The sequence below is a fragment of the Candidatus Dependentiae bacterium genome (assembly GCA_020431705.1).
Classification (GTDB): domain Bacteria; phylum Babelota; class Babeliae; order Babelales; family Vermiphilaceae; genus JAGQHQ01.
In genome coordinates, this window is sequence record JAGQHQ010000003.1 from 57,672 (window position 1) to 107,419 (window position 49,748).

The following is a 49,748-nucleotide window of genomic DNA, read 5'->3' on the forward strand; positions in this document are numbered from 1 at the left end:
GCTGTTTATCTCACCGTTAACTTTAGAGTGGGAACAAAGAAAATATCATCAAAATTTGTACAAAAGGTTTAATGAGCTCTGATTACTCTGTTGGCAATATAGTACGAACTTGTTCGCGGCTTGCTGTGGCACCAATCGTTAATGGTGCAGCAAATGATTTACCTTGATACATCAGCGCATTTTCATCACGCATCATGCTGATAATATCAGCATCTTCATCAAGAATAACATCTGTACCAATAGTTTTACCATTCGGCAAACGTACTCCTTGCCCTGGCGTAATAAAATAACCATCTTTAGTTCGCACAACCATATACTCTTTTTCTTGAATTGTCGGATTATCTTTTACATATGGTCCCGACCATTTTTCAGGATAGGCCAAATTAGCGGTGCCAACCTCTGAACCAACAAAACCATCTTTTTTTATGGTCAAAAAATTTATCCAGTTTTGCTGATAATCAAAATCAATAATTTTGCAATCTCTATCTATTTTTTCCAAGATAGTCTTTAGTTGTGCAATTTCATTGATCATAATATCAGCAGTATGTATTGGCGCTCGATATAACAAACTAATAATAGCAATACCAATAAGCGCTAAAAAAACAAACACGATTAAGGTAGGAACAAGATAGCCATACAATATATTATTCTTCATCATCTCCCCACAGTGTACTGGTTTCATACATTATCAACAGCACTATGATAGTAAATATGTAAAGAATAACGCTACAGATCAAAAAAAATTAACTCAAAAATAATAAACAATCAATAATCAATTTTCACAGCTTTGCGAACGCCAGCCATCGTATCTTGTGCAACCTCACGAGCTCGTGCAGTACCATCAAGAAGTATCTGCATCACCCTCTGTGAATCTCTTGCAAATTCAGCTCTTCGTATGCGAATAGGATCAAGAAAATTATTGAGTACATCAATCAAGCGTTTTTTAAGTTTAACATCGCCAAGGCCACCCTTTTTATAGTGCTGTTTAAGTTTACAAATTTCTTCTTGATCTGGATCAAAAATATCAAGATAATCAAAAACAATATTACCTTCAATTTTACCAGGATCTTCCACGCGAATATGATCTGGATCAGTATACATTTGCATAACCTTTTGCGCGACAGTATCAGCATTATCACTCAAAAAAATTGCATTGCCTAATGATTTACTCATTTTCGCTTTACCGTCAACTCCCGGTAAACGTGCAATTTTTGGCACTAACGCTTCTGCCTCTACTAATACATCAGTATTATATGTTCTGTTAAATGCACGTACAATTTCGTTTGTCTGCTCAATCATAGGAATTTGGTCTGCACCAACAGGCACCAATGATCCTTTGACCACGGTAATATCTGCAACTTGATGTACTGGATACATCAAAAAACCTGCTGTTACTGTATCACCAACTCCCTTCTGTAAAATTTCTGTTTTTACTGTTGGATTACGGCGCAAACGATTCACTGTAACAAAGTTTAAATATAAAATAGTTAACTCAGCAATTTCTGGAATCATTGACTGAATAAAAATAGTCGATTTTGTAGGATCAATACCGACTGCCAAATAATCAAGCATAACCTGTAACACATTGTCTCTAACTTTTTGCGGATTATCAAAATTATCAGTCAATGCTTGTACATCTGCAACTAAAATATATTGTTTATACTCATTTTGTAGCTTTACACGATTTTCTAATGTACCAACATAATGTCCTAGATGCAGTTTTCCTGTTGGCCTATCTCCAGTTAAAACAATCTTTTCTATCATACCTTATTCCCAAAAATATTTTTTTATCTGAAATATTATAATGTAGAGTGTATACGCATTGCTACTTTTGATCAATCAATGCTACACTCGATATATACCAATGAAGTAAACAAGTAAAGATTAAAAATAGAAAGAGCTACATTAAGCCCTCTGTACAAACACAGCCAGTTTTTCTAGCATCAGTACTATTACAAAAAAGGATACGTGATGAACTGGTATTTTTTTGGATGGCGAGATACTATCGAGATTATTTTTTTTAGTTCAGTTTTCTACGGTTTCAGCCTATGGTTAAAAGCAGATCGCCAAAAAAATCTTTTGGGTTATTTTTATCTGTATTGCATGTGTGCATTTGGTGCACACTACCTACAATTAACAACCATAAGCACTTTTTTACTAATGACTGCGCCAGCCACCATTGCTCTGTTTATTACTTTGCACCAACAAGTATTACAACGTAATTTTATTACTCTAAAAAACATACGACCTGTAATGCACAACACTGGCAATTGGATAGAAACACTTATTCGCGGTTGCTTAGTTGCTATGAATAAAAATAACGATATTCTATGTATTATTGAACACACAGATAGCTTAGAAGATATAATTGATATTGGCGTTTTTTTAACAACGTATATACATGAGGATATTTTAGAGCTTTTCATAGAAAGCCCTGGATTTGACAAAGATAAATTCATAGTAGTTACCACAAGTGGCCAACTACGAGGTATAAACAGCGAGTTTTGCAAGATCATTAATAAAAAATGGATTAATGAAGAAATAAAAAAATTACCCACTTGGCAACAACAAGGACTTGGTTTAACAAACACAACAGATGCAATTGTTCTCAAATCACACGCCACTCATCATACATTTACTATCATTGTATCTAGCACTATATACACCCATGTCGATGCCCGCAATACCGTCAAATTACTAACTCAATACATTAGAAATAAAAAAATATATCACTACCAAGGAACCTACCATGGCACACACTATACTCAGTACACTCAGAAAGAACATCAGTCTTAAATTACTTTCATTTATCATTGGCTATTTTTTCTGGGCAATATTTAGCCAATCTCGTATGATTACAATATCAATTGATATTCCATTATCATTTTACAACGTTACTCAAAATATAAAAATAAGCGCACCAGAAACAATTAAAGCCACACTACATGGTAAGCGCATATATTTTGATACACTTGATATTTACGCGCTCGCCTTTCATATTAATGCAGAGAAGCTTCAGGAAGGTAAACACCTATTGCGCATCTTTGATAGTCAACTTTTTTTACCTGATGGTATTACCCTGGTAAACTATATGCCATCACCGCTTATGATACAAATAGACAAAAAAGAATCAAAGGAAGCGCAATAAGCATGAGAAAAAATTTGTTTGGTACTGATGGAATAAGGGGACCCGTTGGCAATCAACCACTTACACAACAATCACTGATACGGCTTGGCAATGCTCTAGGGCAATGGGTTATACAGTTTCATGGCGAAAATAAAACAATCTTAATCGGACACGATACAAGAAAATCATGCTCTTTTATCAAAGCAGCTTTACATACCGGTCTATTACTCAATCCAATCACTATATATGATGCACAAGTGCTACCAACACCAACAGTATCACAACTTGTTCAAAAAACAGACTTGTTTGCATGTGGTATCATTATTTCTGCCTCACATAATCCACACCAAGACAATGGTATTAAGCTCATTACTAAACATGGTAAACTTGGTGAAGAAGACGAAACAATGTTAACAGAGCTCTTTTACGAAAATGAAAAAAATAAAATTCATTATAATCATCTTGGTACTCAAGAATCATGGCCAGATGGACAACGACTATATAGCGCACACGTAGCTTCTTTTTTTGAGCCTAACTTTTTACGTGGAATTACAGTTGCACTTGATTGTGCACATGGTGCCACATATAAAATAGCACCATCACTATTTAAACAATTTGGTGCCTACACGCACGTTATAAACAGACATCCAAATGGCACAAATATAAATCATGAATGTGGTTCTGTATACCCAGAACAACTACAAAAAGAAGTAATTAAGCATAATGCTGATGCCGGCTTTGCTTTTGATGGAGATGGAGATCGCGTTATAGCCGTCAACAAAAATGGCGAAGTAAAAAATGGTGACGATATTCTTGCATTGCTACTTGCCCATAGCAACTATAAAAAACAATCTGCACTCGTTGGCACATGTATTACTAATTATGGATTCGAACGTTTTTTACAGCAACATGATAAAAAGCTTATCAGGGCTGCCGTCGGCGACAAATATGTTGTTCAAAAACTGTATGAGCATGACCTACTACTTGGAGGCGAACAATCTGGACACATCATCATGCGTGATTACCTCGATAGCGGTGACGGTATATTCACTGCACTACGTGTATTACAAACTATGATACAAACAAGCAATTGGACAATGAATAGTTTTACTACGTATCCACAAGTTCAAATTAACATTCCTATTTACGAAAAAAAAGATTTATCGAAAGAACCAATTGCATCCATAATTGCCACCCATAAGACACGCTTACCTGACGGACGACTCGTAGTACGATACTCTGGCACTGAAAATGTACTCCGTATTATGGTAGAAGATACTGATGCCACACATGCTGAATTTTTGGCACACGATCTATCCCATGCTCTGCAAAATCAATTATAATATTAACCAATACAGGATCTCTGATGCTGATAACACATATTTGTAACTTAATAAAACAATTTTTGAGCGGTTTTTTTTCTTTTTTATGGTCACTTTTTCTCAATGGTTTGCTCACTATTTTGCCTCTTATTGCAACCATTGGATTTTTTCATCTTTCTCTTAAATTACTTAAAAACTGGCTTGAACCAATTCGCCAATGGAAGCCAAAAGCAATCGAGCAATTTCCACTCATAGAAAAAGTAATAACCTTTTTATTTGAGAATATACCCTACTTTGAAATTATTGTTGCATTTATAATTATACTCATTGTTGGTATTATTGTACGAGTTGTTCTTTTAAAAACAATTATCAGCGGTATTGAAGCACTTCTTTTAAAGCTTCCTCTCATTCGCCCGGTATATTCTGGAATAAAGCAACTAACAGCAGCACTTGACCCACAAAACGAGCTTGTATTCCAAAAGGTAGTCCTTTTTGAGTTTCCTCGCCATGGCGCATATAGTATCGGATTTTTAACAGGAGAAGTACCAATTGGACTTGCACCAAATAATACAGAAAAATTTTTTAGTGTATATGTACCGACAACACCAAACCCAACAAGCGGTTTTTATATTATTATGGCAGAAAAAGATTTAACAATAACTAATCTGACCCGCCAAGAAGCGACTACAATTATTATTTCTGGTGGCATTATTCAACCCGAACGATTTAATAGCAAAAACCTATCCCAAAATTCATAGGCAACTCAATATATGAAATATAGCGGCAGTTTAAACTGCCGCTATTTGGTTTTCAACCTTCTTGTTTAATCAAGTAATAATACCCAACTAATTCACCAATACTTTTTAATCAAGATTTTTTTATTAAGCGATAATATTGCCATATAGAATCTTCATATCCACCACCCAGATTATTGTATAGTCACCTCTGCAATAATCTTTATTATCGCATCAAATCTTTCAGATTCATTATTTTTATCATAATTTACAATGTCCAATCCTTTATCATCAACAATTTTAACTATTTTGAACACACCATATGATTTTATAAATTTCCCCTTTTTTCTAACCTCTTTATCCTTGTACGTAACTGTAAAAACCACATCACCATGTCCTTCTTTAGTATAAATCTTTTCTATAGAATTCAATTTCTCCCTGACATTTTTTATATTTTTGCCAAGATCTATAAATACTTTTTTTATTACATTCTTAACATTTTCCTTTTGTATTTTAAGTCTATCTGAAGCAAAAAATACTATGTTATTTAAATAGATATCAAAATTAACATATTTATTTTCTTTGTCATGAGAATATATAGCAGAAACTGTAATTTCGTTTTCTTTATTAATCCTTTTTTCAATTTTTTTCTTTTTGTTTAAAATTTCTCTAACAAGATCATCAACCAAACTACCTATATTTTTTTCTTCAAAGAAATTATATATATCTTTGTCTGAAAAAAACTCACCTATATTTTCTTCACCTCCCGGTGTAGATGTTGATGAAAATTGGCTCTGGCTCATAGCTTTAATAATTTTTAGTGCTGCATTAAGTTTATCTTCTTCAGATCTTATAACGAATGCAATGGATTCTTCTTCTTCCTCTTCTATTTGTTTAAAATGTATGTTAATCATATTTTTTTTGTTGGTTTTAGTAAAGTCAGCCTCTTGTGTAATATTTTTATCATTATACGTAATGGTAAAATTTATATTACCTGTTTGTTCTTTAGAATTTTCTATTCCATCCAACACATTCTTTATATTTTTTATATTTTCTCCATGCGATATAAGTGCATTTTTTATTACTGATTTAACCTTTTGTCTATTCTCTTTAAGATTACCCTTTTCAAGGATGACTTTGTTGTCGTCACTTCCATTAAAAAAATTTTTATTATTTAAATACATATCAAACTGAACAGATGTGACACCTTTGGATACCCCAACAAACGTTGAGAGAACTAAAAGTCTGATTTTTTGACCATCTTTTAAAAGTATTTTTTCGTATTGAATTTCAATTGAATCGGATTCTACTAATTCTTCAACTTCTCCAATTACAATCTCTTCGGCCAATTCTCTGGCTAATACATCTATTTCTTTGATATCTTTTTGTGTAAAAAAGTTATTAGATCTTAAAAATGAAGGCCTGTACTGATACAATAAATAACCAGTACCAACTATAGCTAGAGCTCCAATACCAGCTTTTTTTGGATTTTCTTTTATCCATTTAAAGAGATACTGACTTGTATCCAAAATGCGTTGAAAACTTGGCAAGTTGTAGCTACCAAACCACCCACCGGCAGAAGGCCCTTGCTGCGCTCGTAGCACCGGGCTTATACATAATGTAATTACCATAATTAATGACACACAGTATTTTTGAACCATATTCTCTCCTTGATTGATCGCACAGCATAATTTTATTGTTTTAATTATATCACTTCAACATTGAGAAAATCAATATATTAATACAAATAGAGAAACTGAGCACACCTGGTCTACTCACTATAAAAAAACTATCTGTGTTTTAATTTTTTTAGATAGAGACTAAATAATACTACTCAATAAAGAATTGAGAATAAAATAGATCAAATACTCCTGAATCACCGCCATTTTTGAGAGAGAAATCAATTTCATACATACGTTCATGTGCTTTTTTAATATTATTTAATGGGAGAGTGCGCCAATCTTTACGCAAAAAGCTAAATGGCAAACGAAATCCAGCCTCTCGTGCTGTAGAAATATTACCTTGCCGTGTAAGATAAACATAATGATATGCCCTCCATAGCTGCTCAGACCAAAATACACACCAAAATTGTGGCGAATATGCGTCAACAAGTTTTGACCATTGCACAAAAAAAGAAGTTGGTTGCCGAGCAAAAAAATATTGACTCAATAAAAAAAGGGACTGCTGTGGTACAATCAAGGCATCAAGCCATTCATTCATAAAATCTCGTTGAGCGCTACCAAGAACTTGCACATACTGAAGAACTAAACATGCAGTATCAAGAGAAATAGTTTTATATTTTTTGAATAACAATAATGCAAAAGTTTTATACACACTCGCATCATCGATCAAAAGATGTGCAAGTGCCAAAAATAGTTTTTGATCAATCGCGACGGGAACCTGAATAGTAATGCTTTTTTTTAAAAATTTTGCAAACACTGTATCTGAAGCAAATAACATGATCCTATTTGGGCCAGAGTACATACGACAATAAGAAATAATTTGATTTCTTGACTTTGCATCTAACACAGAAATATCTGAAAGCCAATAGGTACTTTGTGTACCCAAAAAACACGTCTCAAATTGAGAAATTACTTGAGAAACGCTCATTTGTCTAAGATCAATTCGTTGAACTTGTAGTAACTTTTCTTGTTTGAGCTTAGTTAATAACAACGAAAAAAAGAGTAATGGATACTTTTTACCTGTAAAAAAAATAAGAGGAACATCAGTAAAAATAGCAGTAAACGTTTTTTTTAGACCACTATCCAAAAATTGTTCAAAATTCATGCCAATTATTGTAACGTTTTCTGCCGATTTGCCAAACTAAAGAGCGAAACCTTATCACGAGATTTAACCTCTGGACTAATTCTTTCAAACTCTTTAAATAGTTGAGAAACACCCTTAATAGCTAAAGTACGCATTGCATCAAATTGCTGCCAAGAAACAAGCGCTTTCTCACTCGATCCTTGAATTTCAATTACAGAACCTGACCGTGTCAACACAAAATTATAATCAGCATCTATTTGGCTGTCTTCTGCAAAATTAATATCAAGTAATGCAACACCGTCTGCAATGCCAACAGAAACCGCCGCAATACCATCAACTAAATAATCTTCGACCGATCCTCCAGTAAGAATTCCCTTATACAACCACGTTTGTATAGCCTGACGTAATGCAAGATACGAGCCTGAAATAGCAGCTGTTCTTGTACTTCCATCAGCATGTAACACATCGCAATCAACAATAATTGTACGCTCACCAAACTTTTCTAATTTTATGATAGAACGTAAGGATCTACCAATTAAACGAGATATTTCGATTGACCGACTATTTTTCTTTACAGCCGATGAAGCTCGCTGCACCCGAATTCTCGTTGCCATTGGCAACATAGAATACTCCGCCGTGAGCCAACCTGTCTTGGTTCCCTTTAAAAATGGTGGAACATGTTGCTGCATACTCACAGAACACAAAACTTTGGTATTTCCCAACTCGATTAAAACATTGCCTGGTGCTTGGCCAAACGCATTATACGTAACCGTAACTTTTCTCATGCGATCTGCCGCACGATTACCGACTCGTTTCATGTTATATTTCCATTTTTAATATAAAAAACCCCACGAATTTTAATCATGGGGATACAATACAACATCTTTGCTATTAAATAAATTACTATTGCATCATTTTCAAGCGAATTCTTCCTGTCTCAGGATCATAATCAACCACCTGGACTTTTACAGGATCACCGTTTTTGAAATCCTTCATAAAAGTACGTTGTTTATCGCGTGGAATATTAGAAACATGAACCAATCCATCTTGACCTGGTACAAGCTCAACAAAAAGGCCAAAGTCAACAACACGTCTAACAATACCATCAAATATAGAATTAATCTCTATCTGACCAGCTAACACTTTAATCCAGCCAACAGCCATATCCATATCCGCTTCCGGTCCACCAAAGATTTTGACTAATCCATCAGCATCAATATCAATAGAGTTACATTTTGTTTTTTCGATAATTTCACGAATTGTTTTTCCGCCTGCACCAATGATAGCGCCTATTTTGTCGGTATCAATTTGCATAGTAATAAGCTTCGGTACAAGTTCAGATAATGCAACATTTGGCTCACTCATTACCTTGCTCATTTCCTTCAAAATATGTAAACGACCCTGTCTGGCTTGAGTTAGAGATTTTTCAAAAACATCTCGAGATAATCCACCTTTATATTTTATATCCATTTGAATTGCTGTTATACCGTCTTGTGTACCAACAACTTTAAAATCCATTAAACCAAAAGCATCTTCAAATCCGGTAATATCTGAAAGAACTGCTAATTGGCCATCACGCCCTCTGAGCAAGCCCATTGCTATACCACTTACCATTTTCCTAATTGGTACACCAGCATGCATCAACCCCATAGTCGAACCGCACACAGTAGCCATAGATGTAGAACCATCCGAAGACAACATATCTGCAACAACACGTATGGTATAAGGAAACTCTTGCTTATGAGGTAGCATATACTTCAAAGATGACGCTGCTAAATTACCGTGACCAACCTCACGTCTACCTGGCCCACGCAACGGACGAACTTCCCCAACTGAAAATGGTGGAAAATTATAATCCAGCATAAACGTTTTTGCTGGTGCTTCGTCTTCCATAATACTTTCTACACGTTGCTCATCTTGACCACCACCAAGTGTTACCGTAACAAGTGCTTGCGTACCACCACGTTTAAACATTGCAGAACCATGGGTAAACGGTAATAATCCAACTTCAACATCAATTTTTCGAACTTGATCAAAAGTTCTATTATCAACACGTCTTTGCGTTTTGAGCATGTGATCGGTGATTTTTTTATTAATAATCTGTCCAAAAATAGTACCGATAACACCATCTGGTAATAATGCATCGTCAACCTCCTGAATGTACAGCTCTTCAAACTCTTTTTGAAGAGCTTTGAGGTAATTGTTTCGTTCAACTTTATCAGCAATGTACATATTTTTTATACGATCATCATTTAAAAAGTCACTAATTTTTTGCGACCATGAATCCCATTTGTACTCATCAGCATCTTCTTCTTTTGCTACACCAACTTCTTGCTGAATCTTTTCTTGCCACGTAACTTGCTCTTTAATTTTTTCATGCGCTTGGAACATAACATCAATAAACTCTTGCTCTGATATCTCGTTGCACTCACCTTCTACCATGCAAATACCTTCTTTTGTACCAGCAATAACCAAACGCACATCAGACTCTTTCTCTCTTGCATACAACGGGTTAAACACCCACTGCCCATTATTTACACGCCCAACCTCTATGACACCCACAGGACCCATAAATGGCATTTTTGATATTGTAAGCGCCAATGAACTTGCAAGCAATGCCAAAGGAGCAGGTTGATGTTTTTTATCAACAGAATAAACAGTTGTCAAAACTTGTACTTGGTTAAAATAGTTTTCTGGAAAAAGCGGACGGATAGCACGATCAACTAGCCGTGAAGTTAGCACTTCTTTTTCTGTTGATTTACCCTCTCGTTTGTAATAACCACCCGGAATTTTTCCGGCAGCAGCAAATTGCTCACGATAATCAACCGTCAACGGAAAAAAACCAGGAAAATCCTTACCCGCTGATGATACAACCGTTGCCAAGACAACCGTACCCCCTTGCTTAAGCCAAACAGCACCATCAGCTTGATCTGCAAATTTACCAAGTGTTACTTCATATCCAAATTCAGGTAGACTAAATGTTTTTCCCATCACTATAAACCTAATACGTAAAATTATTATTTTTTAAGATGCAAACGCTCAATAAGAGACGTATACTTTGCTGCATCTGTTTTCTTCAAATATTGTAAAAAAGTACGACGTTGAGAAACCATTTTCAACAAACCTCGCTTAGACGAAAAATCTTTATGATTTTCCTTCAAATGCTCAGTTAACTGATGAATACGCTCAGTCAACATCGCAACTTGCACCTCTATCGCTCCAGTATTTTTTTCACTTTGACCAAATTCTTCAACCAACTGTTTTTTCTTTTCTCTATTGAGTATCATCGTACACCTTTTACCCTATTTTGTAGCAAAAAATCTCTCCGCCACTTGTAAGCATATCACATATTTTCGTATAAGTAACGAACATAAAACATCAACCACTTTACTGGTAGGCGTGAGCGGATTTGAACCGCTGGCCCCTGCTACGTCAAAGCAGTGCTCTACCCCTGAGCTACACGCCTGGCTTTATTTTTTTTGTTCACTCGATAATGCTTGCTGGCGTGCTCTTAGCTCTTCTTCTTGCGCTTGACGCTCCAAGTCAGAAACTTCTTGTCCCAAATAACTTTGCTTAAAGCTTGGTATTCCAGTACCTGCAGGAATCAATTTACCTACAATAACGTTCTCTTTAAGACCGTACAGATAATCCGCTTGACCAAACATTGCTGCTTCGGACAAAATACGCGTTGTTTCCTGAAATGAAGCAGCCGAAATCCAACTATCGGTAACCAATGATGCCTGAGTAATTCCCAAAAGCATCGGTTTTGCTGTTGCAGGGTTTTTACCCTCAGCTTTAAGCAATGCATTGACCATACCAAAATGCACTCGATCAACACGATCGCCAACTAAGAAATCTGTGTCACCCGAATTAGTTACGCGTACTTTACGCAACATTTGTCGTACAATCAGTTCAATATGTTTATCGTTAACATTAATACCTTGAAGTCGATAGATCTCTTGAATTTTATCAACAAGATAACGTTGCACTATATCAGGCCCTAGAATACGTAACATATCATGTAACACGGGAGAACCTACTGTCAATTGATCGCCAGCACGCACTCTATCACCATTGATAACATTAAGCTGTTTACCTCTTGGCACAAAATAATCAAATGATTGATCTTTTGATATAACAGAAATTTTACGCATACCCCTGTGTAAACCACCAAATACAACTTCGCCATCAATATCGGAAATAATCGCTGCATCTTTTGGCATACGAGCTTCAAACAACTCAGCAATACGAGGTAAACCACCGGTAATATCTTTTGTACGAGAAATTTCTCGAGGAATTTTAACAAGCACATCACCAAATTCAACCCGCTGACCATCATTAACACTTAGAATAGATCCAGCTGGCAAAAAGTAGTGAACAAGCTCATTGCCTTGCTCATCGATAATACGTATCGCCGGCTGATACTCTTCACTCTTATGCTCTAAAATAATACGGCTCGATTTGCTTATTGCCTCCTCAAAACGTTCCTGAATAGTTATGTTTTCAACAAGATCTACAAACTCAACGTTCCCCCTTTTTTCAGTAAGTAATACCTTACTTGTTGAATCCCACTCAACTAACTTTGTACCAACAGTAACCACTTGTTTATCAACAACGTGTAGAATAGAACCATATTCTACAGCATGATCTTGTAGTTCGCGACCGTCTTCTGAAACAATAAGCAAACGTGCTTTACGACTCATAACAACATTAAAGCCATCTCTATTTTTTACTGTTTTTACATCACGAAAAGTAATAATACCATTGTGACGCGCAGTGAAGTATGGCCTTTTCGCCAAACCACTTGCCGTACCACCAATATGGAACGTTCTCATGGTCAACTGTGTACCTGGTTCACCAATTGACTGCGCAGCAATAATACCAACGGTTGTACCAACATCCACTAATCGACCTTTTGATAGATCATACCCATAACACTGAGCACATACACCACGTTTGACACGACACGTTAAAACTGAACGCATCAAGATTTTAGAAACAGCAGAATCTGCAAGACGAGCAACATCTTCACGACCAATAACATCACCCTGCTTACAAACAAGTTTTCCAGAAATTGGATCCTTTATGTCTGCAGCAACAACACGCCCAAAAACGCGCTGAGCTAATGGGTAAACCACGTCACCAGACTCTTTTAAATCATTAATTTCTATATAACCAAGAGTTTTACAGTCATCTAATGTTACTACAACATCTTGTGCAACATCAACCAAACGACGAGTTAAATAACCAGAGTTTGCTGTTTTGAGCGCTGTATCAGACTGACCCTTACGTGCACCGTGAGTTGAAATAAAGTATTCAAAAACACTCAATCCATCTTTAAAATTGGTTTTTACAGGAGTCTCCATAATATCACCATTCGGCTTGGCCATGTTACCACGCATACCAACCAACTGTTTAATTTGCTCTCGAGATCCACGCGCTCCCGAGTCTAACATCATAAAAATAGGATTAAAGGGCTCAAATGCCTTATTCTCATTCAAAAACGCCTTGTTATCTTGCTCTTCAAGCTCTTTGTACATCTCGCGCGCAACATTATCAGTTGCATGTCCCCAGATATCAATTACTTTGTTGTATCGCTCACGATTTGTAATGACACCATCCATATACAACTCTTCAACACGTCCAACCTCTTCTTCAGCATTTTCAACAATATTGTCTTTTTGAAGAGGAACTAATAAATCCGCTATGGAGAAAGAAATACCACTTGCCGTTGCATAATAAAAACCAAGTTTCTTTATACCATCAAGACACTCAACAGCTTCTTTATCTCCAAAGCAATAATAAATTTGTTCTACCAAGGCACTTAAATCCCCTTTTTTCATCACCTTATTAACCCAAGAAAACTCTATATCTTCCGGTAACACTTCATACAAAAGCACCCGCCCAACAGTGGTTGTAACTATTTCACCATTTAAACGTACTTTGATTTGTGCATGTAAAACAATTTGCTCAGACTGAAATGCGGTAATCACTTCTTGTAAATTAGCAAAAACCATTCCTTCACCTTTTGCACCACGACGAACCTTTGTCATATAGTGCAAACCAAGAACCATATCCTGTGATGGTACGGTAAGTGGGCGACCATCTGCTGGAGAAAGAATATTTTTTGTAGAAAGAATCAACTCTCTACTTTCTTTTTGTGCACGCTTACTTAATGGTACATGCACAGCCATTTGATCACCATCAAAGTCAGCGTTGAATGCTGCACAAACAAGCGGATGTACTTTAATTGCTTTACCATCAACTAAAATTGGATAAAAAGCTTGTATACCAAGCCTGTGTAACGTTGGAGCACGATTAAGTAATACTAAGTGATCTTTTACAACCTCTTCTAAAATATCCCACACTTCAGGCTCAAGTTCTTCAACCATACGCTTTGCGACACGTAAGTTTGGCGCAAACTCCCACTCAAGTAGACCTGCGTATACATATGATTTAAATAATTCAAGAGCCATAATTTTTGGTAATCCACATTGATTCATATGAAGCTCAGGATCAACCACAATCACTGATCGACCAGAATAATCAACGCGACGGCCAAGTAAGTTTTGACGGAATCGTCCTTGTTTTCCCCTCAACATTTCACTTAATGATTTTAATGGACGCTTATTTGAACCACGAACAGGTTGACCTCGTCTACCATTATCAATTAAGGCATCAACAGATTCTTGTAACATACGTTTTTCATTTTTTATAATAACCGAAGGCGCTTCAATTTCAATTAAGCGTTGCAAACGAATGTTACGATTTAATACTCTTCTGTATAATTCGTTTAAATCAGAACTTGCAAAACGGCCACCTTCTAATGGTACAAGCGGACGCAAATCTGGAGGTAAAACAGGAAGCACTTGAAGCACAATCCATTCTGGACGTAACTTAGCCATTAATAGCCCAGAAAATACCCTTACACGACGCATTATCTTATGTCTAATCGCAACAGAACCTGTTTTTGAGTATTCATCCTGTAATGCAGTGATTTCATTCTTTAAATCAATCATACTCAAAAGTGAATAAATAGCCTCTGCACCAATTTCAGCAATAAAATCTATATCCTCAGGATTTGATTCAATATACTGTTCATATTCTGCGTTTGTTAATAACGTTTTACGTGGATAAGGAGATTTGCCTTGATGCACAACAATATACGCATCAAAATAAACAACACGTTCCAAATTTTTAACTGGCAAATCCAGCAGTAACCCTAAATAGCTTGGTATTCCTTTAAGGTACCAAATGTGAACCACTGGAGATACTAAGGCAATATGGCCCATACGCTCACGGCGAACACGAGACTGAATTACTTCAACTCCGCATTTTTCACATGTAATTCCACGATGCTTCATTCGTTTATATTTACCGCAATTACATTCCCAATCCTTAGTTGGACCAAAAATACGTGCACAAAACAGTCCGTCTCTTTCTGGCTTCAAAGTACGATAGTTAATTGTTTCTATCTTTTTAACTTCACCATAAGAAAGTGATTTTATTTTTTCAGGAGAGGCAAGCCCAATACGTACAGCGTTAAACTGAGCAACATTAATATATTCACGAAAACGATCAAGCATTTTATTCACTGACATTCTCCTTGCTACTCTTGAACAAGTCCACTTGCAATCCTAAACTTTGCAATTCTTTAACTAATACATTAAACGATTCTGGTAAACCTGGTTCTGGAACTTGCTCACCACGTACGATTGCTTCGTACACTTTATGACGCCCACTCACGTCATCTGACTTATAGGTAAGCATTTCTTGTAAAGCATACGCTGCACCGTGAGCCTCAAGCGCCCACACTTCCATTTCACCTAAACGCTGGCCACCTTTTTGAGCTTTACCACCTAATGGTTGCTGCGTAACAAGTGAATAAGGACCAACTGAACGTGCATGAAGTTTATCATCCACCATGTGGTTCAACTTCATGATATAAATCGATCCAACAGTAACTGGTTGTTCAAAATAATTTCCAGTTCTACCATCACGAAGCTTAAATGCACCACTAATCGGAAGTTCAAAACTTTCTAACAATGGCTTAATGTCATCTTTAAAATGTGCGCCATCAAACACTGGAGTTTCAAACGAAAGTCCTTGTTCTGCAATTTTATGAGCAAGCTCTACAACACCCTCTTGACCATGTTTTTTTTCAAAATGATCTATGAAATTATCTTCATAACATTGCGATAAATATTTTTTTGTTGCCTGATAACTTTGATCTTTGAGCAACTCGTTAAGCTTTTGTCCCACTTGATGACCAATAAGTCCAAGTACCGTTTCCAAAATTTGCCCAACATTCATACGAGAGGGTACACCCAATGGGTTCAGAACAATATCGACAGGTGTTCCATCATACAGATATGGCATATCTTCACGAGGAACAATAGTAGAAACAAGACCTTTATTACCATGACGGCCAGCAATCTTATCACCAATAGAAACTGAACGCTTCATGGCAATGTATACTTTAACCATTTTGATAACACCAGAAGGTAATGGATCACCTTTTTTCAATTTAGCAATACGCTCTTCTTTAAGACCAGTTAAAACACGCATCTGATTTTCAAACAATATTTTAATATGCTTAATTCGTTCATTATAGTCTTTATCTGTAGTACGCAAATTAGAAACAACTTCAAAAGAAGTGTCTTTCAATAAATTTTTGTCAAAAGTACCTTTTGAAACAACATTTTTTGTACCTACAGACGCTGATGGTTTTTGCCCATGCAACTCATCGGCTATTTTTTTTATCATCATTGACTCAAGAAAATTAACATGATCTTGAAAATCAGATTCCAATTTATCAATATGCTTTTTAATATCTGCTTTATAACGTCTATCTTTTCTTATTCCAGAACGAGAAAATATTTTTACATCAATAACAGTGCCTTCCACTCCTGGTGGAACTCGTAACGATGTATCACGAACTTCACGCGATTTTTCACCAAAAATAGCGCGTAACAACTTTTCTTCAGGAGAATATTGAATATCACCTTTAAGCGTTACTTTACCAACCAAAATATCACTAGATTTGACTCGTGTTCCAACACGAACAATACCATCCTCATCAAGCCCAGCTAAAACAGCTTCACTTACATTTGGTATATCACGAGTAATTTCTTCTGGTCCAAGCTTGGTATCTCGCGCCTCGACGATATATTCATCAATATGCACAGAGGCTAATTCGTCATCCGCAACCAAACGTTTATTAAGAACAATTGCATCCTCGAAATTATAGCCATGCCACGGCATGAAGGCAACCAATAAATTTGCACCTAGAGCCAATTCACCTTTATCAATTGCAGAACCGTTAGTTAAAATATCACCTGCTTCTACTCTATCTCCACGATTGACAATTGGCGTATGATGAATCCATGTAGCATAACTTGAGCGCTGAAATTTTCTTAAATAATATGTATCAATACCATTGGTAATCCAATCATCTACCGTTTTAAACTCACCTTCATCACAACAAATAATAATCTTTTCTGAAGAAACATATTCAACAATACCACTTCGTTTTGCTGTAATTACAACGCCTGCTGCAGCGGCAACAATTTCTCGCTCCATACCAGTACCAACCAATGGCGCTTGGGTTTTAATAAGAGGAACAGCTTGACGCTGCATATTTGCACCCATGAGAGCACGAGACGCGTCGTCATGCTCTAAAAACGGAATCAATGCGGATGAAACAGATACCAATTGCTTAGAAGACAAATCAACATATGAAACTTTTTCGGGCTTAACATATAAATAGTTTCCATCATGACGAGAAAAAACTTTTTGCTTATCTAATCTGCCATCCTTCACAGAATCTGCTTGAGCAATATACTGATTTGCCTCTTGAAAAGCATCGAGAAAAACAAAGCTATCTTTTACCTTTCCATCACTTTCAACTGGACGATAAGCTGTTTCAATAAAACCAAGCTCATTCACCGTAGCGTACGTTGCAAGTGAAGATATTAAACCAATTGTCTGCCCTTCTGGCGTCTCAATTGGACAAATGCGACCATAATGAGACATGTGCACATCACGAATTTCATATGTAGCACGATCCTTTAAAACACCCCCGGGCCCAAGTGCAGAAAGACGTCTTTTGTGCGCAATCTCTGCCAAGGGATTCGTTTGGTCCATGAATTGGGATAACTGTCCTAAACCAAAAAATTCTCTCAAAACAGCACTTAAAGGTTTAACATTAAGAAAGTCTTGAGGCATAAGCGCACCATGCGGCTCTTGCATTCTGAAGCGTTCGCGAATAATTCGCTCAATTCGTAAAAAACCTAAATACACTTGATTAGACAACAGTTCACCAACAAGACGCACTCGCCTATTTCCTAAATGATCAATATCATCCAATTCACCTTCACCACGCTCACGTAAATTAACTAAGTACTTTACCGTCGCAACAATATCATCTTTAGTAAGCACTACCGTGTCTTCTGATATTTCAAGACCAAGCTTTCTATTTACTCTGATACGTCCAACTTTCGTTAAATCATAAAAACGAGGATTAAAAAATAAATTTTCTAACTGCTCCTTTACTTCTTTGACTGTTGCACTATCACCTGGCCACACTTTAGTATGTAACTCTTTCAGAGCTTCTTGCTCTGAAACACAACGATCTTGCGCAAGAGTCATCGCAATAGTTGGCTGAAAAACATAGCCCGAGGATTGAACAAGATCAAAGTTGAAGTCTTTAAATTTTTTGAATAAATCATAGTGAGCTTCAGTAAAAATTTGTCCCTGCTCAACAAGCACCTCGCCCGTTTCTGGATCAACAAGATCTTTTCCAAAAACACGATTTAATAAACTCGACTTACGCAACAAAATTCGATCAATCTTTGCAGACTTTAACTCTCTGATTATATCTTTTGTTAATCGTCTTCCTAAAAACTTTTTTTCATATTTTTCAGGAAGCATGCCTTTTTCAATTCTACACCCAACAAGCGCATCATCAACTAAGTAGAAAAATTCACTTTTTTGGCATTGCACTCGTTCAAAATCATAAAACAATGAAATAATTTCATCACGAGCAAAACCGAGAGCTTGTAAAAACGTAGTAACATACAACTTTTTCTTTTTGTCGATTCGTACATACAGATAATCACTACTATCAAACTCAAAATCTAACCAAGAACCTCGCATTGGTATTATTCGAGCAAGATAGTAAGGCCGACCTCGAAAGTCTTTTACTTTTTTGCTTTGTGAAAAAACAGCGCCAGGCGAACGGTGAAGCTGACTCACAATCACACGATCAATACCATTGATCAAAAACGTACCTAAACTTCCCAATTTAAATCGACCTTTATCTTCATATAGATCAGCCATAACTGGAATATCTGCAAAAAAGATATCCTGCTCTTTTATGTCATGAATAACACGATCACCCTCTTGCCCAGTTTCTGACCAATTAATAAGCTGAATTTTTATCTTCAACGGCATAGAAAATGTCTGTCCATTTAAACGACATTCATCAACAGTCATTGGCATCTTGACCGTTACACGAGCTAAGCAATTAGAGCAGGATTTATATTTTGCTGTAGGTTTAGTACACTTCGGACAGGCTGCAGATCCATCAAGACGAGAACATCCTGTTGCTTTACACGAAGAACAGCTCCATTGATACCTATTTTCAATACCAATCAATTTACCACAAGTACACGTCCAAAGACCTAATTCATAACTAACATATCCTAAAGATAATTTACCATTATAATCTATGGGAAAAATATCCTTAAGTACTTTTTCAAGACCAATGTGTTTACGCTCTTCCGGTAAATAATCCAACTGTACAAAATCATTAAACGAAGACGATTGGATCTGAATTAAATTGGGAACTGGCACCAGATCTTTTATCTTAGCAAAAGATCTGCGAACAGTACCCTTATTTACGTGCAACTTGGACATTTAAGTTGCTCCTCCCTTTGTACAAAAATGTGCGAACCTTACCTACGTACTTTTGTGTCTACGCGCTTTGCGTTTTTAAGAAAGTTGAACTTTTGCACCAGCAGCTTCTAATGTTTCTTTCATTTTTTGTGCATCTTCTTTAGATACGCTTTCAGCGATTATTACTGGGGCACTTTCAGCTTTAGACTTTGCTTCTGTCAAAGCAAGGCCCGGCACAACTTTACGCAATGCTTTTATAACATCAATTTTTTTGTCGCCAGCCTCTTGAAGAGTTACTTTGTATTCTGATTTTTCTTCTGCTATAGGCGTTGCTTCACTTGCTGGTGCCATCGCCCCCCCTACAGCTGCTATTGGCATCGCCGCAGAAACACCAAATTTATCTTCCAATGCTTTAACAAAATCGGAAAGCTCAAGAACTGTCATGCTACCAATGTCTTCAAGTAATTTTTCGAATTTAGATGCCATAATGATTCCCTATAGTTTATTTATATTAAAATATCTAAAAACATCGTTACTACTATTTTTTCGCAGCCACTTGCTTAAGCGCCCAAACAAGTCGAGCTGGCATTTGATTAAAAATACTAACTAAGCCAGAAATTGGCGCCTTAATAGTACCACATACCTGCGCCAACAATACCGCACGTGATGGTAAATTTGCAATGCGACCTATTAATTCACTATCGAGTAACTGCTCATCTAAACAGGCAACAATAAGCGATAATGCCTCATTTTTTTTGGTAAACTCATGCAGTACTTTTGCAATAACAGGTGGTTCTTCGGAAGCAAAAACAAAACCAATCTGATTTTTACAATAAGGAATTAGGCCCTGAGCTTCTGGCACTCCTTGCGCTGCAATCTTTGCTAAGCGTGCCTTAGCAATGTACAATTTTCCACCATTTTTTCGTAATTGTCCACGCAATGTCTGCATTTGTTTAACTGTAAGTCCCTGATACTCCACAATAAAAGATGCCTTACTTTCTACAAAGCCATTTTTGAGGGATTCAATAACGAGTGTTTTTTCTTGACGATTCATAAATCTTACCCTTTTGCCACCTTACAAACGCACCATATCGTCAGGATTAATTAAAACACCAACGCCCATGGTAGAAGAAATAGTAATTTTTCGCAAAAATTTACCTTTTGATGCGGAAGGCTTTGATGCAATTAATGCTTTTGCAAAGGCCATTAAATTATCCCGCAACATCGCTACATTAAATGATATTTTTCCGAAAGAAAAATGAACTATGCCATTTTTATCATTTCTAAAGAAGGCACGACCTTTTTTCAAATCAGAAACAATATCAGCAATATCAAACGTCACAGTCCCCAGCTTTTTGTTCGGCAATAAGCCTTTTGGTCCTAATGATTTAGCAAGTTTACCTACTTGCCCCATAACATCCGGTGTTGCAACGGTATAATTAAAATCCATCCAGCCAGCATCAATTTTTTCTATTAAGTCTTCAAAACCCACATAATCAGCACCGGCTTTTTTCGCTTGATCAGCATAATCACCCCGAGCGAAAACAAGAACCTTAATTTTTTTACCTGTACCGTGTGGTAAAACTACAGATCCACGAACAGTCTGATCACCCTTAGTCGGATCAATACCAACATTAACATCGATATCAACAGACTCATCAAATTTAACATATGACAATTGTTTAACTTTTTCGAGCGCTTGATCAATAGAAAATATTTTGTTTTTTTCTACTTTTTCCACTACTTGTTGGTATTTTTTACCACGCGTTTTCATACCCGGTCCCTACTCGTTATCTAAAACATCAATACCCATACTACGGGCACTACCAGCAACAATTTTTTTTGCTTGCTCAATGTCATGCGCATTTAAATCTGGCATTTTTATTTTAGCAATTTCTTCTATGTCTTTCCATGATATAGTGGCTACTTTATCTTCGTGCGGGCGAGAAGAGCCTTTGGAAAGATTTAATTTTTTCTTTATCAATATTGTTGTTGGAGGCTTCTTCAAAACAAAATCAAATGTTTTATCTTCATAAACTGTCATAAAGACAGGAACAATATCACCCTTGTTATTTGCCGTTTGAGCATTAAACTGTTTGCAAAAATCCATCATATTGACTTGGTGTTGGCCAAGTATCGCGCCAACCGTTCCTGGATTAGCACTACCACCTTGAATTTGCATTTTCACTTTAGCTTTTATTTTTTTTGCCATGGCTTACAACCTAACCTATGCATATCTATCGTTTTACTTGACTAAACCCCAATTCAACTGGCGTCATTCTACCAAAAATACTCACCATCACCGTCAACTTTTCACCCTCTTCATCGATCTTTTCTATGATACCAACAAATCCAGCAAATGGACCCTCATTAATATCAACTTCGCTTCCCACTGAAAATTCGCTTTCTCTAGGAGCAACAACCACTTCACCCTTTATTTGAGAAAAAATACGATCCACTTCTTTTTGACTCAGTGGAACAGGATTTTTTCCTCCTAAAAAACGAGAAACTCGCGGATTCGAAAGCACCAATCGCATTGTTTCGGTTGACAGTTCCATTTCAACAAACAAGTAACCAGGAAACAATTGGGTGTCTTTTTGTTCTACAGTATCAAACATTTGCTTCATTCTTGCCGAAGGTACGAGCACTTGACCAAAACGATCTTGAAGCTCTTTTTGCTCTATACTTCGCATTAAATCTTCTTTTACTGACTGCTCAAACCCAGCATATATCTGGGCAACGTACCAGCGCTTCATGTGCCTATGTTCCGATCATCTTTATACAAGACCATACATCTCAAACAAATAGCTCGCCAATCGTGACAAACCAAAATCAATAATACCCAAGTAAATTGAAAAAAGAACCAATAGCACAAGCACAACTATTGTTGCACCAACGAATTCACTCGTTTTCGGCCAAACAACCTTTAATAATTCACTTTTAACATCATATAAAAACTGTACTACATCTTTCATCATCAACACCCAACTATTATACACTACATGGCAGGCCAGGAGGGACTCGAACCCCCAACCATCAGATTTGGAGTCTGCCGCTCTACCAATTCGAGCTACTGGCCTACAAAACTACTTAGTCTCCTTGTGAGCAGTATGCATACGACAGAAGCGACAAAATTTTTTCAAAGCCAATGAGCCAGTTTGACGCTTCTTTGATACCACCTGCGTATAATTACGATTTTTGCATTGTCCACAAGCCAGATGTGTGGTGACCCGATTTTTTGCCATACACGCCCAATATTTATTTTTTAAAAATAACCAAAACTATAGCTGCCATCTTAAAAACAAGCCCAACGTCCCTGCTCAAATGAAATAAAAAGCACGAGGACCACCCCATACAAACCTTTACGCGAAGTATGGAGCCCGCGACCGGACTTGAACCGGCGACCTCTCCCTTACCAAGGAAGTGCTCTACCAACTGAGCTACGTGGGCACATTAGCCTACACAGGTCTAATACAGAGTAAATAAAAAAAGAAAAAATGACAAATTATTTCGCATAATCATTTAGATTTTTCCAATACTCTTTAATTTTTGATTTTTTGACAGCATAAAAATGATACAAAATAATTCACTTTACTCTATTGAACAATAAAGAACCATTTAGCAAAACATGGAGCTGGCGATCGGACTTGAACCGATAACCTGCTGATTACAAATCAGCTGCTCTGCCATTGAGCTACGCCAGCATAATAATAACCAATCACTTGCCCGCTTTCGTTTGCAACTATTTTGAGTTGTTCCCACTATGTAATAATGAAAACCTAATCGTAAAAAACAAAAACTGGAGCGGGAAACGGGACTCGAACCCGTAACCTACAGCTTGGAAGGCTGTCGCTCTAGCCAATTGAGCTACTCCCGCATACAACGTTGCGGGACAAGATAGCAAAATTACTTTCAATCCGCAACGAGAATTAATTGTTAATTTTGTTTGATCATTATCTCAAGCAGGAATACAATCTAGGCAAAATTACAAAGCAACGAATAATCTGGTGGCGAGAGCAGGATTCGAACCTGCGAAGGCTGAGCCAACGGATTTACAGTCCGTCCCCTTTGACCGCTCGGGAATCTCGCCCTGAATATTTTTATTTCAATTTTGCGTATCATACACGTGAATATATTATTGTTTTTTTTATTTAATTTCAACTTTATTTTTCAGTTTTGTGTCAGATAATAAGCTGCAACAATCTTCTATCGGTTTTTTGATAGTCAATTTTTACCTTACAATGATCTTTTTTTGCTAGTAGCACATCAATTACCTCAGGCCACTCAATAAATACCCAACTATTTGGCATATTCCAGTATTCATCAAAGCCCGAAGCAAGAAAATCTTGCACACTATTGATACGATATAAATCAAAATGATAAAATGTTTGCCGTCGTTCATTTTCATACACATTGAGCAAATTAAATGTTGGACTTGTGACCCCTTTTTGAATGCCATATCGCTTAAGTAGCTCCCTAATCAAGGTAGTTTTACCTGAACCAAGAGATCCCTCAAATGTGAATAATCTACATGTATCCATGTATCGATACAGGAAATCTACCGCTTTGTCCATTTCATTAAGAGAATATATAAGAGATTGTTTCTGCATAAAACTAAAGTTTCTTTAATTTTTTAATGAGCTTACGCTCTTTTTTTGTTAATTTTTTGTTGTCTTTTTCTATATACCCGCCTACTACATCCTCAAGTTTATATTCGACATACTTACTGCATTCTTGCATAATACGATCAAGCTCTGGTCGTTCTTGATCACTTGTTTTAATTATCAGACCACTCATATCAAAACAATCACTTGAACTTTTTTCAACTTCATCTTTTATAATACGATAAAAATCTGCCGCATCAAGTGAGGGAATATCCAAGTTATCAGCTACCCTATTAAGCTCCCTGTCAGAAGAAACAAGTAGTATATCCTGCATTCTATGTTTTTTAAGATACGTTTTTATATAATCATCAGCCGTTTCATGATAGCCAGAATAAATGACACAAGTACCATCGCTTCGCTCTTTTGTAGGCCATTCATTTGCTCCACCGTCAAAAACAACAATCAGCTTATGTCGTTTCTTTCGTCCATAAGAAGACAGTTCACTTAGAAAGTGTGCTCGCTCATGCTCTGCAATTTCCCTATCATGTATACACTGCTTAAGCACATTATATGCATCAATCACAATAATCATTGTTTTTAGTATTCCATTATTTGTTGAGTATTCCTTTTCTTTATATTTGCAAAAATATATACTATCAAGTATAGGTTAGTCCAAACACTGTTTATTGTTACTCTTTGTATGTGGGGTATGTACTCGTGGCTCAGCTTATTCAAATGCGTCAGCGAATCAAAGCAGTAGAAACAATCAAAAAAATTACTCACGCAATGCGTTTGATTTCTATGTCTACCCATACACGATTACGAGGTAAACAAGAGCCCTTAAAAGAATATCAAAATGCAATAAGCACACTTTTTCAAAAAGTAAAAACTGCAACACCCGCGTGGAACAGCTCTGTTTTATACCCAGAACAAAAAATATCAGACAAAAACCTTCTTATACTCGTTGGTTCACAAAAAGGACTCTGTGGTAACTTTAACTCCGCATTGTTTCGTTTATTTGAACGCACAATTACACCAGAACAATTACCTGAAATGCATATAATTGCCATTGGAAAGAAGGTGGTAAACTTTATAAAAAAAGGTTCAACCGAAAAAATTGTTGCATTATATCCAGAATTCACTTCTGCTACAATGCCAACTATTGTGCATAGCCTTGTTGACTTGATTATGAGCTCAACAGAACCATTCACCTCAGTCACCTTTTTTAGCAATAAATTAAAAACGTTTTTTACACAAAAACCACATGAATCAATCCTTATTCCATTTGAAGCAAAAAAACAAGAAAAAAAAGCGAATAAACTTGATTTAATGTGGGAACACACGCCACATGAAGTACTTGACATACTTGCATTACAAGCGCTTGAAGTTACCATACAACATCTTTTGTTTGAGTCATTATTAGCTGAGCAGGCAGCGCGCTTCATTTCAATGGATAGCTCTACTCGAAATGCTGAAAAAATACTCGAGGAAACAATATTATGGTACAATAAATTGCGACAAGCCAAAATTACTCGAGAACTCACCGAGCTAACTGGCAGCTTCTAAAAATTTTGATATGGAGATTTTTATCATGAAAATGCGCTCATTTTTGCAAAACAAATTATGGCGAGATAAATTACCTGCGAAAAAAGAAAAAATGGGATCTGTAATCCACATACAACAATTAACAGATAATGAGTTCGATCAGCAATTGAAAATTAAACTTCTTGAAGAATCCACAGAAGTCCAAGCGACATCCTCTCAGAAAGAATTAATTGAAGAAATGGCTGATGTATTAGAGGTCATCGACGCGCTATGCGCATTACATAATATAACAAAAGAAGATATTATCAATGCACAAACAAACAAACGTGAAGAACGTGGTGGATTCTTTGAGCGTAAATTTGTAACTGTTGCTGATCATCCAGTTGGGAGTTGTGGTGAACAGTATTGCTTGGCTCAGCCAAAAAAATATCCTGAAGTTAAAAAAATTAATTCCTCCTTACTTTGATTCTATTCTATCTAGAATAGTTGCAGCTGACTGGTATGAAACAATTTGATCGTTTAAATTACTTTGTAATTCAATTGATGCGCCTAGCTGTCGTAATTTTCTTTCGAGCCCATCGTATCCTCGCTTAAAATGTTTAATACCACTAATAATTGTTTTACCCTTTGCCTGCAAACCAGCCAAAACAAACGCACATGATGCACGTATATCAGTTGCAATAACACAGGCACCAAATAATTCATCAACCCCTTTTACAATTGCACGATTATGCTCAACCGTAATTTGTGCACCCATTTTTTGAAGCTCTCGTACATGTACTAAGCGATTTTCAAACACTGTTTCTTCAATAATACAACTACCCTGTGCTAAACATTGTGCTGCCATCATGGGTGCTTGCAAATCAGTTGGAAACCCGGGATACGGTGCTGTTTTAAACGAAACTGCACGAGGCTGCCTAATTGCTATGAGCGTAATACCAACACCATTCTCTCCAACAATAACTGTATGCCCCATTTCTTGAAGCTTCATCAAAAAAACATCCATTGCATAAGCTGGTGCACGAGAGATTGTTACCGTACCCCCTGTTACAGCTGCAGCTAACAACAACGCACCTGCCTCCAAACGATCAACTAGTACCTCATGTTGAACTGAATGAAGTTCTTGAACCCCCTCTATAACTATTGTCGCCGGTGCTTGAACAACAATATTTGCACCCATTTTCTTAAGCACGGTAATTAAATCCAATACTTCCGGCTCAAGAGCTGCATTAATGATTTTTGTCACCCCTTGAGTACGTACAGCTGCCATCATTACATTTTCTGTCGCACCAACCGATGGATACTCTAAAACAATCCTTCCAGGTAAAAGTTTTTTAGTATATGCAGTTAAAAATTCCCCCTTAGTTTCAATTTCTACACCCATGCGCACAAAATTTTTTACATGATAATCAACCGGCCTCACACCAATGACACATCCGCCAGGCAAAGCAACATCGGCTTTACCAAAGCGCGCAAGCAATGGCCCCATAACTAAAATTGAAGCTCGCATCTTTTTCATAATTTCTGGTAGCACTTTCCATTTATTAATGTAAGTTGTATCAACTTCAATGAATTGTTCATCTTTGCAGAAATAAACTTCTGCTCCTAAGCTTTTAAGCAGTAAAATCATATGCAACACATCATCCGATGCGGGTACATTTGTTAGTGTAGACCTGCCTCTTGTTAAAATAAGAGATGCCATAATGACTAAGACAGCATTTTTTGCCCCAGACAAGCCTACAGCGCCTTGAAGCGGTTTTGATTGCTCTACAACAATATGTGTTTGTTTCATAGGTATATATTCCTAACCAATAGACAATAAATTATTTGTCATCGGCTAGTGTATATGATTTATCTTAATGAATTAAGCAAATGTATTAATTAAGAGCCCGTTGCAACTATTTAGTTTTCAATTTTTTGATTTCAGCTAACGTCAGCTGACGCCAGTGGCCATTCTTTAATCCTTGCTTTGTCAGTCCCGCATAATTGATACGATCCAACACTAAAACATTATAACCTAGTTTTTTAAATAGCCGTCTAATAATGCGATATTTGCCACTGTGCAAAGTTATTTTTGCTTTATTTGATCCAATACGTGCAATACGATCCACTGTAACTTTGCCATCTTTTAAGTAAATACCTTTTCTTATTTGCATAATATCAAACATAGAAACTGGCTTATCTAATGTTGCAATATATGTCTTTTGAACCTCGTATTTTGGATGTGCTAGCTGCTGAGTTAAATCACCATCAGTTGTTAGTACAAGTAATCCTGTTGTATTTTTATCCAGCCGACCTATAGTATGCAATCGTTGTTTACCAATATCACGGACTAAATCAAAAACGGTTTGACGTCCTTTTTCATCGCTATGGCTTGTGATATAGCCGCTGGGTTTATTGAGAAGTAGGTACATTTTTTTTTGTAACTTAAGAACTCTTCTACCAACCTTAACTACTTGACCATCTTCAACAATACAATCAGGTTTAGTTATGATAGTTTCATTTATCTTAACTAAACCCGTTTTAATAATATGTGCTGCTTTTCTGCGAGAGCAAAAACCAGCCTGTGCAACATACTTTACAAGACTAATTCTATGCACCCAAAAAACCTTATGTTAATCAGAATCAGGTGCATTTTCAGAATCAGGTGCATTTTCAGGATCAGATGAACCTGAATCTAAAAGATCTAACGCTATATTAAAGCTTAGCTTCAACGCTCTACGAGCACCATCCAATTCACTTTTATCATTCTCAGAGCAGTCCAACTGAGCTAAATACTTACATTGCTCTATTAATAATGGACATGTATCCTTCGCATATTCTGGAGATAATACACTACTAGATAAAGCAATCATTACTGAACGTGTTCTTGATAATACTTTCCTCCGCGTTTCTCCTATACCCTTTTTTTTAATCGCACGACATACCTTGAGAGTAGAATCTTTGACTGGAAAATCTCTACCTGCGCTTATATTAATAGCTACAAACAAACTTCCCAAAACACAAAACGATTTTATTTTTTTAGTAGTACTCACTTTTACCCCATAATAAATTATGATATTTGCCTATATATAATCACAAATCAATATGATTATAGCTTATAGTTTTTAAAAAAAACTGCAACAATAGTTCTGATAAATATGATATAGTTTCAATTACTTATTAAAGAACACATACACAAAGGACTCTGTTATGCACAGCAAAAAAAAACTACCTTTCGGAATATTAGAAATTATTTGTGGCCCAATGTTTTCTGGTAAGTCAGAAGAACTCATTCGTCGTTTACGGCGCGCAAAAATCGCAAATCAAGGTGTTGCAGCCTTTAAGCATAGCCTAGACAACAGATATGCTATTGAGTGCCTTGTTTCACATAACGGAAATACAATAGACGCATATCCAATTGATCATGAAGAAAAAATATATACACTAGTCTCTGAAAATAAAATCGACATAATCGGTATTGATGAGGCACAATTTTTTTCTAATGAACTAATACAAACGGTACTTAAATTAATTGAAAATAGAAAGCGAGTAATCATCGCAGGACTTGATCGAGATTTTCGCGGTATACCATTTGGTTGTATGCCAGTATTACTTGCAATTGCAGACAAGGTAACTAAACTACAAGCAATCTGTACGATATGTGGAGTTGATGCCACGTTGAGTCAACGACTTGTAGATAATAAACCCGCAAAATACAATGATCCTATTGTGGTCGTCGGTGCACAAGAAACATACCAAGCACGATGCCGTAGTTGCTATACAATCGATAAAATGCCATCATTATAACTATGGCAAAACAAAAAGTATGGTATTCATGCAACAAATGCACCTATCAAACACCTAAATGGATTGGCTGCTGTCCAGAATGCAAACAATGGAATACATTTCAAGAGGAAAAGCAGTTCACATCCATCGCAGGAAGAAGCAGTTCTATAAAACATATTTCTACAACAAGGCTCACGCGTTTACAAAGTGTTGATAGCACACCCCAAAAAAGAATGTTGAGTGGTATTAGTGAGTGGGATCGTGTAATAGGCAGCGGTATTATGCCAAGCTCACTTTTGATTTTAACCGGTGATCCTGGTATTGGTAAGTCAACATTACTACTTCAGGTTGCCAATCAACTATCACAAAAATATATCGTTTACTATTTTTCCACTGAAGAATCCCTACAACAAGTAAAATTGCGCGCACAACGACTTGGCTGTGCGAAAGGCAATTTATTATTTTCTGACCAATCAGAGCTAGAAACCATTGTAGCAACTTCCAAAAAAGACAGCCCTGATATTGTTATTATCGATTCAATACAGAATTGCTATATACCGAATGCATCTTCACTACCAGGAAGCACAGGACAACTACGCGAATCAACATTTCATTTAATGCGCTTTGCAAAAGAACATAACATTACCGTTCTGCTTACCGGTCATATTACCAAAGACGGAAATATTGCAGGCCCCAAAACACTTGAGCATATGGTTGATGGTGTTTTTTATCTACAAGGTGAAGATCGTTTAGATACGCGAATTTTACGTTCAGTTAAAAACCGATTTGGTACCATTAACGAACTCGGCTTTTTTCAAATGGGTCAACATGGCTTACAAGAAGTCCCTAACATCAATGCGCACCTATTGAGCGAAGTGTCTCATTCTCCGGGCTCTGTTTTGATTAGCATTATGGAAGGCTCACGCCCACTTCTATTAGAGTTGCAAGCATTAACCATAGAATCAAAACTTGGTATTGCTCAACGCGTTGTTTCTGGAGTTGACCATAAACAAGTCGTATTAATTGCAGCTATCCTAGAAAAATACTTACACGTTAAGCTTAGCTCTAATGATATTTTTTTAAAAATTAGTGGTGGATTTAAAATCAAAGGAAGCGCTATAGATTTAGGTATCGCACTAGCATTACTCTCTAGCTATTTTCAACAGCCAATCCCTGAGCAGTCGATTGCTTTGGGAGAAATTAGTTTAACTGGACACATTAAACCGGTAAATCAAATAAGCACCTTCGTAAAAGAAGCACAAAAATTTGGTATCAAACAATTACTTGTTGCCAAAAACCAAAAAATAGAACAATCACAATGCGTAGTAAAAAGATTTTTTAGCGTGTATGAGCTTTTATCTTTGTTTGATGCGGATAAATAAGATTTAAAATTTGATTATGATACGCTATTAAAATATCGTATAGTTGACGCCTAATTTTTTTAGTCCTATAGTATGTTTCATCCCTATTGGTCGATTCCTTGATGGCTTGCATGAACTGAGTAACGGGCACCCATGCATAACTTTTCTTATCATAGTCTTTGTTTTTATATGCATGTTTGAATACATCTGCTGGTATAAAATCAACCTTTGCCAAATACATCTCATAGTACCTCTTTGGATGAGTTGCCACTGCTTTTAATCTGGACTTGATATATTTATTACTAGCATATATATATTTTTTTTCTTGTTTTACCCCTTGTTCAAGATTATCTAAACCATACGCATATTTACCAAACACATATCGTGTTTCTTCTGCACACTCTCGCAATGCAGTAGCAAGTGGCTTAGAATCTTTTTTTTCTGATTTTCCACCAAAATCAGCCCATACTTTGCTTGGTTCTTTACCAATCAAAAAATACGCAACTCCATTACAATCATAACAATAGGGAAGAACACCAGCATTCACCCTTTTATCAAGCTTTTTACCACTCAATAAGATAGTAATGCCCGATAAGAAAATAAATACCGAAAAAAGTAAGGCTTTCTTTTTCATATTAACTCACATTTGACTTACATATTAACGTTTTACGCCAATTCTATCTTTACGTTCTTGTTCCATTCTGTTAATTACTTCTTTCAAGCGCTCCTTATAAACTTTTTCTTTTTCTTGATTTAAGTTGTTGTAACGATACACACGAATACCACTTACGGGATTAAGTAAAATATCATTAGTAATAAGTAAACGAGCCTGACGATAGTTAAGCATGCGAATTTTACTTGGTATAGTAATATAACGCTCAAGATGGTAACTAAGATCGTAATATCCTTCATTTATTCTACGTATTACCTCGCTTACAGTAGCAAATACTTCTGGATTTTTTCGGTGATATTCTTCCCTAAATTTCATTAATGAGTTTTTCAATTCCAAAAATGAAAGACCATATACATCTTGTCCAAGTATTTTAGGAATAAGTTCAATATCAAACGGTATACCAAGACGCCAAGATAAATATCCTATTTGATCAATTAAATCTTTTGGTATAAGAATTTGAAAAAGATCGCTACCCAAGTTACCTTCTTCATCTTTTAAATATTCGGTAAGAGAAATGATCTCATCAATAAATTGAGTTGAATAACCGTAAGACTTTATCGATTCCTCAAGCCAATCGCGACGAACTTCACCCCAAGGTTGAGGGTTATTGAAAAAAAACCATGTCGATTCACCTGTCATCCCAAGATTTGCAAAAAGCGCTAAATTGGTTGAAACTAAAATTGTTTTTAATCTTATTTCATTATCATCAATCATACCACTTCGCTGAATTTCATCTGTTAAAAATCTCTTAATTGGTGTCTTCGCTGCACCAGTAAAACGTGCTGTATTGTATGTCGGGTCAGCAAGATTGTAGCGAATGAACTGGAATGCTTTATTTTGCAATGCACCCACTTTACCAAAAATGCGTCTATACATCTTTCTTGTCACATCTTGAAAAAGGTGCATATAAGGAATCGCTGTATAAAATATATAGTATGAACTTTTAAATTCTCGCTCACGTTGGAATGCTTGTTGTATATTTTGTTCGTTTCTTGCAACATCACTCAATCTATTAAGATTTCTTTGATTATCTTGAACGCTCATGTGTGCTTGTGATTGAGTAAAACCAACCTCTTTGTCCTCACTTATCTGCCTTAAAAGACGATTAATAATCGCAACATCTTCTGGTGCTGCATAAACCAAAACAAACAAACAATTAAATAACCCTAAATAAAAGGCAATTATCCCCTTTTTCTGCATCCCATATCCCCTTATTTTTTAAGCAACTGTAGGTACCATTCTTCCTTGATATTTCATCAATCTTTCTTGCCTTTCTTGTTCCATTCTCTTAAATATTTCTTTCAATCTCTCCTTATACATCAATTCTCTTTCTTCACCCAGAGTTGAATAGCGATAAATTTTCAGCCCCATTCTTGGATCGAGCATCCAAGGTCCAATAAGAAGTCGTGCTTGGTAAAAGTTAAGAACTCTATTTTTATACTGCGCCAATGTGCCCTTTTTATAATTATCTAAAAATGCACTTAAGAAATATCTCTTGTTCTTAACATTTTCAAGTAGCTCTTTAACCATCTGAACTGCTTCTGGATCCTTAGCTTTATACTTGGCTTTAAATGCAGCTATTTTATCGATAATTTCTTGGCCAAAAATAAGATCTCCTTTACCAAACGTCATATTTTCACGTTCAAACATTTTTGAAATAAAATCAAAGTCAAATGGAATACCCTGTCTCCACGAGAGATACCCTACCCTATCAACCATATTAATTGGCACAAATATTTGAAATATATCACCAGTGTCGGTAACTATGTCAACCGCCAAATTCATCAATTCTGATAAAAACTTTTCTGAATAACCAAAAGATTGTAGCGATGCTCGCAACCACTCAGGATTAGCCGATACCCAAGGTTGTGGATTATTAAAATAGTTATATGTTGACTCCCCAGAAAAACCAATGTTACCAAAAAAAGCAATATTTGTTGACACCAGAATTGTTCTCAAGCGTATTTCATTATCATCAATAATACCCTCTTTTTTAATCTCGTCATACAGGAACTCTTGAACATCTCGATATTTTTTATATATAGGATCATCATACGTATATCGAATAAATTGAAACGCTTTTTCTTGTAATGCCCCGATTTTTCCCACCACGGCCTTGTACATTTTTCTTGTTATATCTTGAAAAAGTCGCATATACGGAACCGCAGTATAGAATACTACATACCCTTGCTTTGCAAGTTCAATTTCTCGTGTTAGCGCAGCATTAATTACATGATTATTACGACTAAGACCATGCTCTTCTCTTAATTTTTTTTGAATATACCAATTATTTAAATGAGTATGAGATTGACTCGATCCTTTAAGCTTTTGAGCATCTTGTATAATATTTTCAGCTGCTACCTTATCTTCTGTCGTATTTGGTACAATAAAAGGATCTTGCGAAGGCACACAAACACCAAAAGCTATTGCTATAAGCCCTATAACTAAAAAAAATTTTCTCACTATATTCATAAATATCCTCACCCGTATTGCTTAATTTATTTGATAATTCACCCCTTAATTTGCAGAATAACACTCGCCCAACACTAATTCAATTATAAATATTTTATACACGGGATATCAATAGTTTAATCTTAATTGTTAATTTTTTAAAATCCTGTATTCCACAACATCACATAACTCAACTGATAGAAAGAGTGTCCTATGCAGAAAGAGCAAGAATAACTTGCAATGCCCCATAATCGGTATAATGTAATCAGCACCTTTCTAATCGTTCAAAAAAAACGTAATCTCATACAAAAATAAGATTTTCTTGTTACACTGATAAAATACAATAATACTACTCAAACTGTAGAGGCATTGAAAAAAAGCATTTATTTACATAAGGATGATTAAATGGCACACGCATGTCGCCTGATTAATAAGCGCTCATTCTGGTTATTATTTACCGCAATCAGCTTCGTCTGTATTGGTTATTCAATTCGCTACTTTCCTCGCGCTTTTCCACTAGTAACTATTGATCTAAAAATGAATCGCTCAGGAGCATTAACAGAAAGCGCCACTTTAACAAAAAAATATCACTTAGGCCCTGATCAAAGCCAACAAACAACATCCTTCCAGACAGATTATCTTGTCAAAACATTTGTAGAACTTGAAGCGGGCGGTAAAAAAGCGTTTGTCGATATGATGGAGCAAAAACTATACATACCGTATACTTGGCAAACACGCCACTTTAAAGAATTCGAACCACATGAAGTCACAACACATTTTACACCAGAAGGTAAACCATATGGATTTTATGAAACACTTTCAGAAAATGCTCCAGGAGCAAATATCACTAAAGAAAAAGCACAAAAAATAGCAGAACAATACGCAACACAAGATTGGATCATTGATTTAAAAAAGTATAAACTTGTTGAAGCATCAAAAGAAATGCGTCCAAGTGGAAGAGGCGATCACACTTTTGTATATCAACGTCACGACATACAAATTGGTGATGGATTTTATCGTTTGCGCTTACGTGTAAGCGGCGACAAGTTCACCGAACTTAGTCACTTTGTGCATGTACCGGAAGCATTCTTATTGCGTTATCAACAAATGCGTTCTGCAAATATTAGTATTTCCTCTGCTGCAAGTATGGCGGTAACAATTCTATATACTATTCTTGGCTGTATCATTGGACTATTTTTCTTATTGCGAAGTGGATGGGCTATATGGCAACTTCCACTTTTTTGGGGTGCTCTTATTGCTTTCTTACAATTCTTGGTTGCTCTCAACCAACTACCCCTTGCATGGATGATATATGATACCGCTCTTCCAATGCATACATTTTTGCTGCAGTATATTGTAAATAATTTACACTCACTAATATATTCAGCATTCTCATATACCATTGCTTTTATGGCAGCAGAAAGTCTAACACGGAAAGCGTTTGGTCATCATCCTCAGTTTTGGCGTGTGTGGGAAAAAAACATTGCAAACTCATTTGAGATTTTTGGCAGAACAGTCACTGGTTATTTACTTGTGCCAATTATGATGGCCTATATCGTTACTCTATATGCATTTACTCAACAATATTTGGGATGGTGGACACCATCATCTCAACTGCTTGACCCAAATATTTTATCAAACTATTTTCCGTGGTTCAGCTCCATTGCAATCTCGCTAAAAGCTGGTTTTTGGGAAGAATGTTTGTTTCGAGCAGTTCCACTTGCCAGCGCAGCACTACTTGGTAAACGATTTGGCAAAAAAAAGTGGTGGGTTATTTTTTCTTTTATATTACAAGCAATTATCTTTGGCGCCGCACACGCAAATTATCCTGCACAACCAGCATATGCACGATTAGTAGAGCTCATCTTACCATCATTTATATTCGGTGGTATTTATTTGGCCTTTGGCCTGTTACCATCTGTGATTATGCACGTCATATATGATATTGTATGGTTTTCACTTCCACTGTTTATTTCTACTGCATCAAGTGCACGTGCCAATCAGCTATTAATTATTATTCTTTCTCTTATTCCAATTTTTATAATTGCTTATTATTGGATACGTAATAAAAATTGGAGCACACTTACTGATGCCGTGTACAATAGTTCATGGCAACCAATCATCGAATCACAAAAGCCTCACACTTACATAGAACAAAAACACATTCAATTTTCCAAAAAAATAGTATATGTATTGTTTGTTTTTGGAGGTCTTGGGTGTGCTAGCTATATTAGATTTACACAGTTTAAGCAACACGCACCAGCACTCACCATTACAAAACAAAATACACAAAACCTTGCTGAAACCACTGTCAAAAATCAGTACACAACAGACCTTAATACGTCATGGTCTGCACTCAACAGTGTACAATCGCATTTCAAGCACAGTACCTCACAAACACAACACCGATTTATATGGCAAGAAGGAAAAGAAAAAGTATATAATAATTTCTTGAATACACATCTTATGCCACCCCACTGGATGACTCGTTTTGTAAAATTTACCGGCCCAATTATTGAACGAGCAGAAGAATATCAAACATTTATTGGACACGATGGTAACATCATCAGAACAAGGCATCAATTACCTGAAACGCGATCTGGAGCGCACCTTGAAGAAGAACAAGCTCGTACTATTGTACATAATGAGCTCAAAAATTACTTTAATTTAGATCACATGCAACTAAAAGAAATTTCCGCTATAGCTACAAAACATCCCATGCGTAAAGACTGGATATTCGAGTTCTCTGATGAGAAAAATTATCCACTTAAAACCGGACAAGCGCGTATCGCCATTTCTGTTGCAGGAGATACTGTAAATGACGCATACCGCTATATTCATATACCAGAAGAATGGGAACGTGAAGAACGGAAAAAAAATACGTTCCGTCAAGTTATCAGTAATCTATGTAACCTATTAATTTATGCATTATTCTTACTTGGCTTTAGTATCTCGTTGTTTCGCTGGAGTACCGGCAATTTTTCTTCCTATTATTTCTTAATTGGTTTTTTGGGTATTTTTACATTATTTATCGGCAGCTTATTCAATAGTTGGCCACAAATTATTACCACATTTAATACAAGCGAACCATTTTATAATCAAGTATTTCGCACCTTTGGGTTTGGCGCAATTTATGCGTTAATTCGTAGTGCGATTGTTGCGCTCGTTGTCGCCCTTACCCTTGGCATTAAACATCGCTATACCCTGTACAATAAAATTAGTTCATTGTTCACTGGTTTATGTTTAGGTACATTCATTGCTGGCCTACAAGCGACACTTTCATACTTTGGACCATCACTCGAACCGCTATGGGCGGATTACACCGCACTTGGAAACTATTTTCCTATTATTGCACCAACAATTACCGCACTGACAAAATTAACATTTGCTTCATCGTTATTTTTATTGTTATGCACAGCAATTGATCAATGGACATCAGGATTTACAAGAAACCGATTTATCGGCGCTTTTGTATTGATTATCTTCACACTAATTGTTACTGGATTGCAAATGCCAACAGATTATACCTTCTGGGTTATTTCTGGCATAATTCTTGGCACCGTTATTACAATACTTTATGCATTTATTATTCACTTTGACCACACAGTAATACCACTCATTGTTGGTATCACTACTATTGCAGGATTAGCACAACAAGCAGTATTTAATGCATATCCAATGGCACTTGTTGCGCATTTGTTTGCAAGCATTTTTGTACTGAGTATTTCTGTGTTGTGGTGGAAGCAATTGAATAAGTAATGATTATTGTTATACCCGTTAAAATCTTTTTTTCTTAGCTGCAATGGTTAGCACACCGCTTTTTCCATTTACATTAAAACCATGTTTCCGACATATATTATGTAACTCATCTCTTCTGCTACATGTCATAATACCATTTGCACTAAGTCTTGTGTAATACCATGGATGTTTTTTACCAAGATATTTATTTAATCTCCAGTAAACACCCGCAATCTTTTCTGGATCACCATATGGCAATCCATCATAATATTTGTCATTAGTTGTTTTATATGGAAATGGAGAATAGAAACTATACTTGTTTCTCATCTTTGGTGTATACAATGGCAACACATATTTCACAAAATCTTTTGGAGAAATATAATTTCCACCCTTTAATATGTGTTCAAACTCACTTACATAATTTTTATATGGTTTCGTATTTTTAAATTCAACCCAGCTCCAATATGTATACTGCTCCAAATATGCCAACTGTCCTTTTATCCAAACAATACCAAAATCTGAAAGATGTATTAATTGACCACCACGAGACACGACTGCTTGTTTATCTGGACAATTATTTTTTAAGTCTTTATGAATTTTACACTCATTTGATTGAAAAGTTTTTCCAATTTGTCCCGCAAAATTAATCGCATACGCCATATTCACAGCAGTCAAAAGTCCACCCGCAAAAACAAGTGACAAAATTAATATCTTTTTCATATAAATTCCCCCTAAAATAAAAACTTTTATTTACCTTCTAAAAGGTACTAGAAAGACGATTGTCCGTCAAAAGGCTCTCAGAGAGGTAAAAAATAACTACTACAGAACACTTTTCAGGTTAATAGATATTGTGGAATTGCTGAATACAAATGCGTAAAATCAGGCCAATTTATAGGAATAAAACAATTACCAGCATCCTTATTATATATTTGAAAATCAATCAAAAGAAAATCTTTGGCATACATCCTTAACTCATGAGGCACGATATCAATATTTTTTTGCATATACTTTTGTATACATAGATAATGCCAGAAATTAAATCGGGATAGCTGCAGTTCACCTCGTTTAATCAAAGAAAAAAGATATTTTTGTAGACGCTTAGATGTCACATCAAAACCATATTCATTTGGATATGCGCCAACAGCAATAAAGCAGCTTGCAGTACGAATACACTTTTCACATTTCCCACAATTATTACCAACCTTATCTTTTTGGCAGGCACGAATAAATGGCTTCTGTATACTATAGGCATTACACAACGCGGTAATAAATTCAGCTTTTTGCACACGTTGCAAATCAAAATCTGCGTGTTGAAACGTCAAACCCGCACAGAACACATTATCATCAATTAGTGGCATCGGCGCATGCTGATAGGGGCAATCCCACGTAAGTGAAGAAGCAATTAATAATGTATTATAACCCTTGCTCAATAAAATTGGCACCGCAAGCCCAATCCATCCAAGCCCTTCTACTGCATCAAGTCGCCAGCAAGTAATGTCTGGTGAAAGTTTATGCAAATAACCACGCCGTAAAAAATTGCGATAATTTGAACGAACAACACTAACCTCATGCCCATATAACTGAGCAAAATCTTCAATACGTTTGTACACCGCATTCCATTGCTGATCATCATCAAGCGGCATATCACTGTGGCCACGCGCAGTAACCAATAGCTGTTTTTTTTCAAGACGACGCAATGACATGCAGGTTGAATCAAGACCACCACTAAACATTAACGCAATGCTTTCATTATTTTTTTTATGCATGACAAACATATCAGCATTATTAACCAACTTTTTGGGAATAAGCTCTCCACACCATTGTGTATTTGGATACAAATGCTCAAATACTTCTTTTACCACTTTAAGTGACTTATAGAGTAGATAGTCCATCGAATCTATATAGTAATACTTACCAGAAATCCACACCAGTGAAATAACCTGCATAATAAATGGCATAATAAGTAATGATTCATCTAACCCTTTGAGATTAATATCGTTATTATATTCTGCAAAAAAATCATCTCTCAGATATGCTTTTTTAAACTCTGAATTTACTACTATGTCAATACGATGATCTGTGACACGAATTTGTTTAATCAGATCTTGATCTTGAGCAAAAATATATATATTCAACAGTCCTATATATAGTAGGACATACCTTTTTATATTCATATAACTCTTTCAACAAAATTTTTTATACACAACGAGAATACTCCGTTTCTTTATACAATTTACGCCAGTTTACCTTAATTTTAGTTTTTGATTTTTGTTTTGCTATTGGCTCAAAATTAATATCTAAAAGCCATTTTAGATCAGAAAGTTCTTCTTTGTGGCTAGAGAATCGACTCTCTAAGTTTTTCTGTATTTGCTGACAAAACCATACCGATGTATAATTTTTTTTTCCTTTTAATATGAGATCATACACAAAATTCTTTTTAATTCGAGCTACTGCATATGTACGATCAATATTAAAGCCAAATGATACTAAATCACCCCCTGAGACAAGAATCTCAGCCATTGTTCTCATGCATTTTTCGCACAAACAACAATTTGTATAATCAAATCCCGGACAAATACGAAGAATCGGCAATGAAATATCATTAACTTTACATTGCTTCTGGATATCATCACATTTTTGAGTACGAGTTTTATCAAATCCGTAATGGCGAAGCTTAATACCCGCAAAACAAATAGCATCATCAACAACTGGACAGGTGCCATAAAGATAAGGATAGTCCCACGTTACTGCAGATGATACAAATAGTATAGAATAGCCGTGTGTTACAACTATCGGTGCGGCCAACCCTGCCCAACATGGCCCTAGAATTGCATACATCCACCACCGTTTAATTTCTGGTGTTAAATTATCAAGTACAGTATAGTTCAAAAAAGTGTGATGGTTTGAGCGAAAGAATGTATGTGTCTGATTTCTTTGAGACGCAAATGATTGGAATAATTGTTTTGCGCGCTGCCATCGCTCTAGTTGATACCACTTTAAATCTGGTTGCCCCCATGCGGTAATCAACAACTGCTTCCCCGCTTCATGCATCAAGGAAGTATGAACTGAATCAAGTCCACCGCTAAACATGATCGCAATATGATCTTTGTTCTGTTCAATTTTTTTATTCTCAGGCCTATTGATTACTACGTTTTTTGCAATCAACTTACCATTCCACGTTGTACGCGGAAACAAGACTTTATATAGATTGTTAAGATTTTGTAGCGAACGGTATGTATCCGCATCAATTGTATCTATATAATACGTATCACCTGATATGCAAATAGTTGAAAACACATTCATAATGAAGGGCAATATTAACAAGGAACGATCAAGCTTAGTAAGATCAATATCATCTTGATATTCAACAAAAAAATCGTCATTTAAATATTTTTTTTTAAAATGTTTGTTAACAAAAACATCAAGACGATGCTCTGTTATGACCATTGATTCAATTAGATTTCCTCTATCTATCGCATACATCGAAAAAAAGAAAGAATAAAACAAGATCAAGGTAAAAACATAGACAAAGAAAGTTCTTAAATTCACATCTTTCCTTTTTTTATACTTATACAGACCTATCATATTATAATTTGTTTGAATAGCTGCTCAAAGGAGTATATATCATGAAATATACACACTATGTCCCCATGTTCCTTCTTTTTTTCTCATTCGCTTTACAATCAAAAAGTGCCATAACTTACACAACAGTACGGGGCAGAACTGGTGATCATATTATTAAATATGCAAAGGCAAAATGGGTTGCACATAAATATGCCATTGACTTTTTGTATAAACCATTCCCGTATTCAGAGCAGTTAAATCTTCATGACATTGAAAAACAATATATGCCTGAAAACGAAACCACATAGTATACTTACATCGTGCAAGTGAAGAGGATATAATAGACCTCGAATCAACACTTTATGTAATTGATATACATTTTAAAATTAAAGAGTGGCAACGTATAACACGACCACAAATAAACGATAAAATATTTTTAGATACATTGCGATGTCTAATTAAACCTAAAAAAAAACTCAATCTTCCTCAAATACCTAATAGTACAATCTCAGTTGCAGTTCATGTTCGTAAAGGTGGTGGATATGACGCACCATTATTTTCAAAGACAGTACAATACGCGGACCAGCGTTGGCCACTTAAATTTCCACCAGATGATTATTACATAGAGCAAATAAAGAAGATAGCTCATCAATATAAACATCATTATTTATACTGTTATATTTTTACTGATGATCAACAGCCTATAGCCATTATGGAAAGATACAAAAAAAAACTGAATAATCCTCGTATTCATTTTGATTGTAGAAAGGGAACTAACAGTCACAAGCTCAATGTACTTGAAGATTTGTTCAATATGACACGTTTTGACTGTTTGATTCGCCCCTCTTCCTCATATTCAACTATCGCACAACTACTCAATAATTTTATCATTGTAATTCATCCAATGCATTACGTCTGGAGTGGTGAAAAATTGATTATTGACCATGTTGAAGTACTATTGAATACAAAAAAGCAATAAGCTTTTTGTTTTCTTTATGCTTTTCATAGTCAGATAAAACTTTTTGATAACCAGCATACGCCATCCGGTCCCATAATTCTGGATGTGCAATAAGATACCCTAGACGATCAGTAAGCGCATCAACATTTTTTTCCGGAACTAAATAGCCTGAAACATCATCTTGCACCAATTCTGAAATTCCAGCATGATAAGTGGCAACTACCGGTAATCCCGTCGCAAAAGCTTCTTTTATACTGTTGGGTGTTGCTTCCTCACCGCCGCCCTCAGTTGTTATTGACGGCAAAACAAAAATATGTGATGCATCAAGAAACTGTACAACCCTATCGTACGGTTGGTAACCAACCAATATAATACGATCATGCATACCGAGATCATCAATCAACTTTTGTAATTTGGATTGCATATTTCCATGCCCCACAATTGTATACGACAATTTGCTGTTTTCCCTCATCAATCGGGCAACAGCTCTAATTGCATATTCTAACCCCTTCTTTTTTACCAAACGTGCAACGGTGATAAGCCCAACCGAACCATCCAGATTAGGAACGTGTTCTTTGAACGTAAATAACTTTGTATCAATAGTAGCATGTAACACGGCAATCTTGTTTGGTGGACATCCATGTTTTATCAATCGTTGCGCAAAATGATCACATGCAGGTAAAAATAATGACACTTTATCAAACAACTCGTCATAGCAGTGTGGATTTTTTCTAAATACAGAGCTCGCATCTGACCCGTGCAAACCAACAACAAGTTCTCCCTTCACGCCCCGTTTTTTTAGATCCATTGCAACAGGCGTAAGCTCTCCTAATGACGCATAGATAATATCAAAATTATTACACTCTTTTGGCAATACCGTATAAAACAACTTAGAACTCCAGTCATATTGATCCAAATCATGTTTCTTTTTCGTTCCTTGACGTAATGAAAGAATAGTAACATCATGACCGTAATCTTTCAGTACACTTATTTGATTAATAAAAAATGTTTGTATTACCATCGGAAAACACTGTACAAGAAATAATATCTTTAAGGGAACCATTACCACTCCATATCTTTTTCATAACCGAGATCAATTAACAGCTGCCCAGCAACTTCTTTAAACACTTTTTTATGCTCATCAGTAAAATACCTCTTCCATTGCCCAATGACTCCTTTGCGAAAGGTACCAGTACCACCAAAAAGTTGTTTTTTGACATGTTCAAGTTGTTCCCGAGATAGCTTCAATCCAATATGCTTTGCAATTTGCTGTATTGTTCTATCTTGCGCTTGTTGATTTCCACCACCATCGGGCCCAATTAAATCTTCAAAACGAATAGAAAGCATTCCTGGTACATTCATCCAAGCAAGATAGTTTTTATACAATCCCACAATACCGAATCCTGGAGGATCATTTGTCATAGCTTTGCTCGTAGTCATTAAATCAAAAATAAGCTCATTCATTGTCATATCATTTGCTTGTGGCCACACATTTTTTCGCATGCGAGTATAAAAAATAAATGATATAAGTTGGTCTCGTGGATCGCGGTAGATAAAAAACTTTGCGCAATCAGCCGCTGCTAACAATTGCGCGCGCTCTGGCGTATACACAAGATGACTCACCCAATAACCATCAAATGCCAATTTTGTGAGTAATTTAATATCTTCAGGCGATGCATGGTAATGCGCATAAGGCTTTAATCTACCGGGCACAAACATATAAATATTACGACCTGTTAGCAACTTTAAGCATTTTGAAAGCAAATGTGTACCACACTTGGGAATAGAAATTTGCATAATATTGGTAAACTCAATTGTACTACGATCAATAATAGGCATCTGAGTAATTGTATATTTTGCATCAATAGTAAAAACAATAGCACACATCATAAACACATACGTAAGATTATTTTTTTTTGTACGAAAGAAAAAATTAGCAACACAGTTTATACAAAATTTGTTCAAGTACATCATTAACACGCTCCTTATCAAATTCCTCAACCACTCTTTGTCTACCGGCAGCTCCCATAACTGGCCAACATTCAGGATGTTCAACTAGGTATAACATATATTCTGCAAGCGCCTGACTGTCTTTCTCTTTCGTCAGCAAACCCGACACACCATGCTGCACTAACTCAGGAATACCGCTATGATATGTACTAATAACCGGTAATCCACATGCCATTGCCTCTTTAAGCACATTGGGAATTCCTTCTTGATCTCCTGCAACACCTGTTACTGAGGGTAAAACAAAAAAATGCGAATGATCCAACAAGTCGTAAACCTGCTGCTGCGTACACATACCGTGAAAAATAACACTCTCTTCAATATCTAACTGCTGAATAATTTTTTTGTACTTATCTTCAAGAGGGCCGTCACCGACAAGATGATATTCTACATTTGGATATTTTTTCACAACCTGTGCAAATGCTTGCAGCGCATATTCAATACCCTTTTTTTCAACAAATCGCGCAACGGTAATTATACGAATAGACTCATCCGACACTAACTTTTTTGTCTTGTAACTAAACAAGTTACAATCAATTGCAGAGTGATGAACTACTATTTTTTGTAAATCACATCCATGCACAACAAGTCGTTTTCTAAAAAAATCACAAACCGATAGAAACAAATCACCCTTTTTAAATAAATTTGTGTATCTTTTTGGATGAGAGCAAAGCGCTCTGCTTACATCTACACCGCGAAAAAAAGTAACCAATTTTCCTTTAAAGCCAAGTACATCTTTTATTGCTACAAAGTCGGCACCACGCATTCCTGTTTGCGCAATAACAATATCTATACTGTTCATATCTGGCCATGTATTATAGTATGTCTTGTTTATCAAATCATATTTGGCAACTGTGCTATGCATTTTTGTTATATCGCCAGGAATTTTTGCTTGTATAAAGACACGATGTCCCCTGCTAATCAATCCAGTAATTTGATTCAGTATAAATGTTTCAGAAAGCTTAGGAAAAATAGGAACTAACATTAAAATCGTAAGCACCGTTTTCATATGATATGGCTACATAAGTCTAAAAAAATTTGCTCCAGCTTATCATTCAGCATTTCTTTTTCATACGTTGCTAAAATTTTTTCTCTACCGGCCTTACCCATTATATGCCACAATTCAGGATGGGAAATTAAATAGCTCAGCCGATCAACCAAACCAAAAACATTTTGCTCTGTCACTAAAAACCCAGAAATACCATGCTCAACAACTTCCGGAATACCAGCATGAAATGTACTAACAACTGGTAATTGGCAAGCCATTGCTTCTTTGAGCGCATTAGGAATACCTTCTTGCGCATAATTTTGGGAAGTAATTGGTGCGAGCAAAAAAATATCTGATGACTGTAAAAGTGCACCCACTTCAAGATGACTTTTTTCACCAATTAAATGTATTGTACCTTGCATGCCAAGCATTTTTATTTGTTTTTCCAACAATTTTTTCAATTTACCATCACCGACAATTATATATTCTACATTAGGATGCTCTTTAGTAAGACGTGCAACTGCATCAATACTATAGATAAGTCCTTTTTGTTCTACAAGCCGAGCTACAGTAATTATTTTTATTTTTCTTTTACTTCCAAATGATTTTTTGTATGGTACAAATTGATCACAGTTGATTGCCGAAGGCATAACTGTAATTTTTTCTATTGGGCAACCATATGAAATAAGATACTCTTTCAAATAGTCACATACTGGTAAGCATAAATCAACTTGTTGAAAAACATCGTCATATATATGGGGATTTTTTTTTAAAAAAACCGTTGTTGCATAACCACGAAAGCTAACTACCAATTTCGCATTCAACCCACATTCTTGTTTTAATTTCAAACAACGTTTTCCATGAGATGCAAGTTGACCGTAAATAATATCAAACTGTTTGTAACCACTTGGTATATTACCAAAAAACACCTTACCGCTAAAATTATATTTCATAAGTTGCGGTGGCAATTTTTTATCTACATTTTTTTCAGCAAGAATGTACAAATCATGGCCACGTTCAATGAGCCCCTCGATTTGATTTATTATAAACGTTTGCAAACTGTATGGAAATTTTGTAACAATCATCAATATTTTGAGACGTCTCTTACATTGTACGCTATTAACTACAAAAAAAAGACATATACATAATACTACTCTATACCATCTACTCATTACATATTTAGCAATCCTATTAGTTGCGCGCATTACTGTTCCTTTTACATTCTGTATAGTTGTTCAAGAAGTTCGCTCAACTGTATACTGTTCTTTTTTGCATCAAAATACGTCTCAATTCTTATTCGTGCAGCATGAGTAATACTTTTCCAACAACCGGTATGTGTTATTAGCCATTCAATAGCTGTCGCCAATACATCAGCACTTTTCTCAGGTACAAGTAATCCCGTAGCATGATGCTCAATCAATTCTGGTATGCCAGCATGATATGTAGAAATAACTGGTAAACCAAAAGCCATTGCCTCTTTAAGCGTGTTTGGTATACCTTCCTTATCTCCATCTCTTGCGGTCACAGACGGCAATACAAAAATATCTGATTGTTCAAATAATTCAATGAGTGTTTCATGAGTTACCCATCCAGAAACAGTAATATGTTTTGTTAACTTAAACTTTTTGATTCGTCTATCAAGTCTCGAATATAAGGGGCCATCGCCAACAATAGTACACTGTATGTTAGGGTACTTTTTTACCAACAGCCATATGGCATTGACTAAGTATGCAAATCCTTTTTTTTCAACCAATCTTCCCACAGAAATAATACGAATTATTCCATCTTCAGACAATTTTTTTCGCTTAAATACAAAATGATCTAAATCAATTGCCGAATAATGAGTAACAATTTTTTGCTCAGGACATCCATAGCAAATGAGCTTTTCTTTAAAATAATCACAAACAGGAAGAAATAGATCGCCATTTGCAAACAATTCTTGATAACGATCTATGTGTTTTGGAACATCTCGTGTAATATCTGATCCACGAAAACAAGTAACCAACTTTCCAGTAAAACCTTTTTCTTTAATCTTTCTGAAATCCGTTCCTCGAGGGCCAAACTGAGCAAGGATAACATCATATGTATTAATATTTTTTGGATATGCTTTATAGTAAACGCGATTTAGGAGCTGATAGCGATTAACATCTGGTTGCATTTTTTTGATATTGCCTTTTCTTCGAGCATAGATATATACATCATGCCCATTATCAATCAAACCAGTAATTTGATTTAAAATAACAGTCTCACAAATAAGTGGAAATGTACCAACTACAACTAGAATCTTAAGCGCATACAGCGAGTTAAAAAATAATAGAAATAATATAGAAAACGACAAACGCCATCCTACTTGGCAAAAAAAAGAAAGAATAAATGCTCGTATAAAAAAATAACATTTCATCATCATAGTCATGACTGTAGCACGTGATTTCAACTGTTTCAAACCAAACAAATTGCAATTACCACCGAACATCCTAGAATTAAATCCATATTTACACATACATGCGTTATATACACTGCTTTAATCTATACCTTATAAAAAAAGGACTCTTTATGAAAAAAATAACATATGCATTTTCTATATTACTTACATTGTTTACATCTACCCAAACTATTGAAAATCTACACGGTGTAGTACTAGCAGCTGGAAAATCTCGCCGATTCAATACTGACTATAGTAAGCTCAGTGCACCTATTTGTGGGTTACCAATGATCTTACATGTTATTTCACCATTAGCCCAGCTAGACATGCCAATAACATTAGTAGTTGGTTACAAAAAAGAAATCGTTGCAGATATTATCACAAAGGCAAAGGTTCCAAATGTTTTTCTTACAGAACAACAAGAACAGTTAGGAACCGGCCATGCGCTGTTATGCGCAATTGATACATTACAAGCGGATAACATTATGGTAGTCAATGGAGATATGCCACTAGTAAGTACAGAAACCATTCAAGCACTATATGATAAACATATAGAAACTGACGCTACAATAAGTATTGTCACTTCTTATTGTGTTGATCCAAATATCGAATACGGTAGAATTGTAGAACATGATGGTAAAACAGAAGTTATTGAAGCAAAACATTTTACGTATGATATTCATGACTATCCATATGTAAATGCTGGTATCTATTTAATCTCTCGTGATTTCTTAGAAAAACATTTACAAAAAGTACAGCAAAATAGTGTAACCGGCGAATTTTATATTACTGATTTGGTAAAAATCGCAAGTGATAATAATCATACTGTTGCAACTATTGCCGTCCCTTTTGAAACTATTCATGGAGTAAACACACTGAAACAGCTTGCGCATGTCGAGCACATGATCTGCAATAACATTATTGAATCTTTCATGAATCAAGGTGTACGCTTTATAAAACCTGACAGTATTCATCTTGATGTTGATGTAACCATTGGCAAAAATACAATCATTCATCCAGGTGTTCATATATATAATGGTACTACCATAGGTAAAAATTGCATCATCAAGCCATTTGTTATTTTAGATGGTGTAATTGTTCCTGATAATACAACTATTGATGCGTACAGTAATTTAGTTGGGTAATATTCTACATAATTATTCATACATTAATGCTGGCATGTATTTATTTAAACGTTCATTTTTGGAAAAATATCTTCCTAGCTTACAACCAGATTATTACCAGCAGGAATTAAATATCACTCGTTTAGTTCAAGCAGCAAGCAGTGATGGATTGAAAATTGCTACTATTGTTGTGCCCTAATTAAAAACCCCGAAGTTTATCTTCGGGGTTTTTAATTAAACCTGGCGGTACCTACTTTTCCAGTCCGTCTCCAGACAAGTATCATCGGCGTTGCAGACTTTACTTCCGTATTCGAAATGGGAACGGGTGTTTCCCTGCAACTATACCCACCAGAAATTTTCAATCTGTCTCCAAACTATTTAACATTTTAGAGACAGATAATTTAGTCTTGTGAAGAAATATCTGTAAACTATCCTGTCATCAATTTTGCAATCTTTAAAATACTAAAACTTCTTAGCGCAATTAAAACACTCGGCCTATTAGTACTGGTTAGCTCAATACATTACTGTACTTACACACCCAGCCTATCAACCTCATAGTCTTTGAGGGGCCTTACTATGTATAACCGAAGTTATACGGGGTATCTAATCTTGAGACAAGCTTCCCACTTAGATGCTTTCAGCGGTTATCTCTTACAAACTTAGCTACCCAGCATTGCTCTTGGAGAACAACTGGAACA

46 protein-coding genes, 6 tRNA genes and 2 rRNA genes (1 of these 54 only partly in view) are annotated in these 49,748 nt (G+C 35.9%); 14 read left to right on the plus strand and 40 right to left on the minus strand.

The annotated features are described in order from the left end of the window. Positions 1-72, plus strand: partial view of a UvrD-helicase domain-containing protein gene (locus KC460_01535; GenBank protein ID MCA9770035.1) — the final stretch only. Its footprint begins 2,310 nt before the window's first position; only the last 72 of its 2,382 coding nucleotides appear in the window; its start codon lies off the left edge, out of view; it ends in the stop codon at positions 70-72. Positions 73-82: 10 nt separating this feature from the next. Here KC460_01535 and KC460_01540 read toward each other — a convergent pair whose 3' ends face one another. Next, positions 83-655: a hypothetical protein gene (locus KC460_01540; protein MCA9770036.1), complete on the minus strand. Its 573-nt coding sequence runs from the start codon at positions 653-655 to the stop codon at positions 83-85. A gap of 110 nt (positions 656-765) precedes the next feature. Further along, positions 766-1,764 carry a tryptophan--tRNA ligase gene (trpS, locus tag KC460_01545; GenBank protein ID MCA9770037.1) on the minus strand — a complete coding sequence of 333 codons (999 nt, stop codon included), beginning with the start codon at positions 1,762-1,764 and terminating at the stop codon, positions 766-768. A gap of 207 nt (positions 1,765-1,971) precedes the next feature. Here trpS and KC460_01550 point away from each other — a divergent pair, with 207 nt between their 5' ends. Genes KC460_01550 through KC460_01565 form a run of 4 tightly spaced genes read left to right on the plus strand, consistent with a single transcriptional unit; the run spans position 1,972 to position 5,207 of the window. After that, positions 1,972-2,796, plus strand: coding sequence for a hypothetical protein (locus tag KC460_01550; protein MCA9770038.1), 825 nt, complete (start codon positions 1,972-1,974; stop codon positions 2,794-2,796). Further along, on the plus strand, positions 2,750-3,148 hold the full coding sequence (locus KC460_01555) for a hypothetical protein (protein ID MCA9770039.1): 399 nt from the start codon (positions 2,750-2,752) through the stop codon (positions 3,146-3,148). The genes KC460_01550 and KC460_01555 overlap by 47 nt, the downstream gene beginning before the upstream one ends. A gap of 2 nt (positions 3,149-3,150) precedes the next feature. Next, positions 3,151-4,470: a phosphoglucosamine mutase gene (locus KC460_01560; protein ID MCA9770040.1), complete on the plus strand. Its 1,320-nt coding sequence runs from the start codon at positions 3,151-3,153 to the stop codon at positions 4,468-4,470. Positions 4,471-4,493: 23 nt separating this feature from the next. Then, positions 4,494-5,207: a DUF502 domain-containing protein gene (locus tag KC460_01565; protein ID MCA9770041.1), complete on the plus strand. Its 714-nt coding sequence runs from the start codon at positions 4,494-4,496 to the stop codon at positions 5,205-5,207. 170 nt (positions 5,208-5,377) lie between these two features. Here the strand turns inward: KC460_01565 and KC460_01570 are convergent, their stop codons facing one another. From KC460_01570 to KC460_01675, 22 genes are all read right to left on the minus strand, one after another. Next, a complete protein-coding gene (locus KC460_01570) occupies positions 5,378-6,844 on the minus strand; it encodes a hypothetical protein (GenBank protein MCA9770042.1) in 1,467 nt (488 codons plus the stop codon). Between the two features lie 169 nt (positions 6,845-7,013). Beyond that, positions 7,014-7,970 (minus strand): hypothetical protein, encoded by a 957-nt coding sequence (locus KC460_01575; GenBank protein MCA9770043.1) that lies wholly within the window; start codon positions 7,968-7,970, stop codon positions 7,014-7,016. 5 nt (positions 7,971-7,975) lie between these two features. Next, positions 7,976-8,767, minus strand: coding sequence for a ribonuclease PH (gene rph, locus KC460_01580; GenBank protein ID MCA9770044.1), 792 nt, complete (start codon positions 8,765-8,767; stop codon positions 7,976-7,978). An 85-nt stretch (positions 8,768-8,852) separates the two neighbouring features. Continuing rightward, positions 8,853-10,940 (minus strand): polyribonucleotide nucleotidyltransferase, encoded by a 2,088-nt coding sequence (pnp, locus tag KC460_01585; protein MCA9770045.1) that lies wholly within the window; start codon positions 10,938-10,940, stop codon positions 8,853-8,855. A gap of 26 nt (positions 10,941-10,966) precedes the next feature. After that, on the minus strand, positions 10,967-11,233 hold the full coding sequence (rpsO, locus tag KC460_01590) for a 30S ribosomal protein S15 (GenBank protein ID MCA9770046.1): 267 nt from the start codon (positions 11,231-11,233) through the stop codon (positions 10,967-10,969). Positions 11,234-11,340: 107 nt separating this feature from the next. Then, a tRNA-Val gene (locus KC460_01595) sits at positions 11,341-11,415 on the minus strand. Between the two features lie 4 nt (positions 11,416-11,419). Further along, entirely contained in the window at positions 11,420-15,535 is a 4,116-nt protein-coding gene (gene rpoC, locus KC460_01600) for a DNA-directed RNA polymerase subunit beta' (protein MCA9770047.1), read from the minus strand. Between the two features lies 1 nt (position 15,536). Further along, positions 15,537-19,868, minus strand: coding sequence for a DNA-directed RNA polymerase subunit beta (rpoB, locus tag KC460_01605; GenBank protein MCA9770048.1), 4,332 nt, complete (start codon positions 19,866-19,868; stop codon positions 15,537-15,539). Positions 19,869-19,943: 75 nt separating this feature from the next. Beyond that, on the minus strand, positions 19,944-20,333 hold the full coding sequence (rplL, locus tag KC460_01610; GenBank protein MCA9770049.1) for a 50S ribosomal protein L7/L12: 390 nt from the start codon (positions 20,331-20,333) through the stop codon (positions 19,944-19,946). A 52-nt stretch (positions 20,334-20,385) separates the two neighbouring features. Then, positions 20,386-20,901: a 50S ribosomal protein L10 gene (locus KC460_01615; GenBank protein ID MCA9770050.1), complete on the minus strand. Its 516-nt coding sequence runs from the start codon at positions 20,899-20,901 to the stop codon at positions 20,386-20,388. A 21-nt stretch (positions 20,902-20,922) separates the two neighbouring features. Continuing rightward, positions 20,923-21,621, minus strand: coding sequence for a 50S ribosomal protein L1 (gene rplA / locus KC460_01620; GenBank protein ID MCA9770051.1), 699 nt, complete (start codon positions 21,619-21,621; stop codon positions 20,923-20,925). Between the two features lie 9 nt (positions 21,622-21,630). Beyond that, a complete protein-coding gene (rplK, locus tag KC460_01625; GenBank protein MCA9770052.1) occupies positions 21,631-22,059 on the minus strand; it encodes a 50S ribosomal protein L11 in 429 nt (142 codons plus the stop codon). A gap of 25 nt (positions 22,060-22,084) precedes the next feature. Continuing rightward, positions 22,085-22,603, minus strand: a complete 519-nt coding sequence (nusG, locus tag KC460_01630; protein MCA9770053.1) for a transcription termination/antitermination factor NusG — start codon at positions 22,601-22,603, stop codon at positions 22,085-22,087. A 21-nt stretch (positions 22,604-22,624) separates the two neighbouring features. Continuing rightward, positions 22,625-22,822 (minus strand): preprotein translocase subunit SecE, encoded by a 198-nt coding sequence (gene secE / locus KC460_01635; GenBank protein MCA9770054.1) that lies wholly within the window; start codon positions 22,820-22,822, stop codon positions 22,625-22,627. A gap of 28 nt (positions 22,823-22,850) precedes the next feature. Next, positions 22,851-22,927, minus strand: a tRNA-Trp gene (locus KC460_01640). Positions 22,928-22,933: 6 nt separating this feature from the next. Next, positions 22,934-23,092 (minus strand): 50S ribosomal protein L33, encoded by a 159-nt coding sequence (gene rpmG / locus KC460_01645; GenBank protein ID MCA9770055.1) that lies wholly within the window; start codon positions 23,090-23,092, stop codon positions 22,934-22,936. Positions 23,093-23,221: 129 nt separating this feature from the next. Continuing rightward, positions 23,222-23,297, minus strand: a tRNA-Thr gene (locus tag KC460_01650). Positions 23,298-23,476: 179 nt separating this feature from the next. After that, a tRNA-Thr gene (locus KC460_01655) sits at positions 23,477-23,551 on the minus strand. Between the two features lie 96 nt (positions 23,552-23,647). Continuing rightward, positions 23,648-23,724, minus strand: a tRNA-Gly gene (locus KC460_01660). A gap of 128 nt (positions 23,725-23,852) precedes the next feature. Beyond that, positions 23,853-23,937 (minus strand) — tRNA-Tyr (locus tag KC460_01665). Between the two features lie 91 nt (positions 23,938-24,028). Further along, positions 24,029-24,457: a tRNA (adenosine(37)-N6)-threonylcarbamoyltransferase complex ATPase subunit type 1 TsaE gene (gene tsaE, locus KC460_01670; GenBank protein MCA9770056.1), complete on the minus strand. Its 429-nt coding sequence runs from the start codon at positions 24,455-24,457 to the stop codon at positions 24,029-24,031. Between the two features lie 4 nt (positions 24,458-24,461). Next, entirely contained in the window at positions 24,462-25,043 is a 582-nt protein-coding gene (locus KC460_01675; protein MCA9770057.1) for an NYN domain-containing protein, read from the minus strand. 125 nt (positions 25,044-25,168) lie between these two features. Between KC460_01675 and KC460_01680 the strand changes: the two genes are divergently transcribed. Next, positions 25,169-26,017, plus strand: coding sequence for a F0F1 ATP synthase subunit gamma (locus KC460_01680; GenBank protein ID MCA9770058.1), 849 nt, complete (start codon positions 25,169-25,171; stop codon positions 26,015-26,017). A 25-nt stretch (positions 26,018-26,042) separates the two neighbouring features. Continuing rightward, positions 26,043-26,462, plus strand: coding sequence for a nucleoside triphosphate pyrophosphohydrolase (locus KC460_01685; GenBank protein MCA9770059.1), 420 nt, complete (start codon positions 26,043-26,045; stop codon positions 26,460-26,462). Here KC460_01685 and murA read toward each other — a convergent pair. The 3 genes from murA to KC460_01700 form a co-directional block, all read right to left on the minus strand. Further along, complete coding sequence (gene murA, locus KC460_01690; GenBank protein MCA9770060.1) at positions 26,454-27,788, minus strand: UDP-N-acetylglucosamine 1-carboxyvinyltransferase; 1,335 nt, start codon at positions 27,786-27,788, stop codon at positions 26,454-26,456. The genes KC460_01685 and murA overlap by 9 nt on opposite strands. A gap of 106 nt (positions 27,789-27,894) precedes the next feature. Beyond that, positions 27,895-28,596, minus strand: a complete 702-nt coding sequence (locus KC460_01695) for an rRNA pseudouridine synthase (protein ID MCA9770061.1) — start codon at positions 28,594-28,596, stop codon at positions 27,895-27,897. A gap of 15 nt (positions 28,597-28,611) precedes the next feature. Then, positions 28,612-29,031, minus strand: coding sequence for a hypothetical protein (locus KC460_01700; GenBank protein MCA9770062.1), 420 nt, complete (start codon positions 29,029-29,031; stop codon positions 28,612-28,614). A gap of 157 nt (positions 29,032-29,188) precedes the next feature. On the opposite strand from KC460_01700, the gene KC460_01705 reads away from it, so the two are divergent. Next, the gene (locus tag KC460_01705; protein ID MCA9770063.1) at positions 29,189-29,785 is read left to right on the plus strand and encodes a thymidine kinase; all 597 of its coding nucleotides are present in this window, start codon (positions 29,189-29,191) and stop codon (positions 29,783-29,785) included. A 2-nt stretch (positions 29,786-29,787) separates the two neighbouring features. After that, positions 29,788-31,146: a DNA repair protein RadA gene (radA, locus tag KC460_01710; GenBank protein MCA9770064.1), complete on the plus strand. Its 1,359-nt coding sequence runs from the start codon at positions 29,788-29,790 to the stop codon at positions 31,144-31,146. On the opposite strand, the gene KC460_01715 is transcribed toward radA, so the two are convergent. From KC460_01715 to KC460_01725, 3 genes are read right to left on the minus strand one after another with little or no spacing between them, the layout of a single operon-like run. Further along, positions 31,103-31,759: a hypothetical protein gene (locus KC460_01715; protein ID MCA9770065.1), complete on the minus strand. Its 657-nt coding sequence runs from the start codon at positions 31,757-31,759 to the stop codon at positions 31,103-31,105. The genes radA and KC460_01715 overlap by 44 nt on opposite strands. 24 nt (positions 31,760-31,783) lie before the next feature. Beyond that, entirely contained in the window at positions 31,784-32,998 is a 1,215-nt protein-coding gene (locus KC460_01720; GenBank protein ID MCA9770066.1) for a hypothetical protein, read from the minus strand. Between the two features lie 18 nt (positions 32,999-33,016). Then, positions 33,017-34,270 carry a hypothetical protein gene (locus KC460_01725; protein ID MCA9770067.1) on the minus strand — a complete coding sequence of 418 codons (1,254 nt, stop codon included), beginning with the start codon at positions 34,268-34,270 and terminating at the stop codon, positions 33,017-33,019. A 384-nt stretch (positions 34,271-34,654) separates the two neighbouring features. Between KC460_01725 and KC460_01730 the strand changes: the two genes are divergently transcribed. Further along, entirely contained in the window at positions 34,655-38,008 is a 3,354-nt protein-coding gene (locus tag KC460_01730; GenBank protein MCA9770068.1) for a CPBP family intramembrane metalloprotease, read from the plus strand. A gap of 18 nt (positions 38,009-38,026) precedes the next feature. Here the strand turns inward: KC460_01730 and KC460_01735 are convergent, their stop codons facing one another. The 3 genes from KC460_01735 to KC460_01745 all read right to left on the minus strand — a co-directional run bounded on the left by KC460_01735 (position 38,027) and on the right by KC460_01745 (position 41,536). Continuing rightward, positions 38,027-38,707: a hypothetical protein gene (locus tag KC460_01735; protein MCA9770069.1), complete on the minus strand. Its 681-nt coding sequence runs from the start codon at positions 38,705-38,707 to the stop codon at positions 38,027-38,029. Positions 38,708-38,820: 113 nt separating this feature from the next. Continuing rightward, positions 38,821-40,161, minus strand: coding sequence for a hypothetical protein (locus tag KC460_01740; protein MCA9770070.1), 1,341 nt, complete (start codon positions 40,159-40,161; stop codon positions 38,821-38,823). Positions 40,162-40,183: 22 nt separating this feature from the next. Further along, positions 40,184-41,536 (minus strand): hypothetical protein, encoded by a 1,353-nt coding sequence (locus tag KC460_01745; GenBank protein ID MCA9770071.1) that lies wholly within the window; start codon positions 41,534-41,536, stop codon positions 40,184-40,186. 77 nt (positions 41,537-41,613) lie between these two features. On the opposite strand from KC460_01745, the gene KC460_01750 reads away from it, so the two are divergent. Further along, positions 41,614-41,859 carry a hypothetical protein gene (locus KC460_01750; protein ID MCA9770072.1) on the plus strand — a complete coding sequence of 82 codons (246 nt, stop codon included), beginning with the start codon at positions 41,614-41,616 and terminating at the stop codon, positions 41,857-41,859. Between the two features lie 137 nt (positions 41,860-41,996). Continuing rightward, positions 41,997-42,530, plus strand: a complete 534-nt coding sequence (locus KC460_01755) for a hypothetical protein (GenBank protein MCA9770073.1) — start codon at positions 41,997-41,999, stop codon at positions 42,528-42,530. On the opposite strand, the gene KC460_01760 is transcribed toward KC460_01755, so the two are convergent. The 5 genes from KC460_01760 to KC460_01780 all read right to left on the minus strand — a co-directional run bounded on the left by KC460_01760 (position 42,487) and on the right by KC460_01780 (position 47,977). Next, positions 42,487-43,572, minus strand: a complete 1,086-nt coding sequence (locus tag KC460_01760) for a glycosyltransferase (protein MCA9770074.1) — start codon at positions 43,570-43,572, stop codon at positions 42,487-42,489. The genes KC460_01755 and KC460_01760 overlap by 44 nt on opposite strands. Continuing rightward, positions 43,572-44,483, minus strand: coding sequence for a sulfotransferase domain-containing protein (locus KC460_01765; GenBank protein ID MCA9770075.1), 912 nt, complete (start codon positions 44,481-44,483; stop codon positions 43,572-43,574). Before KC460_01765 ends, KC460_01760 begins: the two co-directional genes overlap by 1 nt. Further along, positions 44,443-45,525, minus strand: coding sequence for a glycosyltransferase (locus KC460_01770; GenBank protein MCA9770076.1), 1,083 nt, complete (start codon positions 45,523-45,525; stop codon positions 44,443-44,445). The genes KC460_01765 and KC460_01770 overlap by 41 nt, the downstream gene beginning before the upstream one ends. Beyond that, positions 45,522-46,589 (minus strand): glycosyltransferase, encoded by a 1,068-nt coding sequence (locus KC460_01775; GenBank protein MCA9770077.1) that lies wholly within the window; start codon positions 46,587-46,589, stop codon positions 45,522-45,524. The genes KC460_01770 and KC460_01775 overlap by 4 nt, the downstream gene beginning before the upstream one ends. Before the next feature lie 131 nt (positions 46,590-46,720). Next, complete coding sequence (locus KC460_01780; protein ID MCA9770078.1) at positions 46,721-47,977, minus strand: glycosyltransferase; 1,257 nt, start codon at positions 47,975-47,977, stop codon at positions 46,721-46,723. 80 nt (positions 47,978-48,057) lie between these two features. Between KC460_01780 and KC460_01785 the strand changes: the two genes are divergently transcribed. Both KC460_01785 and KC460_01790 read left to right on the plus strand, forming a co-directional pair. Then, entirely contained in the window at positions 48,058-49,071 is a 1,014-nt protein-coding gene (locus KC460_01785; protein MCA9770079.1) for an NTP transferase domain-containing protein, read from the plus strand. After that, complete coding sequence (locus KC460_01790; protein MCA9770080.1) at positions 49,064-49,249, plus strand: hypothetical protein; 186 nt, start codon at positions 49,064-49,066, stop codon at positions 49,247-49,249. Before KC460_01785 ends, KC460_01790 begins: the two co-directional genes overlap by 8 nt. Before the next feature lie 39 nt (positions 49,250-49,288). Here the strand turns inward: KC460_01790 and rrf are convergent. Then, positions 49,289-49,403: ribosomal RNA gene (gene rrf, locus KC460_01795) — 5S ribosomal RNA — on the minus strand. Between the two features lie 124 nt (positions 49,404-49,527). Continuing rightward, positions 49,528-49,748 (minus strand): 23S ribosomal RNA (locus KC460_01800); the annotation flags it as partial.

Excerpts from the sequence above, each read along its gene's own strand:
- rph (MCA9770044.1), bottom strand. The coding sequence starts at position 8,767 with ATGAAACGAGTCGGTAATCGTGCGGCAGATCGCATGAGAAAAGTTACG.
- trpS (MCA9770037.1), bottom strand. The coding sequence starts at position 1,764 with ATGATAGAAAAGATTGTTTTAACTGGAGATAGGCCAACAGGAAAACTG.
- KC460_01730 (MCA9770068.1), top strand. The coding sequence starts at position 34,655 with ATGGCACACGCATGTCGCCTGATTAATAAGCGCTCATTCTGGTTATTA.
- pnp (MCA9770045.1), bottom strand. The coding sequence starts at position 10,940 with ATGGGAAAAACATTTAGTCTACCTGAATTTGGATATGAAGTAACACTT.
- KC460_01765 (MCA9770075.1), bottom strand. The coding sequence starts at position 44,483 with ATGATGTACTTGAACAAATTTTGTATAAACTGTGTTGCTAATTTTTTC.
- KC460_01775 (MCA9770077.1), bottom strand. The coding sequence starts at position 46,589 with ATGATTGTTACAAAATTTCCATACAGTTTGCAAACGTTTATAATAAAT.
- KC460_01685 (MCA9770059.1), top strand. The coding sequence starts at position 26,043 with ATGAAAATGCGCTCATTTTTGCAAAACAAATTATGGCGAGATAAATTA.
- rpmG (MCA9770055.1), bottom strand. The coding sequence starts at position 23,092 with ATGGCAAAAAATCGGGTCACCACACATCTGGCTTGTGGACAATGCAAA.
- KC460_01715 (MCA9770065.1), bottom strand. The coding sequence starts at position 31,759 with ATGAAAAAGAAAGCCTTACTTTTTTCGGTATTTATTTTCTTATCGGGC.
- KC460_01750 (MCA9770072.1), top strand. The coding sequence starts at position 41,614 with ATGAAATATACACACTATGTCCCCATGTTCCTTCTTTTTTTCTCATTC.
- secE (MCA9770054.1), bottom strand. The coding sequence starts at position 22,822 with ATGAAAGATGTAGTACAGTTTTTATATGATGTTAAAAGTGAATTATTA.
- nusG (MCA9770053.1), bottom strand. The coding sequence starts at position 22,603 with ATGAAGCGCTGGTACGTTGCCCAGATATATGCTGGGTTTGAGCAGTCA.
- KC460_01550 (MCA9770038.1), top strand. The coding sequence starts at position 1,972 with ATGAACTGGTATTTTTTTGGATGGCGAGATACTATCGAGATTATTTTT.
- KC460_01760 (MCA9770074.1), bottom strand. The coding sequence starts at position 43,572 with ATGGTTCCCTTAAAGATATTATTTCTTGTACAGTGTTTTCCGATGGTA.
- KC460_01615 (MCA9770050.1), bottom strand. The coding sequence starts at position 20,901 with ATGAATCGTCAAGAAAAAACACTCGTTATTGAATCCCTCAAAAATGGC.
- KC460_01785 (MCA9770079.1), top strand. The coding sequence starts at position 48,058 with ATGAAAAAAATAACATATGCATTTTCTATATTACTTACATTGTTTACA.
- KC460_01705 (MCA9770063.1), top strand. The coding sequence starts at position 29,189 with ATGCACAGCAAAAAAAAACTACCTTTCGGAATATTAGAAATTATTTGT.
- KC460_01740 (MCA9770070.1), bottom strand. The coding sequence starts at position 40,161 with ATGAATATAAAAAGGTATGTCCTACTATATATAGGACTGTTGAATATA.
- KC460_01575 (MCA9770043.1), bottom strand. The coding sequence starts at position 7,970 with ATGAATTTTGAACAATTTTTGGATAGTGGTCTAAAAAAAACGTTTACT.
- murA (MCA9770060.1), bottom strand. The coding sequence starts at position 27,788 with ATGAAACAAACACATATTGTTGTAGAGCAATCAAAACCGCTTCAAGGC.
- KC460_01565 (MCA9770041.1), top strand. The coding sequence starts at position 4,494 with ATGCTGATAACACATATTTGTAACTTAATAAAACAATTTTTGAGCGGT.
- KC460_01725 (MCA9770067.1), bottom strand. The coding sequence starts at position 34,270 with ATGAATATAGTGAGAAAATTTTTTTTAGTTATAGGGCTTATAGCAATA.
- KC460_01735 (MCA9770069.1), bottom strand. The coding sequence starts at position 38,707 with ATGAAAAAGATATTAATTTTGTCACTTGTTTTTGCGGGTGGACTTTTG.
- KC460_01555 (MCA9770039.1), top strand. The coding sequence starts at position 2,750 with ATGGCACACACTATACTCAGTACACTCAGAAAGAACATCAGTCTTAAA.
- KC460_01720 (MCA9770066.1), bottom strand. The coding sequence starts at position 32,998 with ATGCAGAAAAAGGGGATAATTGCCTTTTATTTAGGGTTATTTAATTGT.
- KC460_01570 (MCA9770042.1), bottom strand. The coding sequence starts at position 6,844 with ATGGTTCAAAAATACTGTGTGTCATTAATTATGGTAATTACATTATGT.
- radA (MCA9770064.1), top strand. The coding sequence starts at position 29,788 with ATGGCAAAACAAAAAGTATGGTATTCATGCAACAAATGCACCTATCAA.
- rplA (MCA9770051.1), bottom strand. The coding sequence starts at position 21,621 with ATGAAAACGCGTGGTAAAAAATACCAACAAGTAGTGGAAAAAGTAGAA.
- rpoB (MCA9770048.1), bottom strand. The coding sequence starts at position 19,868 with ATGTCCAAGTTGCACGTAAATAAGGGTACTGTTCGCAGATCTTTTGCT.
- KC460_01770 (MCA9770076.1), bottom strand. The coding sequence starts at position 45,525 with ATGAAAACGGTGCTTACGATTTTAATGTTAGTTCCTATTTTTCCTAAG.
- rplK (MCA9770052.1), bottom strand. The coding sequence starts at position 22,059 with ATGGCAAAAAAAATAAAAGCTAAAGTGAAAATGCAAATTCAAGGTGGT.
- rpoC (MCA9770047.1), bottom strand. The coding sequence starts at position 15,535 with ATGCTTGATCGTTTTCGTGAATATATTAATGTTGCTCAGTTTAACGCT.
- KC460_01540 (MCA9770036.1), bottom strand. The coding sequence starts at position 655 with ATGAAGAATAATATATTGTATGGCTATCTTGTTCCTACCTTAATCGTG.
- KC460_01675 (MCA9770057.1), bottom strand. The coding sequence starts at position 25,043 with ATGATTATTGTGATTGATGCATATAATGTGCTTAAGCAGTGTATACAT.
- rplL (MCA9770049.1), bottom strand. The coding sequence starts at position 20,333 with ATGGCATCTAAATTCGAAAAATTACTTGAAGACATTGGTAGCATGACA.
- KC460_01780 (MCA9770078.1), bottom strand. The coding sequence starts at position 47,977 with ATGTTCGGTGGTAATTGCAATTTGTTTGGTTTGAAACAGTTGAAATCA.
- tsaE (MCA9770056.1), bottom strand. The coding sequence starts at position 24,457 with ATGCAGAAACAATCTCTTATATATTCTCTTAATGAAATGGACAAAGCG.
- KC460_01560 (MCA9770040.1), top strand. The coding sequence starts at position 3,151 with ATGAGAAAAAATTTGTTTGGTACTGATGGAATAAGGGGACCCGTTGGC.